36 protein-coding genes and 5 tRNA genes (2 of these 41 cut by a window edge) are annotated in these 57,671 nt (G+C 34.9%); 34 read left to right on the top strand and 7 right to left on the bottom strand.

The window, feature by feature from the left end; all coding sequences use genetic code 11:
- The 3 genes from AAFN75_RS02470 to AAFN75_RS02460 form a co-directional block, all read left to right on the top strand.
- Window positions 1–752: the 3' portion of an O-antigen translocase gene (locus tag AAFN75_RS02470; protein ID WP_411808077.1), read on the top strand. The gene continues 556 nt to the left of window position 1, outside the view; only the last 752 of its 1,308 coding nucleotides appear in the window; the start codon falls outside the window, past its left edge; it ends in the stop codon at window positions 750–752.
- Window positions 753–831: 79 nt separating this feature from the next.
- Window positions 832–2,385, top strand: a complete 1,554-nt coding sequence (locus AAFN75_RS02465) for a phosphoethanolamine transferase (RefSeq protein WP_411808076.1) — start codon at window positions 832–834, stop codon at window positions 2,383–2,385.
- Window positions 2,375–3,481, top strand: coding sequence for a glycosyltransferase (locus AAFN75_RS02460; protein WP_411808075.1), 1,107 nt, complete (start codon window positions 2,375–2,377; stop codon window positions 3,479–3,481). Before AAFN75_RS02465 ends, AAFN75_RS02460 begins: the two co-directional genes overlap by 11 nt.
- Before the next feature lie 35 nt (window positions 3,482–3,516).
- Here the strand turns inward: AAFN75_RS02460 and AAFN75_RS02455 are convergent, their stop codons facing one another.
- Entirely contained in the window at window positions 3,517–4,419 is a 903-nt protein-coding gene (locus tag AAFN75_RS02455; RefSeq protein WP_411808074.1) for a glycosyltransferase family 2 protein, read from the bottom strand.
- An 86-nt stretch (window positions 4,420–4,505) separates the two neighbouring features.
- Here AAFN75_RS02455 and AAFN75_RS02450 point away from each other — a divergent pair, with 86 nt between their 5' ends.
- On the top strand, window positions 4,506–5,612 hold the full coding sequence (locus AAFN75_RS02450; RefSeq protein WP_411808073.1) for a hypothetical protein: 1,107 nt from the start codon (window positions 4,506–4,508) through the stop codon (window positions 5,610–5,612).
- On the opposite strand, the gene AAFN75_RS02445 is transcribed toward AAFN75_RS02450, so the two are convergent.
- Complete coding sequence (locus AAFN75_RS02445) at window positions 5,609–6,292, bottom strand: cell division ATP-binding protein FtsE (RefSeq protein WP_411808072.1); 684 nt, start codon at window positions 6,290–6,292, stop codon at window positions 5,609–5,611. The two genes, AAFN75_RS02450 and AAFN75_RS02445, sit on opposite strands and share 4 nt — an antisense overlap.
- A 279-nt stretch (window positions 6,293–6,571) precedes the next feature.
- On the opposite strand from AAFN75_RS02445, the gene AAFN75_RS02440 reads away from it, so the two are divergent.
- From AAFN75_RS02440 to AAFN75_RS02430, 3 genes are all read left to right on the top strand, one after another.
- A complete protein-coding gene (locus AAFN75_RS02440; protein WP_411808071.1) occupies window positions 6,572–9,592 on the top strand; it encodes a tetratricopeptide repeat protein in 3,021 nt (1,006 codons plus the stop codon).
- Between the two features lie 43 nt (window positions 9,593–9,635).
- Entirely contained in the window at window positions 9,636–11,399 is a 1,764-nt protein-coding gene (locus AAFN75_RS02435; RefSeq protein WP_411808070.1) for a TonB-dependent receptor, read from the top strand.
- A gap of 317 nt (window positions 11,400–11,716) precedes the next feature.
- Window positions 11,717–12,100 carry a hypothetical protein gene (locus AAFN75_RS02430; protein WP_411808069.1) on the top strand — a complete coding sequence of 128 codons (384 nt, stop codon included), beginning with the start codon at window positions 11,717–11,719 and terminating at the stop codon, window positions 12,098–12,100.
- Here the strand turns inward: AAFN75_RS02430 and AAFN75_RS02425 are convergent.
- Entirely contained in the window at window positions 12,097–12,795 is a 699-nt protein-coding gene (locus tag AAFN75_RS02425; protein WP_411808068.1) for a class I SAM-dependent methyltransferase, read from the bottom strand. The two genes, AAFN75_RS02430 and AAFN75_RS02425, sit on opposite strands and share 4 nt — an antisense overlap.
- 122 nt (window positions 12,796–12,917) lie before the next feature.
- Here AAFN75_RS02425 and AAFN75_RS02420 point away from each other — a divergent pair, with 122 nt between their 5' ends.
- Together AAFN75_RS02420 and AAFN75_RS02415 are read left to right on the top strand one after the other, a co-directional pair.
- Window positions 12,918–13,409, top strand: a complete 492-nt coding sequence (locus tag AAFN75_RS02420; protein ID WP_411808067.1) for a YkgJ family cysteine cluster protein — start codon at window positions 12,918–12,920, stop codon at window positions 13,407–13,409.
- Between the two features lie 25 nt (window positions 13,410–13,434).
- The gene (locus tag AAFN75_RS02415) at window positions 13,435–14,268 is read left to right on the top strand and encodes a sterol desaturase family protein (protein WP_411808066.1); all 834 of its coding nucleotides are present in this window, start codon (window positions 13,435–13,437) and stop codon (window positions 14,266–14,268) included.
- A gap of 7 nt (window positions 14,269–14,275) precedes the next feature.
- Here the strand turns inward: AAFN75_RS02415 and AAFN75_RS02410 are convergent, their stop codons facing one another.
- A complete protein-coding gene (locus AAFN75_RS02410; protein WP_092851640.1) occupies window positions 14,276–14,671 on the bottom strand; it encodes a DUF2721 domain-containing protein in 396 nt (131 codons plus the stop codon).
- 82 nt (window positions 14,672–14,753) lie between these two features.
- On the opposite strand from AAFN75_RS02410, the gene AAFN75_RS02405 reads away from it, so the two are divergent.
- The 6 genes from AAFN75_RS02405 to AAFN75_RS02380 all read left to right on the top strand — a co-directional run bounded on the left by AAFN75_RS02405 (window position 14,754) and on the right by AAFN75_RS02380 (window position 21,317).
- Window positions 14,754–16,025, top strand: a complete 1,272-nt coding sequence (locus AAFN75_RS02405) for a DUF2851 family protein (protein ID WP_411808065.1) — start codon at window positions 14,754–14,756, stop codon at window positions 16,023–16,025.
- Window positions 16,026–16,185: 160 nt separating this feature from the next.
- Complete coding sequence (locus AAFN75_RS02400; RefSeq protein WP_348452284.1) at window positions 16,186–16,413, top strand: PspC domain-containing protein; 228 nt, start codon at window positions 16,186–16,188, stop codon at window positions 16,411–16,413.
- The gene (locus AAFN75_RS02395) at window positions 16,410–17,429 is read left to right on the top strand and encodes a potassium channel family protein (RefSeq protein ID WP_411808064.1); all 1,020 of its coding nucleotides are present in this window, start codon (window positions 16,410–16,412) and stop codon (window positions 17,427–17,429) included. The genes AAFN75_RS02400 and AAFN75_RS02395 overlap by 4 nt, the downstream gene beginning before the upstream one ends.
- Window positions 17,430–17,536: 107 nt before the next feature.
- Complete coding sequence (locus AAFN75_RS02390) at window positions 17,537–19,237, top strand: alanine/glycine:cation symporter family protein (protein WP_411808063.1); 1,701 nt, start codon at window positions 17,537–17,539, stop codon at window positions 19,235–19,237.
- 22 nt (window positions 19,238–19,259) lie between these two features.
- Window positions 19,260–20,150: a ComEA family DNA-binding protein gene (locus AAFN75_RS02385; protein WP_411808062.1), complete on the top strand. Its 891-nt coding sequence runs from the start codon at window positions 19,260–19,262 to the stop codon at window positions 20,148–20,150.
- Complete coding sequence (locus tag AAFN75_RS02380; RefSeq protein ID WP_411808061.1) at window positions 20,151–21,317, top strand: acyl-CoA dehydrogenase family protein; 1,167 nt, start codon at window positions 20,151–20,153, stop codon at window positions 21,315–21,317.
- A 295-nt stretch (window positions 21,318–21,612) separates the two neighbouring features.
- Here the strand turns inward: AAFN75_RS02380 and AAFN75_RS02375 are convergent, their stop codons facing one another.
- Window positions 21,613–22,401: a DUF6090 family protein gene (locus AAFN75_RS02375; protein ID WP_411808060.1), complete on the bottom strand. Its 789-nt coding sequence runs from the start codon at window positions 22,399–22,401 to the stop codon at window positions 21,613–21,615.
- A gap of 224 nt (window positions 22,402–22,625) precedes the next feature.
- On the opposite strand from AAFN75_RS02375, the gene rpsU reads away from it, so the two are divergent.
- From rpsU to AAFN75_RS02285, 18 genes are all read left to right on the top strand, one after another.
- Entirely contained in the window at window positions 22,626–22,820 is a 195-nt protein-coding gene (gene rpsU, locus AAFN75_RS02370; RefSeq protein ID WP_411808059.1) for a 30S ribosomal protein S21, read from the top strand.
- A gap of 152 nt (window positions 22,821–22,972) precedes the next feature.
- Entirely contained in the window at window positions 22,973–23,863 is an 891-nt protein-coding gene (locus AAFN75_RS02365) for a tyrosine-type recombinase/integrase (RefSeq protein WP_411808058.1), read from the top strand.
- Window positions 23,864–23,898: 35 nt separating this feature from the next.
- Window positions 23,899–24,201: a ribosome hibernation-promoting factor, HPF/YfiA family gene (hpf, locus tag AAFN75_RS02360; protein ID WP_144116618.1), complete on the top strand. Its 303-nt coding sequence runs from the start codon at window positions 23,899–23,901 to the stop codon at window positions 24,199–24,201.
- Window positions 24,202–24,312: 111 nt separating this feature from the next.
- Window positions 24,313–24,386: transfer RNA gene (locus AAFN75_RS02355), tRNA-Thr, on the top strand.
- A gap of 32 nt (window positions 24,387–24,418) precedes the next feature.
- Window positions 24,419–24,500: transfer RNA gene (locus tag AAFN75_RS02350), tRNA-Tyr, on the top strand.
- Window positions 24,501–24,563: 63 nt separating this feature from the next.
- Window positions 24,564–24,636: transfer RNA gene (locus tag AAFN75_RS02345), tRNA-Gly, on the top strand.
- A 90-nt stretch (window positions 24,637–24,726) separates the two neighbouring features.
- Window positions 24,727–24,798, top strand: a tRNA-Thr gene (locus AAFN75_RS02340).
- 70 nt (window positions 24,799–24,868) lie between these two features.
- Window positions 24,869–26,056: an elongation factor Tu gene (tuf, locus tag AAFN75_RS02335; RefSeq protein ID WP_144116617.1), complete on the top strand. Its 1,188-nt coding sequence runs from the start codon at window positions 24,869–24,871 to the stop codon at window positions 26,054–26,056.
- A gap of 66 nt (window positions 26,057–26,122) precedes the next feature.
- A tRNA-Trp gene (locus AAFN75_RS02330) sits at window positions 26,123–26,195 on the top strand.
- A 51-nt stretch (window positions 26,196–26,246) separates the two neighbouring features.
- A complete protein-coding gene (gene secE, locus AAFN75_RS02325; protein ID WP_092851656.1) occupies window positions 26,247–26,441 on the top strand; it encodes a preprotein translocase subunit SecE in 195 nt (64 codons plus the stop codon).
- 11 nt (window positions 26,442–26,452) lie between these two features.
- Window positions 26,453–27,007 carry a transcription termination/antitermination protein NusG gene (gene nusG / locus AAFN75_RS02320; protein ID WP_144116616.1) on the top strand — a complete coding sequence of 185 codons (555 nt, stop codon included), beginning with the start codon at window positions 26,453–26,455 and terminating at the stop codon, window positions 27,005–27,007.
- 73 nt (window positions 27,008–27,080) lie between these two features.
- A complete protein-coding gene (gene rplK / locus AAFN75_RS02315) occupies window positions 27,081–27,518 on the top strand; it encodes a 50S ribosomal protein L11 (RefSeq protein ID WP_144116615.1) in 438 nt (145 codons plus the stop codon).
- A 19-nt stretch (window positions 27,519–27,537) separates the two neighbouring features.
- The gene (gene rplA / locus AAFN75_RS02310; protein ID WP_411808057.1) at window positions 27,538–28,227 is read left to right on the top strand and encodes a 50S ribosomal protein L1; all 690 of its coding nucleotides are present in this window, start codon (window positions 27,538–27,540) and stop codon (window positions 28,225–28,227) included.
- 21 nt (window positions 28,228–28,248) lie between these two features.
- Window positions 28,249–28,770 (top strand): 50S ribosomal protein L10, encoded by a 522-nt coding sequence (rplJ, locus tag AAFN75_RS02305; RefSeq protein WP_144116613.1) that lies wholly within the window; start codon window positions 28,249–28,251, stop codon window positions 28,768–28,770.
- Window positions 28,771–28,835: 65 nt separating this feature from the next.
- Window positions 28,836–29,210, top strand: coding sequence for a 50S ribosomal protein L7/L12 (gene rplL, locus AAFN75_RS02300; RefSeq protein WP_144116612.1), 375 nt, complete (start codon window positions 28,836–28,838; stop codon window positions 29,208–29,210).
- Window positions 29,211–29,403: 193 nt separating this feature from the next.
- Complete coding sequence (gene rpoB / locus AAFN75_RS02295) at window positions 29,404–33,216, top strand: DNA-directed RNA polymerase subunit beta (protein ID WP_411808056.1); 3,813 nt, start codon at window positions 29,404–29,406, stop codon at window positions 33,214–33,216.
- Between the two features lie 32 nt (window positions 33,217–33,248).
- Window positions 33,249–37,550: a DNA-directed RNA polymerase subunit beta' gene (gene rpoC, locus AAFN75_RS02290; RefSeq protein ID WP_144116610.1), complete on the top strand. Its 4,302-nt coding sequence runs from the start codon at window positions 33,249–33,251 to the stop codon at window positions 37,548–37,550.
- Between the two features lie 114 nt (window positions 37,551–37,664).
- The gene (locus AAFN75_RS02285) at window positions 37,665–37,982 is read left to right on the top strand and encodes a DUF3467 domain-containing protein (protein WP_144116609.1); all 318 of its coding nucleotides are present in this window, start codon (window positions 37,665–37,667) and stop codon (window positions 37,980–37,982) included.
- A 673-nt stretch (window positions 37,983–38,655) separates the two neighbouring features.
- Here the strand turns inward: AAFN75_RS02285 and AAFN75_RS02280 are convergent.
- Both AAFN75_RS02280 and AAFN75_RS02275 read right to left on the bottom strand, forming a co-directional pair.
- Complete coding sequence (locus AAFN75_RS02280) at window positions 38,656–38,886, bottom strand: (4Fe-4S)-binding protein (RefSeq protein ID WP_144116608.1); 231 nt, start codon at window positions 38,884–38,886, stop codon at window positions 38,656–38,658.
- Window positions 38,887–38,992: 106 nt separating this feature from the next.
- A complete protein-coding gene (locus tag AAFN75_RS02275) occupies window positions 38,993–40,582 on the bottom strand; it encodes a peptide chain release factor 3 (RefSeq protein WP_411808055.1) in 1,590 nt (529 codons plus the stop codon).
- A 434-nt stretch (window positions 40,583–41,016) separates the two neighbouring features.
- Between AAFN75_RS02275 and AAFN75_RS02270 the strand changes: the two genes are divergently transcribed.
- Window positions 41,017–57,671, top strand: the 5' portion of a protein-coding gene (locus AAFN75_RS02270; RefSeq protein ID WP_411808054.1) for an Ig-like domain-containing protein. 793 nt of this gene lie beyond the right edge of the window; only the first 16,655 of its 17,448 coding nucleotides appear in the window; the start codon lies at window positions 41,017–41,019; its stop codon lies off the right edge, out of view.

The raw sequence follows: 57,671 nt of genomic DNA, 5'->3' as shown, positions 1-57,671 counted from the left end.
GAACTATTATTGGGCCAGTTTTCGTGTTTTTAATTAATATAATGACATTAGGAAATGATAGGGGTCTACTATTTAACTTGTTTAAGGTTAGTTTTTTTTCTTTAAAGGTTGTTAAAAATATGAGTGCATATTTTTTTATGGCTATTTATTCCTCAGCTATAGTTTCTATAAATGTATTGTTAATTCGAAACCTTATAATTGAAAAGTTAAATGTTCAGGAAGCAGGTTATTGGGAAGCGATGAATAGGATATCGTCTTTTTACATTATGTTTTTTATTAGTTTAACATCGTTTTATTTGTTACCTCGGTTGTCAAAAACAAATAATTTTAAGTTATTTATAGAAGAGCTTAAGAACTTTTATGTCTTGTGTATTCCACTACTACTTATTGTGTTTTCTTCTATATATTTTTTAAGATTTTTTTTGTTAAAGTTGTTGTTGAATGAAGAGTTTTTACCGACCTCTAATTTGTTTTTTTGGAAACTTATTGGTGATTTTATTAGTGTTTTGGCTATTGCGTTAGTGAAGCAGTTTCATGCCAAAAGAATGGTAAAAGCTTATATTGTCAGTAATGGGGTTTTAAATCTTTTATATTTTGGTTTAAGTTATTTTTTAATCGATATTTATGGTTTAGAGGGAATTGTAAAATCATATGCGATTAGCTATCTTATTTATTTGATATTGGTTATTATATTTATTGTCTCTTTTTTTAAAAAAAAAATAAGGTTAGATACGTTTAATATTATGTTTTAAGATCTGTTTAGTATTTGTAAAGCCTCTAAGTTAAATTAATGAGATTAAAAAAAAAATGTTAGCAAATATTTAATTTGATATGAATAAATTATTAGAAACATTGATTTTGTATTCTATACCGTTATTGTCTAAATATATTTTTATTTTCTTTTTTGGAGATATTGAACTGATAATTTGGATAGATATATTAGAAGATATTTTATTCTATGTTTTTGTGTTAAATTTTTTGGTTTTCTTTAAATATAAATTGATATGTAATCTTCTTTTGTTTTTTTATATTCTTTATTTTATAATTGAAACTTCGTCTTTTATAGCAGTATCTTCAAATTTCACTTCATCCTTCATGTTTGTTTTAATTGAAACTAATGGTACAGAGTTTAAAGAGTTTTTGAGTGCTTATTTTGATGTTAAAATTGTTTTTTATGTCATTTTTATGTTTGGTTTATTTATAATTTTGAGAGTAGAAAACTTAAAATATAAAATTACAAATTGGTTTGCTTATTCTATAGTTTCTTCTTTATTAATTATTGGTACCTTAAAATTAACAGGGTTTATCGAGCATAATGCTTATCATAATATTGTTAGAGGGATTTATGGCTATAAAACTTTGCATAATAACTATCAATTATCCAAAAATAATATTAGTGATTCAGATTTAGTCATTACTAGTAATAATGATGTTTTTGTTGTAGTATTGGGAGAGTCTACAAATAGAAATCATATGCAGTTATATGATTATTATAAGAATACCACACCTCTTTTAGAAAGTATTAAGGATAGTTTATATGTTTATAATAATGTTATTTCAACAGACGTGCTCACATTAAAGGCGATGCCAAAGATTTTAACATCCATGGATAATAAAACGGGTTTTAATCCAGGTAATATATTAAATATTGTTAGTGTCTTTAATGCTGCTGGTTATAAAACCTTTTGGTTGTCTAATCAACGACCTATTAGTTACCATGATAATTTTATAAATAAAGTAGCTTCTTCATCCAATTATTTTAAGTTTTATAATTATAAAGTAGATAAACACGCATCGGGTTATGATGGTATAATGTTATCAGATTACAAAAAAATTTTAAATGAAGAAGGTAAAAAAGTTGTGTTTATAAGGCTTTTAGGAACCCATTTTGACTACAATAAACGTTACCCGAAATCGTTTTCTAGGTTTAAACCCAAAGATAGTTCTACAAAGGAGAAAATTATAAGTGATTATGATAATGCAATTTTGTATAATGATTATATAGTATATTCTATGCTAGATGAGTTAAGAAAAAAAAATAAAAAAAGCGCTTTTTTGTATTTTTCCGATCATGGAGAAAATGTTTATGATCAAGGAGAGTTTTTTGGGCGTAATGAGGCAAATTTGAAACAATCTATGTTTGAAATACCATTTATATTTTGGGGCTCTAAAACTTTTGAAAAACCTACTGATTTTGTTTTTCAAAGTCAAAGGAAGTTTATGAGTGATCATTTTTATGAAAGTATGGGGCATGTTTTTGGTATCATGCATAAAGACATGGATGTTAATAAAAGTATTTTTAGTAGCTCATTTAAGAAGCGAGAACGCGCTGTTGTCAATGGAGTAAATTTTGATGAATATTTTTTAGAAAGTAATGAAAATTAAAATTTGCTTGCTAATTGAACGATTAAATAGCGGAGGTGCCGAACGTTCCGCAGGTTTAATATCCCAAATTATTGAGCGGTTGGGGCATGACGTATTTATAATTACACTGTTCGATGATATTGCATATCCTTACTCAGGGAAACTTATTAATATAGGTGAATTTAATCATTGTTCTGGATCAATATTAAATAGGTTCAATAGATATTGGCAATTACGAAAACAGTTACATCAAAATAAATTTGATCTCGTATTTGATTTTAGGTTAAAGGAATCTATAATTAGAGAGTTTTTTTTAAACAAATTAGTTTTTAGCACTAGAATGGTAAATATGGTGAGAAGCTTTCATCTAAATTGGTACTTTTCTAATCCGAAAATTGTTTCGAAACATTTATATCGTAACTATTCTGGAATAAACACTGTGTCTTTAGAAATTGAAAAGGAAATAGAACGTCTGTTTAAATTTTCTAATGTTTCTACAATATACAGTCCTATAGATATTGAATATATTCAGAGAAAATCCCAGGAGGCGAATTATATAGAGGATGATTATATAATTGGAGTTGGAAGGTTGGAACCTATAAAGCAATTTGATAAGTTGTTATTAGCTTATAAAGAATCCGTTTTGCCTAAAGAAAATGTTAAACTTTATATTTTAGGCAAAGGATCTCAAAAGACCAATTTGCTTAAGCTTATTATCGACTTAAATCTTGGTAATATGGTTAAAATAATCCCCTTTAACGAAAATCCATTCATTTATATAAGGAATGCAAAATTTTTGATTTCATCAAGTAAAAATGAGGGTTTTCCGAGGGTCTTGTTAGAAAGTATGGCCTGTGAAACACCCGTAATTTCATTTGATTGCAGTTCTGGCCCAAGCGAGATTATTGTTGATGGTAATAATGGACTATTGGTAGAAAATCAAAATTTTGAAGCACTGAAAGATGCTATAGATATAATGTTTTTGGATAAAGAATTATATCGAGAATGCAAGGCTAATTCCTTAAAGAGTATATCCAAGTTTTCTATGGAATCTATTAGTGTAAAATGGAAGCAATATATTAATTCTTTAATATTGGGCAATAAATTCATATCATAACAAAGATTTTGAAATAGATTTGGATTGGATTAAGTTTATTTTTTAAACCAAATGTATATTGATTTGAGGTAATAGAATACAGGAATAGGTAAATAATACTTAACTTTTCTAGTGAATGATAAATTTGACACCTCTATTTTCTTCTTATAGTATTTTACACGTTCATAATTCCTCTCCATTTTAAATAAAACGACAAGCTTAAAATAAATAAAATCTAAGTATGGTTTTAAATCTTCATGATTTTCGACTGTCAAATACTTACCAAAATCTGGTATAATTTTTTTAAAATTAACGTTAGGACTCGTCATTTGGTTTTCGAATAGTATTCGGTAATATATTTTTGGAGATTCATAAGTCAAAAAGTTATATTGTTTTAAAAGTCTTATGTAAAAATCTTCATCCTCCCCATAATTAACGTTTTCCTCAAAATAACCAACATCCTTAAAAACATTTTTATTTAAAACCACAGAGCTAGGTGAGATTTTTGAATTTAACATACCTCTATAATTACTAATAGGTTTTACATAATTTAATGAAAGTTCAGAGCGACCTAAATTAATAATTGATTTTGGAGTTAAAATTTTATAATTAGTAACAAAAGCATTATAATCTTTAAACGATAAAATCAATTTATGTGCGGTTTCTAGGTAATCTTCCATCCATAAATCATCGGCATCAAGAAAAGCCACAAAATCAGATTTAGCTCGATGTATACCATAATTCCTGGTATAGGATAGCCCTCTGTTTTTATTTGAAAAAATTTTTATTCTTCTATCTTTAATTTGCTCAACAATATTTAAACTGTTATCTGTAGAACCATCATTTATAATGATGATTTCAAAATCTTGAAACGTTTGAGTAAGTACACTATTTAGGGTATCTGCGATATAATTTTCTTTATTGTACAAGGGGATTATAACAGAAAAAAAATGTGTCATGTTTAGAAATCAGTTTAAGCAAAAATAAGATATTTTATATACTCTATTTTTTAAAATAAATGATTTAAATCTTTAGATTTGCCTTTATGCATGGAAAAGCCATTCAAATTGTTTCTTTTGACAATCCTTATCCTCCCAATTATGGAGGTGTTATTGATGTATTTTATAAAATTAAAGCCCTAAGTGATTTAGGGGTAAAGGTTTATTTACATGCATTTTATGATGATAGAACGGATGTTTCTGGTTTAAAGCCATATTGTGAAAATATCATACTTTATAAAAGAAATAAAGGAATGTTAAAGCATTTTTCGATTTTACCTTACATGGTTAATACACGATTTTCCAAGGAATTAATTATTAATTTGGAAAAAAGTGATGCACCTATTTTATTTGAATCAGTGCGAACAACAAGCGTATTACGAAGACATATATTCAAGCAGAAAACAGCAGTAAGATGTCATAATATAGAGCATAATTATATTTTCGGTTTATGTAAAAGTGAACGAAATTTGTTCAAGAAATTAGCCTTTTATATTGAGGGGTATAAGCTCAATCATTTTGAACGCATTTATAATAAAGTTGATTATTTATTTCCTTTGGCTTTCTATGAGCAATCATATTTTAATAATATATTTAAAGCGAAATCTACATTTATACCCGTATTCCAAGGGGGTACCAAGGTTGAAAGTTTAGAGGAGTTTGGAGAGTATGCCTTATTTCATGGCGATTTGTCAATTTCTGATAATATAAAATCCGCACTATTTTTAGTCGATGTTTTTAAAGGTATAAACGAGCCATTAATAATTGCTAGTTCAAAACAAGTGCCATTGCTAATTAAGAAGATTAAGAATCATAAGCATATTTCTTTCCAATTAGTTTCAGATGATAATCATTTGAATGAACTCATTAAGAATGCTCAGATAAATGTTTTGTATTCGTTCCAACAATCTGGTACAAAACTAAAGGTGTTTAATGCCTTATTTAAAGGTCGCCATTGTATTTTGAATAAAAATATGATAGACGACCAAGCAGTCCTAGACGTGTGTCATCTAGCTGAAAATAAAATTGAGTATGAAAATTTGGTTAAGAATTTATTTAAAATGGAATTTAAAGTAACCAAAGAAAGGCGGGAGGCGTTAAGTAAATATGATGCTAAACATAATGCAAAAGAATTAATTGAACTTATGTGCTAGTTTTTACGTTGCACTACCTCATAAACCTGATTCTCATCACACTTTAAAGTCTTACTAGGGTATTTTAATAGCAATGCGTAATCATGTGTAGCCATTAAAATGGTATTGCCATTTTTATTAATGTCTTGAAGTACCTCCATAACCTCAACACTAGTTTGTGGGTCTAAATTTCCGGTAGGCTCGTCGGCAAGTATAAGTTCTGGATCGTTTAATAAAGCCCTAGCAATAGCAACACGTTGTTGCTCGCCTCCAGAAAGTTCATGAGGAAATTTAAAACCTTTAGTTTTCATATCAACCTTGGTTAAAACCTCTTCAACCCGGGTTTTCATTTTGTCCTTATCTTTCCAGCCCGTCGCTTTTAATACAAAAAGTAAATTATCGTTAATTGTTCTATCCGTTAGTAATTTAAAATCTTGAAAAACAACACCTAATTTGCGTCTTAAAAATGGAATGTCTTTTTCTTTTAAATTTTTTAAATCGAAATCAACAATATGGCCCTCACCTTCTGTTAAAGGTAAATCGCCGTAAAGTGTTTTCATAAAACTACTTTTTCCTGTACCAGTTTTTCCAATTAAATAAACAAAATCCCCTTTGTTAATTTCCACATTTACGTTGGATAGTACTAAGCTATCTCCTTGAAAAATAGAAGCATCTTTTAATTGTAAAATGGAATTTGACATAAGGTAATTAAAGATTTTGTTACTGATGTAAATGTATTATTTAAAATTTGAAAGTAAAAGTTTAACGTAAAAAGAATAAAAAAAGTCTAATGACAATGGGTAATTGGTTTAATTATCGATTATCCCATCTACTGTCTACTGTCTACTGTCTACTGTATTCCATATTCTATCATTTCTTTGCATTCATTTTTTTCAACATTTGTTAACTTGATTATAATTATGGCACGATTATTACGTTATTAATTTATCTTTGATTTTAAATTAAAAAACGAATCGTAAATGACTAAGAAAAGTATCGTTTCATTACTAGTAGCTATAAGTTTTGGTTTTCAAGTAAAAGCTCAGCAATCAGCAACATATACAAGTAATTTAGTCGATTATCAAAAAGCATTATCGCTTTACAATAATCAACAATATAATGCCGCTCAATCCTTGTTTAGTACGGTTAAAAAAACAACAACTGAAGATGTTTTAAAATCCGATTGCGCCTATTATATTGCTAATTGTGCTGTACGTTTAAACCAACAAAACGCTGATCAATTAATCGAGAATTTTGTAGAAGACTATCCTACAAGCACAAAAAAGAATACCGCCTACGTAGATGTAGCCGATTATTACTTCGAAAACTCCAAATATTCATATGCCAGAAAATGGTATAATAAGGTTGATGAACAAGCTTTAAGCGGAAAAGAACGCGAAAAATTCTACTTTAATAATGGGTATACAGCCTTTACAACTAAGCAATATAAAGATGCTAGAAAGTATTTAAGTAAAGTTGAAAACTCCCAAGAATTTGGCTCTCAAGCTAAATATTATATTGGTTTTATGGCTTATGAAGGTGACGATTATGATAGAGCCAACGAGTATTTCGAGCAAGTAAGCGACCAAGAACAATACAAGGAAAAGCTATCTTACTATCAAGCCGATTTAAACTTTAAATTAGGAAAATTTGACGAAGCTATTAAATTAGCTAAAGACCGGTTAGAAACTAGTGATGCTAACGAAGTTTCAGAGTTATCTAAAATTATAGGAGAAAGCTATTTCAATATAGAAAAATACGCCGAGGCTATTCCGTATTTAACAGAATACAAAGGTAAAAAAGGGAAGTGGAGTAACACCGATTTTTATCAATTAGGTTATGCGTATTATAAGCAAAAGGATTACGAAAATGCTATTTCAGAGTTCAATAAAATCGTAGGAGGGAACAATGCAATTGCTCAAAATGCCTATTATCATTTAGCTGAAAGTTATGTGAACCTAAACAAAAAGCAAGAAGCTTTAAATGCCTTTAGAAATGCATCGCAAATGAATTTCGATTTAAAAATTCAAGAGGATGCTTGGTTAAATTACGCTAAAATTAGTTACGAAATTGGTAATCCTTATCAATCGGCACCTCAAGTATTAGCAGGCTATTTAGAAAAATATCCAGATAGTAGTTATAAGGATGAAATAGAAACGCTTTTAATCGACTCGTACATTACATCAAAAAACTACAAAGAAGCTTTAGCCTTATTAGAAAGTAAAAAAAGTTTCGAAAATAAAGTAGCATATCAAAAAGTAGCTTTTTATAGAGGTTTAGAGTTATATAACGAGGGTGATTATCAAGAAGCGGAAGCACTTTTTGATGCGTCTTTAAAGGAATCTCAAGATCAAAAATACACCGCAAGAGCAACATTTTGGAAAGCCGAAGCCGATTATAATTTAACAAACTACGACGATGCTTTAATTGGATTCAAACAATTTCAGCAGCAGGCCCAGGCATCAGAAACTCCCGAGTTTGAAAATCTAGATTATAATCTCGCTTACACTTATTTCAAATTAAAAGCTTACGATAAGTCCACAGAGTACTTCAATACTTTCATCTCTAATAAGAGAGAAGATAAATTAAGGTTGAATGATGCCTATTTACGTTTAGGGGATGGTTATTTTGTGTCTAGCCAATACCAAAGTGCTATTTCTGCCTACGAAAATGCTATTAAATTAAATAAAATTGATTCAGATTACCCGGCATTTCAAAAAGCCATTAGTATCGGGTATGCGGGGCAAACATCGGCTAAAATTAAAGCCTTACAACAATTTATTTCAGATTATCCTAAATCAAAATTAAGTGACGATGCGCTTTACGATTTAGGGAATTCTTATATAAAAGATAATAATACGGCTAAAGGAATGGCGGCTTATAATCAGTTAGCAAGCGAGTACAGAATGAGCTCTTTTGTGCCAAAAGCATTGCTTCGTCAAGGTTTAGTGTATTATAATGGCGCCGAAAATGAAAATGCTTTAACCAAATTTAAAAAAGTAGCTGGAGACTATCCAGGAACGCCAGAAGCAGTTCAAGCAGTATCCACAGCACGTTTAATTTATATCGATTTAGGTCGTGTAGATGATTATGCCAATTGGGTAAAGCAGTTAGATTATGTCGAGGTTACCGATGCCGATTTGGATAACGCGACCTACGAAGCTGCCGAAAAGCAATATTTAGATAACAATACCGATAAAGCTATAAAACAGTTTAATGGATATTTAAATCAATTTCCTAATGGTTTACACGCTTTGCAATCGCATTTTTATGTGGCGCAATTGTATTACAAAAAGGATTTATTAGAAAACGCTGCACCGCATTATAAATATGTTGCAGATACTAGTCGTAACGAATTTACAGAACAAGCTTTAACGCGTTTATCGCAATTTTATCTGGAAAGTAAAAGCTGGAATAAAGCCATTCCTATTTTAAGCCGTTTGGAAAATGAAGCTAACTACCCGCAAAATATTGTATTCGCGCAATCAAATTTAATGAAGGCCAATTATCAATTAGAAAATTACGACAATGCTGTGGCTTACGCCGAAAAAGTATTGGCAAGTTCCACTATAGATAATAAAATTAAGGGAGATGCCCATATTATTATAGCACGTTCGGCTATTAAAACGGGTAATGAAGCTAAAGCAAAAACAGCCTATGCAAATGTAGAGGGTGTTGCTACTGGCGAAACAGCTGCCGAAGCCTTGTATTACAATGCTTATTTTAAAACTAAGGAAGGGAAACACGAGGCTTCAAATACTACGGTACAAAAATTAGCTAAAGATTATTCGGGGTATAAATATTATAGCGCCAAAGGCTTAGTGCTTATGGCTAAAAATTACTATGCTTTAAACGATGCTTTTCAGGCCACTTATATTCTAGAAAGTGTTATTCAAAACTTCTCAGAATTCGACGATGTGGTTTCAGAGGCAAAAACCGAATTAAGCAAAATCAAGAAGGAAGAAGCAAAAACAAATTCATCAATTTTACCAGAAGATTAATTTTAATAAGAAGTTAACATGTTATGCTTAAAACTACCTAAGCATGTCATCAATCGTAAATCAAAAAAAATCTATACGTATGCGTAAGCAAATTAAATATATATTAACCGTTGTTCTTTTTTTAAGTATCACTTTTGGGTTTGCTCAAAGAACTGAAAACGATACCATAAATACAGGTGTAATAGATGTTGTTAAACCCTATGTGCCAACAATTTCAGATGCGTTTAAGGTAAAGGAAGTGCCGTCTCTAGACGATGAAACTACCCAAACAAAAAAGGATATTAAGTACAATATATTTTCGTTCCCTGTGGCCTCTACATTTACGCCGGCAAAAGGTAAAGCGGCCGTTGTAGAAAAACGTGCACCAACAAAATTATACGACAATTATGCTACTTTGGGCGTGGGGAGTTATACCACTATTTTGGGCGAGGTGTATTTAAATCAAGCACTAAGTCGCAACGAAAATATTGGCGGTTATGTAAGTCATCACTCTTCTGCAACAGGAATAGAGGATGTGGAATTCGATAATAATTTCTCCGATTCAAAAATTAACATCAATTACTCAAGTCAGTTAAGAGATTTATCATGGAAAGCCGAGGCTGGTTTCCAACATCAATTATACAATTGGTATGGTGTACCTCAATCACATATCGCTCAAGCTAAATCCGATAATATGGACGGAGGCCATTCATTTTTTAATGCGCATTTTGGAGGCGATGTCACCTTCGAAGATACATACATTAACTCTGGAAGTACCTTTTTTAGACGCTTTTCAGACAACCAAGGCTCTGGCGAAAACAGATTTACAGCCAAAGCAAAAGTAGATGTGCCCATACGAGATATCGAAATATCTACCGATTTTAAAATAGACTATCTAGGTGGTGCTTTCGATACAAATTATGATGGCACAAACGCCATCGACTATGGTAACTTTCAAGTGGGCTTAACACCAACTTACCAATTAAAGCAAGACGATTTAACCGTTAATATAGGGGTATCTTTAAACTATTTAAACGACAAAGCCTCTGGCGATAATAACCTTTATTTTTATCCAAATGTTTCGGCAACCTACCGCGTAGTTAACGATGTTGTAATTGCTTATGCAGGCGTAAAAGGAGATTTAATTATTAATTCGTATTACGGTTTTGCAAGCCAAAATCCATTTGTATCACCAACATTAGCAATCGCACCAACCGATCGGTTATACAATGCATACATTGGTTTAAAAGGGAAGCTTTCTAGCAATATGAGTTATAATGTAAGCGGTCGTTATGTGTCCGATAGGAATAGGGCCTTGTATAGAAACAACGACATTACAGCAACAAATCAAGAGTACACCTACGGAAACTCCTTTGGTATTGTATACGATAACATCGATACCTTTGGTGTAGCTGGTGAAATTAACGTCGATGTAAACCGTAATTTCAAATTAGGTTTAAAAGCAGAATATTTCTCTTATACCACCGATAACCAAGACGAAGCTTGGAATTTGCCAGACATAAAAAGCTCACTATTTATCGATTATCAGATAGACGAAAATTGGTTTGCAGGAGCAAATCTATATTACACAGGAGAGCGTAAGGACCAATATTTTGTAAACGATGGAATAACTAATAGCGAGCCTTTAACTGTAACTTTAGATAGTTTTTTCGATGCCAACGCACACGTGGGTTATCATATTAACGAGCAACTTTCGGTATTTGCAAAGGCCAATAATATGGCAAATAACGCCTACCAAAAATGGCAGAATTTCCCGGTACAAAGCATTCAGTTTTTAGCAGGAGCTACTTATAAGTTTGATTTTTAAATTCCTGCGAAGGGAGGAATCTCATGAATGAAAACTAAAATCATCATAAATTTAATAATAAATACTTGGGCGTTACCTGTTGCTCATACCTACAAGATTTTTAAAACCTTGTAGGATCGCAAAAGGTCAGGCTTTCCGTTGCAAGTCCTCGCACCTCCTATGTCGGGCTGTGGGCTTTCCACTGCAATCCTTAACGCGGGCTTGCACCAAGGTCATTAAGCTCAAGCAATCTTATAGTAAAAACAGTAGCTAAAATTTAACTAGTTTTGTAGTGTTATTAAAAACATCAGGTTATTAAAAATTTAGTCGTCATAGCGTTGTTTCTATCCATAAATGCATTCTCTCAAAATTTAGAATGCGGACAAAGTATAGATAGTGTTAAAAGCACATTAGCCGGCCAATGGAAATTAAAAGCCCTCAATACTAACAAAACCTACAGGTTTTGGTTTAACCAAGACGCGGGTTTTGTAGAGGTTCTAGAAGAATTAAACTTACCACCAAAAGCAGAACACACAGAAATAGGACGACTAGTTAAAAACGATCAAGCTGCGGTAAACATAAAACTAATAGAAGGTGTATTTTTTATAGAAATGGTATATCCTTTCGGTACTGTGTCAGAGCAAATAGTTAAGCTAAATAAAAACACCTTTGTTTATGGCCAAGGCACAACAGCGCATTACTTTGTAAAAGATGTTAACTAAGCCGTAATTCTAGCCAAATAATCAAAATGCTCACCTTCTAATACCAATTCGCATTTAAGATCTAGAGTTTCGCAAGCCAGTTTTAAGGTTTCAAAATCTAAATATAACCATTTCATAGGTGCTTCTTCTTCGCCCTTATAACTCAAAAAATAGTCCAATTCACCGTAGTAACCGGAATTCATATCCATCCAATAGCCACCATCTTCGTCTTCGTACATGTATTTAATATCCGAAGAGTCAATTAAAATTTGTCCGTTAGTATTTAATAGACTTTTTAAATGCGCTAAGTATTTAGATACCTGAGTTAATTCTTGAAAAATACCGGTACCATTCATTAAAAGTAAAATGGTATCAAACCCGTTCTGTTCGTTTAAAAGCGGTAAGACTTCCGCATTTAAAACACCACGTTGTTTAGCAACTTCAATGGCACCTTTCGATACATCGATAGCTTTAACCTTAAAGCCTTTTTTCTGTAAGTATAAGCTATGAATTCCAGAGCCACAACCTACATCTAAAACCAATCCTTTGCTAAGTTTTAAAGCTTTTTGCTCTAATGCAGGCATGTCTTTAAAGTCTCTAAATAAATACGGAAGTGGCAAAACATCTTCTTCAGAAATATTAGTTGAAGTCATAATGTCTTCAGTATAATTCCCGTTTTGGTAATCTAATAATGCACTCCCGAAAAGGTCTTTCATCAATATCGCTATTTTATCATTCCCTCGAAGGAGGGAATCTTTTATTAATTTCTTTAAATAAGGCTAATCTCATTTCATTTCCGCGAAAGCGAAATAATGATAAAAAACACTATTTTTGCGCCATGCAAGACATTATTAACAATCTTCCAAAGCTGGCCAAAGATAAACATAACGAGAATAAAAAATTCTTTACCAAGCTAAAAAAGAAGGCGCCTAAAAATTTAGACTATATCATGCAAGATTTGCATGATGAGGAATTTACACGTACCGATTGTTTAGCCTGTGCAAACTGTTGTAAAACTACTGGTCCACTTTTTACAGATAAAGATGTAGATAGAATTGCTAGGTATTTTAAAATGAAAACGCAGCAATTTATTAGCCAGTTTTTACGTGTCGATGAGGATAATGATTATGTTTTGCAAACGGTGCCTTGTACCTTTTTAGGCGCCGATAATTACTGTTCTATTTACGATGTACGCCCTAAAGCATGTAGAGAATTTCCACACACCGATAGAAAAAAGTTTCAGCAAATATCTAATCTCACTTTAAAGAATGTGGCCGTTTGTCCTGCAGCTTTTAATATAGTAGAAGAAATGAAGAAAAGAATAAAGTAGTATATTTAGAAAAAAAAATAAATATTTGGAAGCTATTTTAAACTATTTCGAAACCATTCCAACCCACCACAGAGCATTAATTATTATTGGAGGTTTAACTCTTTTTTGGATTTTAGAAGGTGTTATTCCTTTAATAGGATTTAAATATAAAAAATGGAAACATGCTGTTCCTAATATATTTTTCACCTTAACCACTATTCTTGTTAATTTACCTTTAGCCTTTTTATTTTTAAAATCGTCAGATTGGGTTATGGCTAATAATTTTGGTATTCTAAATTGGTTACCAGAAATACCTGTTTGGTTATATGGTATTCTTGGGGTGTTTTTAATAGATTGCATTGGTGCTTATTTACCGCATTTAATAGAGCATAAAGTAAAACCACTATGGATGGTACATTTGGTGCATCATTCCGATCATAATGTAGATACTACAACAGCCAATAGACACCATCCTCTGGAAAGTGTTATTCGGTATGTGTTTACACTAGCCGGAATTTTTATAGTGGGTACACCAATTGGTTTGGTGTTATTATATCAGTCATTGTCAGTAGTGGCAACGCAGTTTAATCATGCTAATATTCAACTGCCAAAAAAGGTAGATAAATTACTTAGCTACGTTATTGTTTCCCCAGATATGCATAAAGTGCATCATCATTATAAAATGCCGTACACAGATTCTAACTACGGAAATATTTTTTCGGTTTGGGATAGACTTTTTGGAACCTATAAAGAGTTAGATACCGATAAGATTATTTATGGGATTGATGTTTTTCCAAACGAAAAGCAAAACGGAACCATTACCCATTTATTAAAACAACCTTTTTTAAAATATCAAAAATCGGAAGACGTTAAGCAGTAGGTTTTTATTAGTCATTTTCAATATCGCTAATATGTTCTTCCCAAGCTTTTGCAGAAATTTGAATTTCTACAATTAAAAGGGAAAGTGAAGCAATAAGTAGTAATAACGCTAAGCCAAAAATCCAAACAGCGATGGTGTTTTGTTGTATGTAAATTAAAAACATAGTTAATACACAAAACAATAAACTGGTAATGCCTAAAATTTGCATGTATCTAGTAAGGTATAATCTGTGTTTAATATTCCTAATTTGTTTGTAAAAACGCTTATCATGATTTTTTTGATACTTATCATACAAATCTCTTATAGCTGCTGTGTAGGCAATAAACCTGTTGGTATAGGCTAACATGATTAAGGAAATTGCCGAAAATAAAAGAGCAGGTGTAGTGAGCGTTAATTGTTCCATGGCGTATCATCTTTTAATTATGCTAAATTATAAATAACCAATTTGAATTTGGTATATTTAAATCGGTATTTTATCTTTCAGTATGCGAGAAGACTTTCTACACTACATTTGGAAACATAAAAAAATTCAAATTAATAATTTAAAAACTACGGCTGGCGAGCCTGTTGTAGTGACTTCTGTAGGCCGACATAATTTTAATTCGGGATCAGATTTTTTTAATGCTAAACTTAAAATAGGAGAGCAGCTCTGGGCTGGTAATGTTGAGATTCACATAAAAGCATCAGATTGGTTTTTGCATAACCATGAGCAAGATCCGGCTTACGATAATGTTATTCTGCACGTGGTTTGGGAAGATGATACCGAAGTATTTAGAAACAATAATACCCCCATACCCACACTTGTTTTAAAAGATGTTATAGATGAAGCTTTATTAAATAATTATAAAAGACTGTTTGCTAAAGATAATAAATGGATTAACTGCGAAAATGATTTTGGTTCTACTGATGATTTTGTATTAAATAATTGGCTAGAACGTTTGTATTTTGAACGCTTAGAACGAAAATCTGAAACCATCGAATCTCTACTACAAGCATCAAATAACGATTGGGAGGCCGTACTATTTAAAATGCTAACTAAAAACTTTGGGTTAAAAGTTAACGGCGACTCCTTTTTTAGTTTAGCCCAATCTATAGATTTCTCTATTGTTAGAAAAACGCAATCCAACCATCAAGCTTTAGAGGCTTTGTTATTTGGGCAAGCAGGATTATTAAACCAAGATGTTGAAAACGCATACTATTCGTTACTAGAAAAAGAGTATGAGTTTTTAAAAGTAAAATTCAAGCTGATTAATTCTAATGTGTTGCCCATTCAGTTTTTTAGATTACGCCCACCAAACTTTCCAACTATAAGGCTGTCGCAATTGGCAAGTTTGTACGCTACACATCAAAATTTGTTTTCTAAACTTATCGAAGGAAATGCATTAGAGGATTTTTATAAACTTTTTAAAGTGTCTACCTCAGAGTTTTGGAAAACCCATTATACCTTTCAAAAGGAATCTAAAGCGTCAACGAAAACGCTGTCAAAGTCCTTTATAGATTTATTACTTATAAATACTATTCTACCTATTAAATTTAGTTACGCTAAACAAAAAGGTCAAGAAGTAGATTCCGAAATTTTAGAAATAGCATCACTATTAGCTTCAGAAAAAAATAGTATTGTAAATGCGTTTAATGCTTTAAAAAAAGTGTCCAAATCATCTATTGATTCTCAAGCCTTAATTCAACTAAAAACTGAGTATTGCAATAAGCATAAATGTTTACAATGTGCCATAGGAAATGCACTTATTAATGACTAAATTGTAATATTGTTTTAGGAATATATAAAAACTACCCTTTCATTTTTAGGCGAATTACTAAAATGGCGCGATATAATTTAAGATTTCGATTTTAATACCAAAACTAGAACAATTTCCGGTATAAACTTTTAAACTAAAAAAGTTAGTATTAAATTGCAGCATGAACAATATCTATAAACCATTATTGTTTTTTCAGAAACATGGCTACTACGTTTGCCAACGTATTGCCGATCGTTTTGGTATTCGAGCCAAAGTGGTTAGAACATCATTTATGTATATAACTTTCGTAACCGTAGGTTTTGGTTTTGCCTTATATATGTTTTTAGCCTTTTGGATGCGTATTAAGGATTTAGTATATACTAAACGTTCATCGGTTTTTGATTTATGAATCCACTAATTAAGTTTTTTAGAACAAAAATTTACACAGCCGTTTTTCTACTGGTTGTTATTATGCTTATTGGTGTTTTTGGTTATGTAATGATTTCTGGCTATTCGCTAGTCGATGCATTTTACATGACCGTTATAACCATGACAACCGTAGGTTTTGGCGAGGTGGTTCCTTTAGATGATCAATCAAAGATTTTTACAATATTCTTAATTTTGGCTAGTGTAGTTATAGTGGGTTACGCTTTATCTGTAATTACCGAATACATTTTAAGTAAAAATGATGTAGTAGAATTAAAACAGAAGAAGATGCAAAAAAAGATGGATGGTTTTAAAAATCACATTGTTATTTGTGGTTACGGTAGAAACGGTAGGCAGGCAGCCGTAAAACTTAAGGCTCACGATAAAGAGTTTATTGTTATTGAAAAAGATAAAGAGTTGGAGGAGCGTTTACAGCTCGACGATGTACCTTATGTAATTGGAAATGCTAATGAAGATGAAGTACTTGTTATGGCAGGAGTAGATAGAGCATCTTGTTTTATATCTGCGCTTCCAAACGATGCCGATAACTTATTTGTGGTGCTTTCTACACGACAGTTAAATAGTAATATAAACATTATTAGTCGTGCTTCAAACGAGTCGTCTTACAATAAACTAAAATTTGCTGGTGCTAATAATGTGATATTACCAGACAAAATTGGTGGCGACCATATGGCATCTTTAGTAGTGGTTCCTGGTTTAATGGAATTTATCGATAACCTATCTATTGTAGGAAAGTCGGGGATTAACATAGAGGAAATTGCTGTAGAGAAGTTTTATGATTCTAATAAGCCAAGAACAATAAAAGATTTAGATCTTAGAAGAAAAACAGGCTGTACCGTTATTGGTTATAAAGATGAGAATGGTGAATATGTAGTTAATCCTGAGGCAGATATGGCATTAGCGCGTAACTCTAAAGTAATTGTTCTAGGGCGCCCAGAACAGATTGAAGCGCTTAATAATGAATACGATATCGATTAGTGTATTTGCTTTTTTAACAACCATTGTTTTAAAAAATCAATTTTTTTTAGCATCTTGCTTATCTTTAATAAGAATCTTTCAATAAAAAATTAACTAACAACTACCTTATGAAGAAATATCTTCTTTCAATATTAACATTAATAATTCCAATTTTAACTTTTGCCCAAGAAGAAGAATTAGGTCTTGATGAAAAAATAGACCAAGCTTTTGCTCCAGTAGCACAATTTTTTACAGATGTCATTTTCTTTCCTATATATCAAGACGATGTATATACCATTCCTTTTGTTTTAGTCCTTTTAGTAGGAAGTGCTTTATTCTTCACAATTTATTTTGGATTTCCTAACATTAGATATTTCTGGACTGCTATTAGTACAGTAAGAGGAAAATATGAAGATATAGAAAAGCATGGTGCTAAAGAACTTTACGGGGAAGGCGGTATTGCTCAAGGTCAAGATTTATCGAATGTCGATATAGAAGAGCATTTAATAAGTGTTGAAGATGATTTAGCGGTAGACGGAGATATAGTAGATACTATTCGTGATGAAAGTTCAGAAGGTGAAGTATCGCATTTTCAGGCCTTAGCAACAGCTGTTTCTGGTACTGTTGGTAATGGTAATATTGCAGGTGTCGCCTTAGCTATTGCCCTTGGTGGTCCTGGAGCTACATTTTGGATGATAGTTTGTGGATTACTAGGAATGTCAACAAAATTTGTAGAGTGTACCTTAGGTGTGCAATATAGAGATGTTGGCGAAGACGGAACCGTTTACGGTGGTCCAATGTATTACATAAGCAAAGGACTTAAAGCAAAAGGCTTTAAAACTATAGGGAAAATTGCAGCAGGTATTTTTGCAATATTCTGTATTGGTGGTTCTTTTGGTGGTGGTAATGCAGCACAATCTAATCAAGCAACAATTGTAATTAAAGAATTATTCAACTGGCAAAGTACCGCTGCAGGAGCTATTGTAGGGCTTGTATTGGCTGTTTTAGTCGGTGTAATAATTATAGGTGGTATTAAACGTATCGCTCAGGTAACAGAAAAAGTAGTGCCTTTTATGGCTATTATGTATATTGTAGCATGTATATATATCATTCTAAGTAATTTTACTTTAATTGATGATGCTGTTAGCCTAATTATTAAAGAAGCTTTCAACCCTACAGCATTTGGAGTTGGTTCTTTAATAGGTGTTTTATTAGTAGGATTTCAACGTGCTGCCTTTTCTAACGAGGCTGGTGCAGGTTCGGCATCTATTGCGCATTCCGCAGTAAGAACTAAGTATTCTGCTTCCGAAGGTTTAGTGGCTTTATTAGAGCCTTTTATCGATACGGTGGTAATTTGTACTATGACGGCTTTAGTTATCGTTATTTTTAATCTAGGCGGTTTCTTCGAGTACGGAGGTGATGGTTCTGGAGCTATTTACATTGATGGTTTACCTTATGAAGGAGCCGGAATAACATCTCAAGCTTTTGCGCAATATATACCGTATTCTAATGTATTCTTAACTATTGCTGTAGTGTTGTTTGCAGTATCAACTATGATCTCGTGGTCGTATTACGGATTACAATCTTGGAAATTCTTATTCGGCAGAGGTAAAGTAGCAGATTTAGTTTATAAAATATTATTCTTAACATTTGTAGTAATTGGGGCAGCAGCAAGTATGAACTCTATTTGGTCATTCTCTGATGCAATGATATTTGCTATGATTTTCCCAAATATGGTTGGATTGTTCTTATTATTCCCAGTGGTTAAAAAACAATTAAAACGTTACTTAGATGCTATCAACCTTAAAAAGGAAGCGATAGATTCGTAGTTAAATATTAAAATTAAAATATATGAAATCCCATTTTACGTTTTCTAAAAAACAACGAAATGGGATTTTTTTATTGCTTATTCTTATAGTAATATGCCAATGCGCTTATTTTTTTATTAGTTTTCAATCAGACGATATTGAAGTTAATAAATTAGAATTAGCAAATTTCATCAAAGAAATAGATTCGCTAAAACAAGTTGAGTTAGAAGCTAAGAAACCCAAAATATACCCATTCAATCCTAATTATATAACAGATTTTAAAGGCGCTTCATTAGGTATGAGTAGCCAGGAAATAGATAGGCTATTGGCGTTCAGAAAACAAAACAAATGGATTAACTCTACCAAGCAGTTTCAAGAGGTTACAAAAGTTTCAGATTCATTATTAACTACTTTAGCGCCTTTTTTTAAATTCCCAGAATGGATTACCAATCCTAAGCCAAAATATAACGCCAGCACTAACACTTCAAATAGTTATAGTAATAAACCAAAAACCTATTCACAAAAACAAGATTTAAATTCGGCAACAGCCCAACAACTTCAAAAAGTAAATGGAGTAGGTAAGGTGTTTTCAGATCGTATTATTAAATATCGAAATAAATCTGTTGGCGGTTTTATTGCCGATATTCAACTTCATGATGTTTATGGATTAACGCCAGAAGTTATTCAAAACATAACTAACCAGTTTACAGTAAAAACACCAAAAGCAATTAAAAAACTCAAAATAAATATTGCCACGGTAGATGAGTTGGTAACCATTCCGCATATAGATTATGATGTAGCCCACAATATTATTGAGCAGCGTATATTAATGGAAGGGTTTAATTCTATAAATCAATTAAAAAAAGTAAAAGACTTCCCTATAAATAAAATCAAGATAATTGAATTATATTTGCACTTCGAAAAAGAAAAATAAATGAATAGCATGTACTTCAGCGAAGAACACAATCTTTTTAGAAAAAGCCTTCAAGATTTTTTACAAAAAGAAGTGGTTCCGCATATCGAAAAATGGGAGCAAACAGGTATAATCGACAGATTTATCTGGAAGAAATTTGGCGATATGGGTTTTTTTGGTATTAATTATCCAGAAGCCTACGGAGGCATGAATTTAGATTTATTCTACACTGTTATTCTACTCGAAGAACTTCAAAAAATAAACTCGGGCGGTTTTGCCGCAGCAATTTGGGCACATGTTTATTTAGCCATGACGCATTTAAATGCCGAAGGTGATGAGGCCGTCAAACAAAAGTATTTAGCGCCAAGTATTGCAGGAGATAAAATAGGCTGTCTGTGTATAACCGAACCCTTTGGTGGAAGCGATGTAGCAGGAATGCGCACAACAGCAGTAAAGCAAGGCGATCATTACGTAATTAATGGCTCAAAAACATTTATTACCAACGGTGTTTTAAGCGATTATTTAATAGTAGCAGCCAAAACAACACCAGAACTAGGTAATAAAGGAATAAGTATATTTGTACTAGATCGCGATATGGCAGGAGTATCTGCTACAAAACTAGATAAACTAGGTTGGCGCGCATCAGATACCGGCGAAATAGCTTTCGATAATGTAAAAGTACCTATCCAAAACCTTATGGGCGAAGCGGATAAAGGCTTTTCATACATCATGCAGCACTTCTCTTTAGAACGTTTAATAATGGGAATAAATGCCCATGCACGTGCAGAATTTGCGCTAGAGTACGCACTAAAATACATGAGCGAACGCCAAGCATTTGGTAGAACTATCGATAAATTTCAAGCCTTACGCCACAGCATCGCAGATTTATATTCAGATCTAGAGGTAAACAAAATCTTTAACTACACCATAGCCGCAAGGTTAAACAATGGCGAGTACGTTGTAAAAGAGGCTACAATGTCTAAATTAAAATCAACCAAAATGGCCGACGAGGTTATTTACCAATGCCTGCAATTTTTAGGCGGTTACGGTTACATGGAAGAATATCCAATGGCAAGACTCCTGCGCGATAGTAGGCTAGGGCCAATAGGTGGCGGAACTTCCGAGATACTGCGCGAAATTTTAGCTAAAATTATAATTGATAAAAAAGAGTATAAGCCAGCAACATAATTGTAGTCACTTCTAGTAACTTAAATGGTTTATCCAAATGGTATCGAGAAGTTGGGCGTTACCCGAAAAGGGTCGGGCTTTCCGTTGCAATCTTTTTAAAGCTTAAAGCTTGGAGTTAGCAAAGTGACTATCTATTAATTATTTACTTTAAAGCCAATTTAGTTATAGTCAATTTTAAAAAGGATTTTCCCTGCAATCCCTAACGCACTTTTTTTACTAGCTTCTGTTATTAAATCGAAAAGATGTTTAATTTTTGGAGATGTTCGTTAATTGGTTTACTTAAGGATAGTTCAATTTATAAGCTAGTTATTTCTTTTTCTAATAGTTGTATTAATTCTTTATTCATTGTTTTTAATTTAATAGTACTTAATACAACCCAACCAGATTCTCTTATCATCCGCTTCATTAAGCCAATTCTTTTAGTATTATTTTTTAATATGCTAATTGGGTCTGTCAATTTATAAATGTCAGTCGTAATAAACCCATCTTCAGCTATAGATGCTTGCCAATCCAGCGCTAATTTTTCCACATTACCATTAAAATCATTCTCCCAAATAAAGCCATATCGTCCAATTTCGTTTTTTAATTTGGGGTTAATATTAGAGTACATTCCGGTACTTTTTAGTTCATCTAAAGTATATTTATTCGGGGGGTATATCCCATCTTTATGTGAACATTTATAAGTTAGTTGAATGAATTCTTTATTATGAATTTTTGGTATTTCTGCATTCCAGATATGGTTAGGTTGGAATTGTGGAATGTCATTTTTATCATCAGCAACAGGGTCATAGCTGTTTGTGCCTTCCATATCTATAAGATATTGCATAGAATAGTGTTTAAAGCTATGCCACTTATACATTGAATTTAATTTTATTTGGTCTGTTTGTAAATCTTGTATTAAATTATTTAAATAGGTTTTAACTGCTTTGTTTGTTAATCTATTTTCATTCCAGTTATTAATTTGCAATGCAATCAAAATTCCAATAACTACTAGAATAATTTCCCCAATGGCATATTTAAAATACTTTCCAGTTTTACTTTTAATAAGTAAGTTTTGACGAATTTTTCTAAAGATTTTTATCATTGGTTATAAGTTGATTATAGTAAAGCACAATGTTTAACTGTTAAAAAATCGTTTTCTATGTTTTTTATCAAGCCTTTAACGAAGTTATCGTTTTTCTCTGACAAAGTCAAAGGAGTGTTCTATAAAACTACCCAAAAAAATACCAATACAAAACAATTGCAAATTCTAAATTACTTTTTATATTTGCATCCTGAAAATTCTAAAAGAGAGGAGGTTAAGACACTATGTTAAAAATTCAAGTAAAAGAAGGAGAAAATATAGAGAGAGCGCTAAAACGTTACAAGCGTAAGTTTGTTAGAACAACGGTTAATAATCAGTTGCAAGAACGTAAGCAGTTCACTAAACCCTCTGTTGAACGTAGAGCGCTTATAAAAAAAGCACAATACATTCAAAGTTTAAGAGATGCAGAAAATATCTAAGTTACCTTAAAAGTAATAATTTAAAATCCTATTAGTTAAAACTAGTAGGATTTTTTTTGTTTTAAAATCAATTTAAATAAAACTTTAGTACATTTAACCAACAACCAACAACCAACAACCAACAACCAACAACCAACAACCAACAACCAACAATGCCCTTCAATCAATTTACAGATTATCTACTATTAGAAAAAAACTATTCCAAGTTAACAGTAAACGCCTACCAAAACGATTTAAATGAGTTTTTAGAATTTATAAAAAACGAATACGATTCAAGTTCTATAAAACAGGTCAATTACCCACAAATAAGAAATTGGATTGTAACCTTAGTAGAAAAAGGAATATCTAACCGCACTATAAACCGAAAAGTATCCGCATTAAACACCTTTTATAAATTTCTGTTAAAAACTGGCGATATAGAATTAAACCCGCTATCAAAACATAAAGCATTAAAAACAAGTAAAAAAATACAAGTGCCATTTTCTGAGGCCGAAATAGAATATGTTTTAGACTATTTAAACTCGGCAAACGATTTTGAGAGCGTAAGGAATAAATTTATTATCGAATTGTTTTATTCTACAGGTATAAGAAGGATAGAGTTGGTAGAGCTAAAGCTAAGCAGTTTAGATTTACATAATAATACGTTAAAAGTATTAGGTAAAAGAAATAAAGAACGTCTTGTGCCGTTATTAAAGTCTGTAGTGCAAACCGCAGAAATTTATTTAAGTTTTAGAAAAAGTCTAGATAGCATTATAGATGGCCAGCAGCTATTTTTAACAAAAAAAGGCGTTAAAATATACGAAACACTTGTTTACAGAATAATAAATGAGTATTTTAGTTTGGCATCTTCAAAAGTAAAGAAGAGTCCACATATACTTAGGCACTCCTTCGCTACTCATTTGTTAAATCAAGGTGCCGATTTAAATGCTGTTAAAGAACTTCTAGGACATTCCAGTTTAGCTTCCACACAAGTGTATACTCATAATAGTATAGCCGAATTGAAAAAAGTGCATATTAATGCACACCCAAGAAGTAAAAAATAGAATTTAAAGTTATTGTCTAACCAAAAAAAACGAGTATGAAAGTAAACACCCAATCAGTAAATTTCAATGCAGATCAAAAATTGATAGACTTTATTCAACAACGAATGGATAAATTAGATTTGTTCTATGATAAAGTTATCAAATCGGAAGTTTTTTTAAAATTAGAAAACACAAGTGATAAAGAAAATAAAATATTTGAAGCAAAAGTAAGTGTACCCGGTGATAGCTTCGTTGTAAAGAAGCAATGTAAAACGTTCGAAGAGGGCGCAGATATGGCAGTTGCGTCTCTAGAAAGGCAGTTAAAAAAGCGAAAAGAAAAATTAAGAGCACATTTATAATAAAATTTATTAAAAAATGTTTTGAATAATGTAAAAAATCTATACATTTGCAGTCCGTTAGAAATAGCGGGCTTTTTTTATGTGGTTTTTTAGTAAAAAAATTCTTGAAAAGCCGATGTAGCTCAGCTGGCTAGAGCAGCTGATTTGTAATCAGCAGGTCGTGGGTTCGAGTCCCTCCATCGGCTCAAGTTCTTAAAATATTGAAATAAAGTTAATTGGGGAGATACTCAAGCGGCCAACGAGGGCAGACTGTAAATCTGCTGACTACGTCTTCGCAGGTTCGAATCCTGCTCTCCCCACAACTTTTTTTGTTATTTTTCTTGAAATATTGAAGTTTGATAAGCGTAAGTTTATCTAAAATTGCGAGAGTAGCTCAGTTGGTAGAGCGTCAGCCTTCCAAGCTGAATGTCGCCGGTTCGAACCCGGTCTCTCGCTCTAAAATTCCTGCGAAGGCAGGAATCTCTTCTTTCATAGATCGCAATATATAAATGATTGTTTTGGAAGAATAGGAAATAAAAACTTTACGCCGGTGTAGCTCAGGGGTAGAGCGTTTCCTTGGTAAGGAAGAGGTCACGAGTTCAATTCTCGTCATTGGCTCTATTAAGAGTAAAAAAAAGTAGATTACACTAATATTATTATATAACTAAGATTAAAATTATTTAAAAACATGGCAAAGGCAACTTTCGATCGTTCAAAACCACACTTAAATATTGGTACAATTGGACACGTAGATCACGGTAAAACAACTTTAACTGCTGCTATTACTAAAGTATTAGCTGATGCAGGTTATTCGGAAGCGAGATCATTTGATCAAATTGATAACGCACCAGAAGAAAAAGAAAGAGGTATTACAATTAATACTTCACACGTAGAATATCAAACAGCAAATCGTCATTACGCACACGTTGACTGTCCAGGTCACGCCGATTACGTAAAGAACATGGTAACAGGTGCTGCACAGATGGATGGAGCTATTTTAGTAGTTGCTGCAACTGATGGTCCTATGCCACAAACTCGTGAGCACATCTTATTAGGTCGTCAAGTAGGTATTCCTCGTATCGTTGTTTTCTTAAACAAAGTTGATATGGTGGATGATGAAGAGCTATTAGAATTAGTAGACATGGAAGTTAGAGATTTATTATCTTTCTATGAGTACGATGGTGATAATGGTCCTGTAGTTTCAGGTTCTGCTTTAGGAGCACTTAACGGTGAGCAAAAATGGGTTGATACTGTATTAGAATTAATGCAAGCTTGTGATGATTGGATTGAAGAGCCTGTACGTGATATGGATAAGCCTTTCTTAATGCCTATCGAGGATGTATTCTCTATTACTGGTCGTGGTACTGTTGCAACTGGTCGTATTGAAACTGGTGTTGCTAACACCGGAGATCCTGTAGAAATTATTGGTATGGGAGCTGAGAAATTAACTTCTACTATTACTGGAATTGAAATGTTCCGTCAAATATTAGATAGAGGTGAAGCTGGTGATAACGCTGGTATCTTATTAAGAGGTATTGAGAAATCTCAAATCTCTAGAGGTATGGTAATTACTAAACCAGGTTCTGTAACTCCACACGCTAAATTTAAAGCTGAGGTTTATATTCTTAAAAAAGAAGAAGGTGGACGTCACACTCCATTCCATAACAACTACCGTCCACAGTTCTACGTACGTACAACTGACGTAACTGGAAACATTGCGCTTCCTGATGGTGTTGAAATGGTTATGCCTGGAGATAACTTAACTATTACTGTTGAGTTAATTCAACCAATTGCAATGAACATAGGTCTACGTTTCGCTATACGTGAAGGTGGTAGAACTGTTGGTGCTGGTCAGGTAACTGAAATATTAGACTAATACAAGTTTAAATAAATATTATAAGTTAAGGTATTCCGTTTATTTGGAATACCTTGACTTGTATTTACGGGCGTAGCTCAGTTGGTAGAGCACTGGTCTCCAAAACCAGGTGTCGGGAGTTCGAGTCTCTCCGCCCGTGCAACAAAAAATTGAGTAACATTTCAATTTAGATTAAAAATAAAATAACGTCATGGCTGGATTAGTAAACTATATTAAAGAATCATTCGGAGAGTTAAAAAATAATGTGTCATGGCCTACTTGGGCTGAAGCGCAGAGTTTAACAATCTTGGTAGCTGTATTCTCTATTATATTTTCACTTGCTATTTGGGGTGTGGATACAGTTTTTAGTAAAGTTATAACAGCTTACTTTCAATCGATTAGTTAAAAAGAGAATTTATGTCTGAAGTAAGTGAAAAAAAATGGTACGTTGTTCGTGCAGTAAGTGGTCAGGAAAACAAGATCAAAACTTATATCGAGAATGAAATTGCTCGTTTAGGTTTAGAAGATTATGTTGATCAAGTACTTGTGCCTACAGAAAAAGTGATTCAAATCCGTAACGGAAAAAAAATTCAGAAAGAAAAAACATTCTTTCCTGGATATATTATGGTTCAAGCTAACTTAACTGGAGAGGTTCCTCATATTATTAGATCGGTTACTAATGTAATTGGTTTTTTAGGGGAGACTAAAGGTGGAGATCCTGTGCCATTAAGACAATCTGAAGTTAACAGAATGTTAGGTAAGGTTGATGAGCTTTCAGTTGAAGAAAGTGCAAATGTTGCAATTCCTTTTACTAAAGGAGAAACAGTAAAAGTTATTGATGGTCCTTTCAACGGGTTTGATGGAACTATTGAGAAAATTAATGAAGAAAAGCGTAAACTTGAAGTTATGGTTAAGATTTTCGGGAGAAAAACACCATTAGAATTAAGTTATATGCAAGTTGAAAAAGTATAATAGTGTTACATTACGATAGATGAGTCTTTCGCTTCCAAAAGAAAGATAACATCAAAAAATTAAATTATTAAAAATGGCAAAAGAATTAGGTAAAGTAGTTAAGTTACAAGTTCGGGGAGGTGCTGCGAATCCATCGCCACCGGTTGGACCCGCTTTAGGAGCTGCAGGTGTTAACATCATGGAGTTCTGTAAGCAATTCAATGCCAGAACCCAAGATAAAGCAGGTAAAGTATTACCAGTTGTTATATCTGTTTACAAAGACAAATCATTTGACTTTGTAATTAAAACTCCACCAGCAGCAGTTCAATTATTAGAAGCTGCAAAGGTGAAGAAGGGGTCTGGAGAGCCAAACCGAAAAAAAGTAGCTAAAGTATCTTGGGATCAGGTTAAAACCATCGCAGAAGACAAAATGGTAGATTTAAACGCATTTACTATCGAGTCTGCTATGAAAATGGTAGCTGGTACAGCAAGATCGATGGGTATAACCGTAACAGGGCAATTCCCTTCTTAATCTATTAAAGCATTAAAAAATGGCAAGATTAACAAAAAAGCAAAAAGAGGCTTTAGCAAAAATTGAAAAAGGTAAAGTATATTCTTTAAACGAAGCTTCAACTTTAATTAAAGAAATTACCAATACTAAGTTCGACGCATCAGTTGATTTAGCAGTACGTTTAGGAGTAGATCCTCGTAAAGCTAATCAAATGGTTAGGGGGGTGGTTTCATTACCGCACGGAACTGGTAAAGACATGAAAGTATTAGCATTAGTAACACCAGACAAAGAAGCGGAAGCTAAAGAAGCAGGAGCGGATTACGTTGGTTTAGATGAGTACCTTGATAAAATTAAAGGTGGTTGGACAGATGTAGACGTTATCGTTACGATGCCAAGTGTTATGGGTAAATTAGGTCCTTTAGGACGTGTATTAGGTCCTCGTGGTTTAATGCCTAACCCTAAAACAGGAACAGTAACTATGGATGTTGCTAAAGCAGTTAGCGAAGTAAAAGCTGGTAAAATTGACTTTAAGGTTGATAAAACAGGTATTGTACACGCTGCTATTGGTAAAGCATCATTCAGTGCTGATAAAATTGCGGGTAACGCAAATGAATTATTAACAACATTAATGAAACTGAAACCGACAACCGCTAAAGGTGTTTATGTAAAAAGCATATTTATGTCTTCTACAATGAGCCCTAGTATAGCTATTGATCCTAAAATTGGTTAATTAAGTTAAAACTTTCAAATTATGACTAGAGAAGAAAAATCACAAGTAATTGAGGAATTAACTGCAGAATTAGCTAATAACTCAAATATCTATTTAGCAGATATTTCAGGATTAAATGCTGGAACTACTTCTAACTTGCGTCGTGCTGCTTACAAAGCAAACGTGCAAATGGCAGTTGTTAAGAACACATTACTTGAAAAAGCAATGGAAGCTTCAGATAGAGATTTTGGAGACCTTGCTTCAGTATTAAAAGGAAATACATCTGTGATGTATTCTGAAACAGGTAATGCACCGGCTAAGTTAATTAAAACCTTCCGTAAAAAATCAGAGAAGCCTTTATTAAAAGGAGCTTTTATTGAGGAAGCAGTTTATATTGGCGATGATCAGTTAGACATGTTAGTTGATATTAAGTCTAAAGAAGAGTTAATAGGAGAGATTGTTGGATTATTACAATCGCCTGCTAAAAACGTTATTTCTGCACTTAAATCAGGCGGAGGAACTATAGCTGGACTTATCAAAACACTTTCTGAGAGATCAGAATAGTATTAAACAGTACGCACTTTATTACAATTATATTATTATTACAAAATTATTAAAACGATAGAAAAATGGCAGATTTAAAAGATTTCGCAGAACAATTAGTTAACCTTACTGTAAAAGAAGTAAATGAGTTAGCAACTATATTAAAAGATGAGTATGGTATCGAGCCTGCTGCTGCAGCTGTTGCTGTTGCTGCTGCTGGTGCTGGTGGTGGAGAAGCTGCTGAAGAGCAAACTGAATTTGATGTAATCTTAAAAGCGGCAGGTGGTTCTAAACTAGCTGTAGTAAAATTAGTTAAAGAATTAACTGGTTTAGGATTAAAAGAAGCTAAAGGTTTAGTGGATGATGCACCAAGTGCAATCAAAGAAGGTGTTACTAAAGATGAAGCTGAAGCATTAAAAGCATCTTTAGAAGAGGCTGGAGCTGAGGTTGAGCTTAAGTAAGCTTTACTACTCAATAATACAAAGGTTTAGGTATATCCCGCTTCTAGCGGGATAACACCTAGACCATTTTGCGTATATAATGATATAGCAAAAATTAATTGCAAAATCGCGTTAAACTATGGATACATAATTTAATGTTTAACTAGTGTTTAAAAGCACTATCACTATTTTTTAATCAAAATTCCGTCCATTGATGTTATCAACACAAGCTGAAAGATTAAATTTCTCGTCTATTGTAAATAAGACAGATTATCCAGACTTCTTGGATATTCAGATAAAATCCTTTCAGGATTTTTTCCAATTAGAGACAAAATCTGAAGAAAGAGGTGATGAAGGTCTTTATAATACCTTCATGGAAAACTTTCCAATTACTGATTCTCGTAATCAATTCGTTTTAGAATTTTTAGATTACTTCGTAGATCCACCAAGATATGCCATTGAAGAGTGTATTGAAAGAGGACTTACCTATAGCGTTCCGCTTAAGGCAAGGTTAAAGTTATATTGTACCGATCCTGAACATGAAGATTTCGAAACCATTGTTCAAGATGTGTACTTAGGAACTATACCTTACATGACACCATCTGGTACGTTTTGTATTAATGGTGCAGAGCGTGTAGTAGTATCTCAATTACACCGTTCACCAGGAGTGTTTTTCGGTCAGTCTTTCCATGCCAATGGAACAAAATTATATTCAGCAAGGGTTATTCCATTTAAAGGGTCTTGGATTGAGTTTGCTACAGACATCAACCAGGTGATGTATGCATACATTGATAGAAAGAAAAAATTACCTGTTACTACGCTTTTCCGTGCAATTGGATTTGAGCGTGATAAAGATATATTAGAGATTTTCGATTTAGCAGAGGAAGCTAAAGTTTCAAAATCTGGATTAAAAAAATACTTAGGAAGAAAATTAGCTGCTCGTGTATTAAATACATGGCATGAGGATTTTGTTGATGAAGATACTGGAGAAGTTGTATCTATCGAGCGTAACGAAATTGTGCTTGATCGTGATACGGTTCTTGATAAAGAAAATATTGAAGAAATTCTTGAAGCAGAAGTTAAAACGATTCTTTTGCATAAAGAATCTAATGAGCAAGGAGATTATGCTATTATTCATAATACGCTTCAAAAAGATCCAACGAACTCTGAAAAAGAGGCTGTTGAACATATCTATAGACAATTACGTAATGCTGAGCCGCCAGATGAGGAAACAGCACGCGGAATTATAGATAAATTATTTTTCTCAGACCAACGTTACTCTTTAGGAGAGGTAGGTCGTTACAGAATGAACAAAAAATTAGGTTTAGATATCGGAATGGATAAGCAAGTGCTTACTAAAGAGGATATCATTACTATTATAAAATATTTAATCGAGCTTATCAATTCTAAAGCAGAGATTGATGATATTGATCACTTATCTAACCGTCGTGTACGTACTGTTGGAGAGCAATTATCTTCTCAATTTGGTGTTGGTTTAGCGCGTATGGCTCGTACTATTCGTGAGCGTATGAACGTTCGTGATAACGAGGTATTTACACCTATCGATTTAATTAATGCTAAGACATTATCGTCTGTAATTAATTCTTTCTTTGGAACAAACCAGTTATCTCAATTTATGGATCAAACCAATCCATTAGCTGAAATTACGCATAAGCGTCGTTTATCAGCTCTTGGACCAGGAGGTTTATCTAGAGAAAGAGCAGGGTTTGAGGTTCGTGATGTTCACTATACACACTACGGAAGACTTTGTCCAATTGAAACACCAGAGGGACCAAATATTGGTTTAATATCTTCACTTTCAGTATTTGCTAAAGTGAATTCTATGGGATTCATCGAAACACCTTATAGAAAGGTAACAGATGGTGTTGTAGATATTAAAAACGAACCAATTTATTTAAGTGCAGAAGAGGAGGAAGATAAATTAATCGCTCAAGCAACTATAAATGTTGATGATAACGGTAAAATTTTACATGATAAGGTAATTGCAAGAATGGAAGGTGACTTCCCTGTAATTGATCCTAATGAGCTGCATTATACAGATGTTGCACCAAACCAAATTTCATCTATATCGGCTTCGTTAATTCCGTTCTTAGAACATGATGATGCGAATAGAGCCTTGATGGGATCTAATATGATGCGTCAAGCTGTTCCTTTATTAAGAGTAGATGCTCCTATAGTTGGTACAGGTTTAGAGCGTCAAGTAGCATCAGATTCTAGAGTATTAATTAATGCTGAAGGAAATGGTGAAGTGCTTTATGTTGATGCAAAAGAAATTCAAATTAGATATGATCGTACTGAAGATGAAGCTAAAGTAAGTTTCGATTCTGATGTTAAAACATATCAATTAGTAAAATTTCGTAAAACGAATCAAGGAACTTCTATTAACCTTAAACCAATCGTTGTTAAAGGTGATAAAGTAACTAAAGGACAAGTTTTATGTGAAGGTTATGCAACACAAAAAGGAGAACTTGCTTTAGGTAGAAATATGAAAGTAGCCTTTATGCCTTGGAAAGGGTATAACTTTGAGGATGCGATTGTAATTTCTGAAAAAGTAGTTCGTGAAGATATCTTTACATCGATTCATATTGATGAGTATTCTCTTGATGTAAGAGATACTAAATTAGGTAACGAAGAATTAACAAATGATATTCCTAACGTTTCTGAAGAGGCTACAAAAGACCTTGATGAGTATGGAATGATTAGAGTTGGTGCCGAAGTTAAGCCTGGCGATATCTTAATTGGTAAGATTACACCAAAAGGTGAATCTGATCCAACTCCTGAAGAGAAATTATTACGTGCTATTTTTGGAGATAAAGCAGGAGATGTTAAAGATGCATCTTTAAAAGCTTCGCCTTCATTACATGGGGTTGTAATTGAAAAGAAATTATTCGCAAGAGCGGTAAAAGATAAGCGTAAAAGAGCACAAGATAAAGATGATATCTTAGCTTTAGAAGCGCAATACGATAGAAAGTTTGACGAGTTAAAAGATGTGTTAGTTGAAAAACTATTTGCTATTGTAAATGGTAAAACAGCTCAAGGTATTTTTAACGATTTAGGTGAAGAGGTATTACCAAAAGGTAAAAAGTTTACACTTAAAATGTTAAATGCTGTTGATGATTATGCGCATTTAGTGTCAGGTAAATGGACAACGGATGAGCATACTAATAAGTTAGTCGCAGATTTAGTTCATAACTACAAAATTAAAGAGAACGATTTACAAGGGGCTTTACGTCGCGAGAAATTTACAATCTCTGTAGGTGATGAGTTACCAGCTGGAATTATCAAATTAGCTAAAGTATACATTGCTAAGAAACGTAAGTTGAAAGTAGGTGATAAAATGGCAGGACGCCACGGTAACAAAGGTATTGTTGCACGTATTGTTCGTCAGGAAGATATGCCTTTCTTAGAAGATGGAACGCCTGTTGATATTGTACTTAACCCGCTTGGTGTACCGTCTCGTATGAACATTGGTCAAATTTATGAAACTGTTCTTGGTTGGGCAGGTCAAAAATTAGATCGTAAGTATGCAACTCCAATTTTTGATGGTGCTAATATCGATCAGATTAATGCTTTAACTGATGAAGCAGGAATACCAAGATACGGTCATACATATTTATATGATGGTGGTACAGGTGCACGTTTTGATCAGCCGGCTACAGTTGGTGTGATTTACATGTTGAAATTAGGACACATGGTAGACGATAAAATGCACGCACGTTCTATTGGACCTTACTCATTAATTACACAACAACCATTAGGTGGTAAAGCACAGTTTGGTGGTCAACGTTTTGGTGAGATGGAAGTTTGGGCACTTGAGGCTTATGGAGCATCAAGTACTTTACGCGAGATCTTAACTGTAAAATCTGATGATGTAATTGGTAGAGCTAAAACTTACGAAGCAATCGTAAAAGGCGAGCCAATGCCAGATCCAGGTTTACCAGAATCATTCAACGTACTTATGCACGAATTGAAAGGTTTAGGTTTAGACATCAGATTAGAGGAGTAGTTAATTAATTAAATTCATTTCAACCATTTATTATGGCAAGAAAACAAGATAAAAATACAGTTAAGAGATTCAATAAAATCTCAATTGGTTTAGCATCACCAGAGTCTATTTTAGCAGAGTCTAGAGGTGAGGTTTTAAAACCAGAAACTATCAATTATCGAACTCACAAACCTGAACGTGATGGTTTGTTCTGTGAGCGTATTTTTGGTCCTGTAAAGGATTATGAGTGTGCTTGTGGTAAATATAAAAGAATTCGTTACAAGGGTATTGTATGTGACCGTTGTGGTGTAGAAGTAACAGAAAAGAAAGTACGTCGTGATAGAGTAGGACACATTAATTTAGTGGTTCCTGTAGCTCATATTTGGTACTTCCGTTCTTTACCAAATAAAATAGGTTATTTATTAGGATTACCATCTAAGAAATTAGATATGATTATTTACTACGAACGTTATGTAGTAATTCAACCAGGTAATGCTAAAAATGAAGAAGGCGAACCATTACAAAAAATGGATTTCCTTACTGAAGAAGAATACCTAAATGTATTAGAATCACTTCCTCAAGATAATCAGTATTTAGATGATGAAGACCCAAATAAGTTTTTAGCTAAAATGGGTGCTGAGTGTTTAATAGACTTATTAGCGAGAATTGATTTAGAATCTTTATCATACGAGTTACGTCATAAAGCAAATACTGAAACGTCTAAACAACGTAAAACAGAAGCTTTAAAACGTTTACAAGTTGTTGAATCGTTGAGTAAATCAAATCTTAATAGAGAAAACAGACCAGAGTGGATGATTATGAAGGTGGTGCCAATTATTCCGCCAGAATTACGTCCGTTAGTACCTTTAGATGGTGGTCGTTTTGCAACTTCAGATTTAAATGATTTATACCGTCGTGTAATTATCCGTAACAACCGTCTTAAAAGATTAGTTGAGATAAAAGCTCCAGAAGTAATTTTACGTAATGAAAAACGTATGTTACAAGAATCGGTTGATTCATTATTTGATAACACTCGTAAATCTTCAGCTGTAAAAACAGATTCTAACAGACCGTTAAAATCACTTTCAGATTCACTTAAAGGTAAGCAAGGGCGTTTCCGTCAAAACTTACTTGGTAAGCGTGTTGATTACTCTGCACGTTCTGTAATTGTTGTTGGTCCAGAATTAAGATTATTTGAATGTGGATTGCCTAAAAATATGGCAGCTGAGTTATACAAGCCTTTCGTAATTAGAAAACTAATTGAAAGAGGTATTGTAAAAACTGTAAAATCTGCAAAGAAAATTATAGATAAAAGAGAACCAGTGGTTTGGGATATCTTGGAAAATGTTCTTAAAGGACATCCAGTATTACTAAACCGTGCGCCTACTTTACACCGTTTGGGTATACAAGCTTTTCAACCAAAATTAATTGAAGGAAAAGCAATTCAATTACACCCATTAGCATGTGCGGCATTTAATGCCGATTTTGATGGTGACCAGATGGCGGTTCACTTACCACTTGGACCAGAAGCAATATTAGAGTGTCAAATGTTAATGTTGGCCTCTCATAATATTTTAAATCCAGCAAATGGTGCGCCAGTAACTGTACCTTCTCAGGATATGGTACTTGGTTTATACTACATGACTAAGTTACGTACTTCTACTGCAGAGGTAAAAGTAAAAGGTGAAGGTTTAACATTCTATTCTCCAGAAGAAGTAGAGATTGCTTTTAATGAAGGAAAGGTTGAATTAAATGCTGGTATCAAAGTAAGAACTATCGATATTAATGAAGATGGTAAGTTAGACAGAATGATTGTTGAAACTACTGTTGGTCGTGTTTTATTTAACCAACACGTGCCACAAGCAGCAGGATTCATCAACCAAGTATTAACCAAAAAATCTTTAAGAGATATTATTGGTGATATTCTTAAGGCAACATCTGTTCCTGAATGTGCCGATTTCTTAGATAGTATTAGAACATTAGGATTTAAATTCGCATTCCAAGGTGGATTATCATTTAGTTTAGGTGATATTATTATCCCACCAGAAAAGCAAAGTATGATTGATAAAGCTAATGGTTTAGTTGACGGTATTACTGGAAACTATAACATGGGGCTTATTACAAATAACGAACGTTATAACCAAGTTATTGATATTTGGACATCTACAAATGCAGAATTGACTGAATTGTCAATGAAACGTATTAGAGAAGACCAACAAGGGTTTAACTCGGTGTTTATGATGCTTGACTCTGGAGCTCGTGGATCTAAAGAACAGATTCGTCAGTTAACAGGTATGCGTGGATTAATGGCTAAGCCTAAAAAATCTACAGCAGGAGGTGGATCTATTATTGAGAATCCAATTCTTTCTAACTTTAAAGAAGGACTTTCAATTTTAGAATACTTTATCTCTACTCACGGTGCACGTAAAGGTCTTGCGGATACGGCTCTTAAAACTGCCGATGCGGGGTACTTAACACGTCGTTTAGTAGATGTATCTCAAGATGTTATTGTCAATACTGAAGATTGTGGCACTTTAAGAGGTGTTGAAGTTGAAGCATTGAAAAAGAATGATGAAGTAGTTGAGAAATTACAAGAAAGAATAGTTGGTCGTGTGTCATTAAATGATGTTGTAGACCCGCTTACTGATGAGTTGTTAGTTTCAGCAGGTCAATTAATTGAAGATGATGTTGCTAAAGCAATTGAGGCTTCTCCTATTGATAGTTTAGAAGTACGTTCAGCATTAACTTGTGAAGCTTTAAAAGGTATTTGTGCTAAATGTTACGGACGTAACTTAGCTACCGGTAAAATGGTGCAACGTGGTGAAGCTGTTGGTGTAGTTGCTGCACAATCAATTGGTGAACCTGGTACACAGTTAACACTTCGTACATTCCACGTAGGTGGTATTGCAGGTAACATTTCAGAGGATAACAATTTAGCTGTTAAGTTTGATGGTATTGCTGAAATAGAAGATTTAAAAACAGTTAAAGGTCAAGATAGCGAAGGAAATGATGCAGATATCGTTATTTCTAGAACGTCTGAACTTAAACTTATTGATAAGAAAACAGGTATTGTTTTAAGTACTAATAATATTCCTTACGGTTCTACTATTCAAATAAAGAATGGTGATAAACTAAGTAAAGGTGATGTTGTGTGTACTTGGGATCCATATAATGGTGTAATCGTTTCAGAATTTGCTGGTAAAGTAAGATATGAAAACGTTGAGCAAGGTGTTACTTACCAAGTTGAAATTGATGAACAAACAGGTTTCCAAGAAAAAGTAATTTCTGAATCTAGAAATAAAAAGCTTATTCCAACGCTTCATATTGAAGATTCTAAAGGAGAAACAATGCGTTCTTACAACTTACCAGTTGGTGCCCACTTAATGATTGATGATGGTGATAAGATTAGTGTTGGTAAAATATTAGTTAAAATACCTCGTAAATCTTCTAAAGCGGGTGATATTACAGGTGGTCTTCCTCGTGTAACTGAGTTATTTGAAGCGCGTAACCCATCTAACCCAGCAGTTGTAAGTGCAATTGATGGTGTAGTTTCTTTTGGGAAAATTAAACGTGGTAACCGTGAGATTATAGTAGAATCTAAATTAGGAGATGTTAAGAAATACTTAGTTAAGTTATCAAGTCAGATTCTTGTACAAGAAAATGATTTCGTAAAAGCTGGTATGCCATTATCTGATGGTTCTATAACACCTAACGATATCTTGAATATTAAAGGCCCTTCAGCTGTTCAACAATACTTAGTAAATGAAGTACAAGAAGTATATCGTTTACAAGGTGTGAAGATTAACGATAAGCACTTTGAAGTTGTTGTAAGACAAATGATGCGTAAAGTTAGAATTATTGATTCTGGCGATACTATTTTCTTAGAAGATCAATTAGCTCATAAAGCAGATTTCATCAAAGAAAATGATGATATTTTTGGAATGAAAGTTATTGAAGATGCTGGAGATTCATCTAACCTTAAAGCGGGACAAATTATTTCGCCTCGTGAGTTAAGAGATGAGAATTCAATTTTACGTAGAGAAGATAAGGCATTGGTAACGGCAAGAGATGCACAACCTGCAACTGCTACACCAATACTTCAAGGTATTACAAGAGCGTCACTTCAAACGAAGTCATTTATCTCTGCTGCTTCTTTCCAAGAAACAACTAAAGTACTTAACGAAGCCGCTGTTGCTGGTAAAGTTGATTCTTTAGAAGGATTGAAAGAAAATGTAATTGTAGGACATAGAATTCCTGCAGGTACAGGTATGAGAAGTTACTCTGATATTATTGTTGGCTCTAAGGAAGAGTTTGACGAAATGATGCAAGTAAAACAAGAATTGAATTACAATTAAATTTTATTTCCGCGCCTGCCTGCCGGCAGGCAAGAAGGCGGGAATTTATAAAACTAAAAGCCTTCATGTATATTATACTTGAAGGCTTTTTTAATACTTAAAAAATACGTTATTATGGCAGAAGAAAAGGATAAGCCAAAACAAGGACAGATTAATATTGAGCTAGATGAAAAAGTTGCCGAAGGTACTTATTCTAACCTTGCTATTATAAACCATTCAGTATCAGAATTTGTAGTGGATTTTGTAAATATTATGCCGGGTGTTCCTAAAAACAAGGTTAAATCTAGAATTATATTAACACCGCAACATGCTAAACGTTTATTGAAGGCATTAGGTGAAAATGTTACAAGATTTGAAAATGCCCATGGTGAAATCAAAGATTATGAGCAACCACCAATGCCACTGAATTTCGGACCAACGGGTCAGGCATAATTAAGGATAGTAGAAGATAATAGCTTTTCTTAAAAGTGGTGCTCAAAATGTTTTGTTTGAGCAACCACCAATGCCGCTGAATTTCGGACCAACAGGTCAAGCATAATCAAGGATAGTAGAGGATAATAGTTTTTCTTAAAAAGTGGTGCTCTAAATGTTTTTTTTGAGCAACCACCAATGCCGCTGAATTTCGGACCAACAGGTCAAGCATAATCGAGGATAGTAAAAGACAACTGTCTTTCTAAAAAGTGGTTCTCAAATTGTTTTGTTTGAGCAACCACCAATGCCGTTAAATTTCGGACCAACAGGTCAGGCATATTTTTTAATTATTAGAGAACACAATTTTATTTCTTGTGTTTAAAAGGAAATTAATATCTATTGCTAAAAAAAGCAGGACGTATAAATTTATACGTCCTGCTTTTTTTATTTAATTTTAATATGATTTATAAACGAATTTGAAATTTTGTTTATTTATATAAATTATTTATATAAAATAATTTATCAATAAGTTTGTCTTATAGTTGTTTAAAAACCGACCTTTATAAATATGCTTTTAATCGAGTTAAATTAAATTTTCATGTACTTGTTTAGGGTGGTTTAGGAAACGGCCTTAAATCGTTTTAATTTAAGTATTTTTCTGTTTCACTCCCATTTTTGTGCCAAAGATATATACTTAATAGGTTGCTTTTTCTCTTAACCGAAATTTTAAAGCACCTGAAGGACATTTTTTTATTTGTTTAATTATTTTTTCGGTTTCTGTGTTTTCTAAATTTACCCAAGGGATTATGCTATCGCTAAATACATCCGAAAGTTCTTTGGAGCAAGTTCCAGATAGTTCACATTTTCTTGGGTCGTAAGTTACCGTTACTTCCTTGTTTTTAAATGTTTTATATTCAATATTCATACTGTATCAATTTGGGATTGACTGTTATACGCCGGCTTATAATTGTTATATAGCCCTTTAATTATAAGGTTTCAATTTTTAATTTAGCCTAAAATTTTGGCTATTATTACTCAAATTCTGAAGTGAAATGCAGTTTTATATTTGGATATTTTTGCTGCGTCATTTGTAATGAAAATGCAGAATCTGCTAAGAATACTAATTGGTTTTGCTTGTCTTTTGCTAAAAAACGTTGTTTTACTCGTACAAATTCCTTGTATTCTGCACTTTTTGAATTTTTAGGATCTACCCAACATGCTTTATGTACATTTAAGTTTTCGTAGGTACATTTAGCACCATATTCGTGTTCTAGTCTATATTGAATTACCTCATATTGTAAAGCTCCAACGGTTCCAATTACTTTTCTACCGTTTAGCTCTAATGTAAATAATTGAGCTACACCTTCATCCATTAATTGGTCTATACCTTTAAATAATTGTTTAGATTTTAAAGGATCGGCATTATTAATATATCTAAAATGCTCTGGAGAAAAGCTAGGTACACCTTTGTAATTTAATACTTCGCCTTCTGTTAATGTATCACCTATTTTAAATGTCCCCGTATCTTGTAGACCTACAATATCGCCGGGATACGAGATGTCTACTATTTCCTTTTTCTCAGCAAAAAAAGCATTTGGACTTGAAAATTTTACTTTTTTGTTATGACGGACATGCAAGTATGGTGTGTTTCTTTTAAACTCGCCAGATACAATTTTTATAAATGCTAACCTGTTTCGGTGGTTAGGATCCATATTGGCATGAATCTTAAATACAAACCCACTAAATTTATTTTCGTCTGGTTTTACTAAGCGTTCTTCACTTTGTTTTGGCCTTGGTTTTGGTGCAATTTCAACAAAACAATCCAATAGTTCTCTAACTCCAAAATTGTTTAAAGCAGAGCCGAAAAATACGGGTTGTTGTTGCCCGTTTAAGTAATCTTCTTTATTAAATGAAGGATAAATACCTTCTACTAATTCAATTTCTTCCCTTAAAGTATCAGCGGCTTCTTGTCCTACTAATTTATCTAATTCTGGCGAAGATAAATCTGAAATCTCAACTGTTTCTTCAATATCTTTTCTGCTATCACCACTAAAAAGATTAACGTTTTTCTCCCATAGATTATAGATACCTTTAAAGTCGTAGCCCATACCAATAGGGAAACTAAGCGGTGTTACCTTTAATCCTAGTTTTTGCTCAACCTCGTCTAATAAATCAAAAGCATCTTTTCCCTCTCTATCCATTTTATTTATGAAAACAATCATGGGGATGTTACGCATACGGCAAACTTCAACCAGTTTTTCAGTTTGTTCCTCAACACCTTTTGCAACGTCAATAACTACAATAACGCTGTCTACGGCGGTTAGTGTTCTAAAAGTATCCTCAGCAAAATCCTTATGCCCTGGTGTATCAAGAATATTAATTTTAATGCCATTGTATTCAAAAGCTAATACAGAAGTGGCTACCGATATTCCACGCTGGCGTTCTATTTCCATAAAATCACTCGTGGCACCTTTTTTTATTTTATTACTCTTTACTGCTCCAGCTTCTTGAATTGCGCCGCCAAACAGCAATAGTTTTTCCGTTAAGGTAGTTTTACCGGCATCGGGATGGGAAATAATTCCAAAGGTTCGTCTGCGTTGTATTTCTTTTAAAAAAGACATAAAATTAAATTTTGGCAAATATACTTTTTATAAAGGATTTTTGTGACTTTCGTTTATGATTTTGTGTCTTCACTATGTATTGGTTATTGGATTTAAATTAAATCAAAGTTTGAGTAGTAATTGCGTGCTTTAATTTCACTGATAATTGATAAATAATCATTCAAAATGACGCACTTTTGTGCTAAATGTGTTTTAATATTCGTCAAATAAGTATTTTCAAAAAAATATATTAACTTTGTCTCAAGAAATAAATTGTTTTCAAAATTATTGAATAGCCCCTCATATTTATGAAAAAAACTACTTTCAAACTACTTTGCTTAAATAAAAAGGAACTTAATTTTTCGAAAAACTATAATGTTTTTTTGGATTTTTATCATATTGGTTCCTCATATCTATTTGCTGGATTTAAAATATTTAATTTTCCCTTTTTTCCTATGAAAAACTTTACTCAATTGACTTCCAATCTATCCTTCCTTAAAATAACTTTTTTAGTTTTAGGGTTTAGTTTATTTAGTGTTAATGGTCTTAACGCACAAATCAAACCAACTTTCGACTTGTCTCAAGGGCCAACGCTATTGGCTAATGGAGCAGGAGCAGAACAGGTTGGGGCTAAATATATTTATCAAAATATAGAGGTTTCTGCAGATGGAGTATTTATTGACGCTATTGTAACTATTGTGAATAAGGTTAATACGCAGGAAGCAACAGCTAATTCATTTACTGTAGATTCTGCTTTAGGTGAAGATGATAGATTTGAGCCAACGGTAAATACGGCTGCTGGTGATGGTTACGTGGAGTGGCAAATTGAATTTGTATTAGATGGTTCTGTAACTGACGCTAATGACCAAGGAATAAGGGCACGACTTGATACTTTTTCTCTTGAAGCTATTGATGTTGACGGTTTTGAGTATTTAGAGGTTATTGTAACAGATTCATATACTATAGAAGGTGGTGCTTCTCCAGCTACAGAATTAGTGGTGTCGCAAAATGGTGCTTGGACAAGGTTTCAAAGTGATGTTGATTTTGCTGCTGGAATAGATGCTGCAAATACAGAATATGTTGTTAGGGTGGATTATACTAATATTAGTGTAGTAAAATTTAGAAATGGTAGCTCTAATGATAGTAATGATAGGCAGAATTCTATTAGCTTTTTAGGAGAGGTGACTTTTAATACAGAAAACACCGTAGATGTTAATGATCCTCCGGTGGTTATAAACAATTTAGGGAATGTAATAGGTTCAAATTCAACATTTTCTAAAAATGTTCTTCCAGGGTCAAGCGATCCAGATGGTAATTTGGATGTTTCAACGGTGAGATTATGGGATCCTAGTAACCCTGCCAATCAAGGCTCTGTAGGGGCTCCTTTAGTAATTTCTGGTGTTGGTACTTATACGGTAGACAATACAGGAAATGTTATTTTCTTGCCAGAGCAAGATTATATAGGTGATGCTTCTATTTTATTTTCTGTTGAAGATGATTTAGGAGTTAGTTCGGATCAAGGAAGTCTTCAAATTACAGTAGTTGATGAGTGTGATGCTAATGCTTCAGGAAATCCTGATACTGATAATGATGGAATATCTGATACTTGTGATTTAGATAATGATAATGACGGTATTCTTGATGCAAATGAGTGTACTAGCACAGCTAATGTTACTTTTAATTATAATGAAGCATTGTCTTCTGCGGGTACTTTGGTTTTTACTGCAACTGTTGGCGGGGATGTTGAAACAATAACTGTAACTACGGCTACAAATCCATTATATTTTTATGGTTCAACAGGTACTACAGAAGCAAGTGGTATAACTATTACTGCGGGTGCATCCCCTGTAATAGAAGCTTTAGATGGTGACGGGGGAACAAATCCTGGTGAGTTTGGAGTATTAGAAAGTGCCATAACTTTTACCTCTACAATTGCGATAGATAGAATACAATTGCCAACACTTGATGATTATGATAGAGATAATAATGGTACAAGTCCAACAGATGCCATAGCATTTACAATACCAGGAACTTGGCAGGTGGATTCTGGTGATATGGCGTCATATGATTTAACAACAGGCGCCTTAATAACTAATAATCAAGCTGGAAATGCTGCTAATAATATCTCTGTAGGAGGTAGTTCTAATCAAGAGTTTGTTGCTCGTGGTGGTGTTGGTTCATCTTTAGTAAGGGGGACTGCAGGTGGAGAAACTAATTCGGCAAGTGCTACTTTTATTGCAGATTCTCCTTTCGTTGAGGCAACCCTATTGTTTGAAGATTTGGCTGAAAATGGAGCAAGAGAAAATATTATTAATACATTAACATCTTTAATTATAGAGACCTCTGTATTAATTTGTCCAGATACTGACGGTGATGGACTTACTGATAATTTAGATGTTGATAGTGACAACGATGGTTGTCCTGATGCTATTGAAGGGGGTGGAACTTTTACTGCAGCGAATTTGGTAAATCCAGGATCAGATGATAGTTTAAATAGTGCTGTTGGATCTAATGGAGTACCTACAATTTCAGGTAGTCCACAAGGCAGTACGGTTGCTGTAAAAACCGCTACTCGTGTAATTATTGATGCTACGGCATTAATGGATCAGTCAGTTAATGCTGGATCAGGTACGTTTTTTACTATTACTCCAGCGAGTGCAGATAATACAACTACTTTTACTGGTCCGGTATCTAATAGGGTTCCAGATTATGGTTCAGGTACAAATTCTACAAGTGGTATAAATTACGAATGGCATATAGGAACGCCAAATCCTGATGGTTCTACTGCAATTGCTGCATCGAATACTAATTATTCAGGAGAAAATACAAACACATTAAGTATTGTTGATGTTACTGGTTTAGATGGTACTCAGTATTGTTTACTAATTACACATGACGATAATGAATGTATTAGTGAGGTTAATTGTGCTACTCTAACTTTAAATCAGCCACCAGTAGCCGATGATGAAACAATTGCGAATGCAACAATAAATACCGCAGTTCCAGTAGATGCTTTAGATGGTGATAATGATCCGGATGGTGATAACACAAGTTTAGTAATCACAGAAGTTGCAGGATCTCCAATCAGTGTTGGTAACCCAGTAACCTTATCAGATGGCAGTGTTGTGACGTTATTACCAGATGGTACATTAAGTGTAACACCACCGGCAGATAGTACCGAACCAATTACTTTCGTATATACGGTAGCCGATGAAGATAGCTTAACCGATGAAGGACAAGTCGATATTACTTTCGATCAATTACCACCAGTAGCCGATGATGAAACAATTGCTAATGCAACAATAAATACCGCAGTTCCAGTAGATGCCTTAGATGGTGATAATGACCCAGATGGCGACAATGCAAATTTAACAATCACGGAAGTAGATGGTACACTAATCAGTGAAGGTAACCCAGTAACCTTATCAGATGGTAGTGTTGTTACTTTATTACCAGATGGTACATTAAGTGTAACACCAGTAACCGATAGTACCGAACCAATTAGTTTTGTATATACAGTAGAAGATGAAGACGGACTAGAGGATGAAGGACAAGTCGATATTACTTTCGATCAATTACCACCAGTAGCCGATGATGAAACAATTGCTAATGCAACAATAAATACCGCAGTTCCAGTAGATGCCTTAGATGGTGATAATGACCCAGATGGCGACAATGCAAATTTAACAATCACGGAAGTAGATGGTACACTAATCAGTGAAGGTAACCCAGTAACCTTATCAGATGGTAGTGTTGTTACTTTATTACCAGATGGTACATTAAGTGTAACACCAGTAACCGATAGTACCGAACCAATTAGTTTTGTATATACAGTAGAAGATGAAGACGGACTAGAGGATGAAGGACAAGTCGATATTACTTTCGATCAATTACCACCAGTAGCCGATGATGAAACAATTGCTAATGCAACAATAAATACCGCAGTTCCAGTAGATGCCTTAGATGGTGATAATGACCCAGATGGCGACAATGCAAATTTAACAATCACGGAAGTAGATGGTACACTAATCAGTGAAGGTAACCCAGTAACCTTATCAGATGGTAGTGTTGTTACTTTATTACCAGATGGTACATTAAGTGTAACACCAGTAACCGATAGTACCGAACCAATTAGTTTTGTATATACAGTAGAAGATGAAGACGGACTAGAGGATGAAGGACAAGTCGATATTACTTTCGATCAATTACCACCAGTAGCCGATGATGAAACAATTGCTAATGCAACAATAAATACCGCAGTTCCAGTAGATGCCTTAGATGGTGATAATGACCCAGATGGTGATAACACAAATTTAGTAATCACCGAAGTTGCAGGATCTCCAATCAGTGTTGGTAACCCAGTAACATTAGCAGATGGCAGTGTTGTGACGTTATTACCAGATGGTACTTTAAGTGTAACACCACCGGCAGATAGTACCGAACCCATTACTTTCGTATATACGGTAGCCGATGAAGATGGCTTAACTGATGAAGGGCAAGTAGATATTACTTTCGATCAATTAGCACCAGTAGCTGATGATGAAACAATTGCGAATGCAACAATAAATACCGCAGTTCCAGTAGATGCCTTAGATGGTGATAATGATCCGGATGGTGATAACACAAATTTAGTAATCACTGAAGTTGCAGGATCTCCAATCAGTGTTGGTAACCCAGTAACATTAGCAGATGGCAGTGTTGTGACGTTATTACCAGATGGTACTTTAAGTGTAACACCACCGGCAGATAGTACCGAACCCATTACTTTCGTATATACGGTAGCCGATGAAGATGGCTTAACCGATGAAGGGCAAGTAGATATTACTTTCGATCAATTAGCACCAGTGGCCGATGATGAAACAATTGCGAATGCAACAATAAATACCGCAGTTCCAGTAGATGCCTTAGATGGTGATAATGACCCAGATGGTGATAACACAAATTTAGTAATCACCGAAGTTGCAGGATCTCCAATCAGTGTTGGTAACCCAGTAACATTAGCAGATGGCAGTGTTGTGACGTTATTACCAGATGGTACTTTAAGTGTAACACCACCGGCAGATAGTACCGAACCCATTACTTTCGTATATACGGTAGCCGATGAAGATGGCTTAACTGATGAAGGGCAAGTAGATATTACTTTCGATCAATTAGCACCAGTAGCTGATGATGAAACAATTGCGAATGCAACAATAAATACCGCAGTTCCAGTAGATGCCTTAGATGGTGATAATGATCCGGATGGTGATAACACAAATTTAGTAATCACTGAAGTTGCAGGATCTCCAATCAGTGTTGGTAACCCAGTAACATTAGCAGATGGCAGTGTTGTGACGTTATTACCAGATGGTACTTTAAGTGTAACACCACCGGCAGATAGTACCGAACCCATTACTTTCGTATATACGGTAGCCGATGAAGATGGCTTAACCGATGAAGGGCAAGTAGATATTACTTTCGATCAATTAGCACCAGTGGCCGATGATGAAACAATTGCGAATGCAACAATAAATACCGCAGTTCCAGTAGATGCTTTAGATGGTGATAATGATCCGGATGGTGATAACACAAATTTAGTAATCACCGAAGTTGCAGGATCTCCAATCAGTGTTGGTAACCCAGTAACATTAGCAGATGGCAGTGTTGTGACGTTATTACCAGATGGTACTTTAAGTGTAACACCACCGGCAGATAGTACCGAACCCATTACTTTCGTATATACGGTAGCCGATGAAGATGGCTTAACCGATGAAGGGCAAGTAGATATTACTTTCGATCAATTAGCACCAGTGGCCGATGATGAAACAATTGCGAATGCAACCATCAATACCGCAGTTCCAGTAGATGCCTTAGATGGTGATAATGATCCGGATGGTGATAACACAAATTTAGTAATCACCGAAGTTGCAGGATCTCCAATCAGTGTTGGTAACCCAGTAACATTAGCAGATGGCAGTGTTGTGACGTTATTACCAGATGGTACTTTAAGTGTAACACCACCGGCAGATAGTACCGAACCCATTACTTTCGTATATACGGTAGCCGATGAAGATGGCTTAACCGATGAAGGGCAAGTAGATATTACTTTCGATCAATTAGCACCAGTGGCCGATGATGAAACAATTGCGAATGCAACAATAAATACCGCAGTTCCAGTAGATGCTTTAGATGGTGATAATGATCCGGATGGTGATAACACAAATTTAGTAATCACCGAAGTTGCAGGATCTCCAATCAGTGTTGGTAACCCAGTAACATTAGCAGATGGCAGTGTTGTGACGTTATTACCAGATGGTACTTTAAGTGTAACACCACCGGCAGATAGTACCGAACCCATTACTTTCGTATATACGGTAGCCGATGAAGATGGCTTAACTGATGAAGGGCAAGTAGATATTACTTTCGAACAATTACCACCAGTAGCTGATGATGAAACAATTGCGAATGCAACCATCAATACCGCAGTTCCAGTAGATGCCTTAGATGGTGATAATGATCCGGATGGTGATAACACAAATTTAGTAATCACTGAAGTTGCAGGATCTCCAATCAGTGTTGGTAACCCAGTAACATTAGCAGATGGCAGTGTTGTGACGTTATTACCAGATGGTACTTTAAGTGTAACACCACCGGCAGATAGTACCGAACCCATTACTTTCGTATATACGGTAGCCGATGAAGATGGCTTAACCGATGAAGGGCAAGTAGATATTACTTTCGATCAATTAGCACCAGTGGCCGATGATGAAACAATTGCGAATGCAACCATCAATACCGCAGTTCCAGTAGATGCCTTAGATGGTGATAATGATCCGGATGGTGATAACACAAATTTAGTAATCACCGAAGTTGCAGGATCTCCAATCAGTGTTGGTAACCCAGTAACATTAGCAGATGGCAGTGTTGTGACGTTATTACCAGATGGTACTTTAAGTGTAACACCACCGGCAGATAGTACCGAACCCATTACTTTCGTATATACGGTAGCCGATGAAGATGGCTTAACCGATGAAGGGCAAGTAGATATTACTTTCGAACAATTACCACCAGTAGCTGATGATGAAACAATTGCGAATGCAACCATCAATACCGCAGTTCCAGTAGACGCTTTAGATGGTGATAATGATCCGGATGGTGATAACACAAATTTAGTAATCACCGAAGTTGCAGGATCTCCAATCAGTGTTGGTAACCCAGTAACATTAGCAGATGGCAGTGTTGTGACGTTATTACCAGATGGTACATTAAGTGTAACACCAGTAACCGATAGTACCGAACCAATTAGTTTTGTATATACAATAGAAGATGAAGATGGACTAGAGGATGAAGGACAAGTCGATATTACTTTTGGTCAATTACCACCAGTAGCTGATGATGAAACAGTTGCTAATGCAACCATCAACACAGCAGTTCCAGTAGACGCTTTAGATGGTGATAATGATCCGGATGGTGATAACACAAATTTAGTAATCACGGAAGTTGATGGTACACCAATCAGTGATGGTAACCCAGTAACCTTATCAGATGGCAGTGTTGTGACGTTATTACCAGATGGTACATTAAGTGTAACACCAGTAACCGATAGTACCGAACCAATTAGTTTTGTATATACAATAGAAGATGAAGATGGACTAGAGGATGAAGGACAAGTCGATATTACTTTTGGTCAATTACCACCAGTAGCTGATGATGAAACAGTTGCTAATGCAACCATCAACACAGCAGTTCCAGTAGACGCTTTAGATGGTGATAATGATCCGGATGGTGATAACACAAATTTAGTAATCACCGAAGTTGCAGGATCTCCAATCAGTGTTGGTAACCCAGTAACATTAGCAGATGGCAGTGTTGTGACGTTATTACCAGATGGTACTTTAAGTGTAACACCACCGGCAGATAGTACCGAACCCATTACTTTCGTATATACGGTAGCCGATGAAGATGGCTTAACCGATGAAGGGCAAGTAGATATTACTTTCGAACAATTACCACCAGTAGCTGATGATGAAACAATTGCGAATGCAACAATAAATACCGCAGTTCCAGTAGATGCTTTAGATGGTGATAATGATCCAGATGGTGATAACACAAATTTAGTAATCACGGAAGTTGATGGTACACCAATCAGTGATGGTAACCCAGTAACCTTATCAGATGGTAGTGTTGTGACGTTATTACCAGATGGTACATTAAGTGTAACACCAGTAACCGATAGTACCGAACCAATTAGTTTTGTATATACAATAGAAGATGAAGATGGACTAGAGGATGAAGGACAAGTCGATATTACTTTTGGTCAATTACCACCAGTAGCTGATGATGAAACAGTTGCTAATGCAACCATCAACACAGCAGTTCCAGTAGACGCTTTAGATGGTGATAATGATCCAGATGGTGATAACACAAATTTAGTAATCACGGAAGTTGATGGTACACCAATCAGTGATGGTAACCCAGTAACCTTATCAGATGGCAGTGTTGTGACGTTATTACCAGATGGTACATTAAGTGTAACACCAGTAACCGATAGTACCGAACCAATTAGTTTTGTATATACAATAGAAGATGAAGATGGACTAGAGGATGAAGGACAAGTCGATATTACTTTTGGTCAATTACCACCAGTAGCTGATGATGAAACAGTTGCTAATGCAACCATCAACACAGCAGTTCCAGTAGACGCTTTAGATGGTGATAATGATCCAGATGGTGATAACACAAATTTAGTAATCACGGAAGTTGATGGTACACCAATCAGTGATGGTAACCCAGTAACCTTATCAGATGGCAGTGTTGTGACGTTATTACCAGATGGTACATTAAGTGTAACACCAGTAACCGATAGTACCGAACCAATTAGTTTTGTATATACAATAGAAGATGAAGATGGACTAGAGGATGAAGGACAAGTCGATATTACTTTTGGTCAATTACCACCAGTAGCTGATGATGAAACAGTTGCTAATGCAACCATCAACACAGCAGTTCCAGTAGACGCTTTAGATGGTGATAATGATCCAGATGGTGATAACACAAATTTAGTAATCACGGAAGTTGATGGTACACCAATCAGTGATGGTAACCCAGTAACCTTATCAGATGGCAGTGTCGTTACTTTATTACCAGATGGTACATTAAGTGTAACACCAGTAACCGATAGTACCGAACCAATTAGTTTTGTATATACAATAGAAGATGAAGATGGACTAGAGGATGAAGGACAAGTCGATATTACTTTTGGTCAATTACCACCAGTAGCTGATGATGAAACAGTTGCTAATGCAACCATCAACACAGCAGTTCCAGTAGACGCTTTAGATGGTGATAATGATCCAGATGGTGATAACACAAATTTAGTAATCACGGAAGTTGATGGTACACCAATCAGTGATGGTAACCCAGTAACCTTATCAGATGGTAGTGTCGTTACTTTATTACCAGATGGTACATTAAGTGTAACACCAGTAACCGATAGTACCGAACCAATTAGTTTTGTATATACAATAGAAGATGAAGATGGACTAGAGGATGAAGGACAAGTCGATATTACTTTTGGTCAATTACCACCAGTAGCTGATGATGAAACAGTTGCTAATGCAACCATCAACACAGCAGTTCCAGTAGACGCTTTAGATGGTGATAATGATCCAGATGGTGATAACACAAATTTAGTAATCACGGAAGTTGATGGTACACCAATCAGTGATGGTAACCCAGTAACCTTATCAGATGGTAGTGTCGTTACTTTATTACCAGATGGTACATTAAGTGTAACACCAGTAACCGATAGTACCGAACCAATTAGTTTTGTATATACAATAGAAGATGAAGATGGACTAGAGGATGAAGGACAAGTCGATATTACTTTTGGTCAATTACCTCCAGTAGCTGATGATGAAACTGTCGTGGAAGCAGTAGTAAATACTTCTATTCCTGTAGATGTCTTAAATGGTGATAATGATCCAGATGGTGATAACACAAATTTAATAATCACAGAAGTGGATGGTGCACCAATCAGTGATGGTAATCCAGTAACCTTAGCAGATGGTAGCGTAGTGAGTTTATTACCAGATGGCACATTAAATGTGACTCCGCCATCAGATAGCATTCAACCAATTAGTTTTGTATATACTGTAGAAGATGAAGATGGACTAGAGGATGAAGGTCAAGTTGATATTACTTTTTCTCCATGCCCTTTTCCAATGGATACAGATAATGATGGCTTAACGGATTGTGAAGAAACAACAGGAATTGATGATCCAAGTACACCACTTGATCCGGCAGGAACAACAAGTAATCCAAATGATGCATGTGATCCAATCGCAAGTAGCTCATTAACAGATACAGATGGCGATGGTCTTACAGATTGTGAAGAAACAACAGGATTAGATAATCCAAACACACCATTAGATCCAGCGGGAGTAACAAGTGATCCAAACGATGCATGTGATCCAATTTCAAGTAATTGTTTTCCAGTTGCTAATAGTGATGGAGGAACCACAGATCCAGGTGAAGATATTATTATAGATTTAACAAATAATGATACAGATCCAAATGGAACGATAGATATTACATCTATAGATTTAGACCCTAGTACTCCAGGACAACAGTCTACTTTTACTGTGGTAGGAGAAGGAGTGTTTACAGATAATGGTGATGGTACAGTTACTTTTAGTCCAGAGACAGGCTATGTAGATGGAATAACTGTAATTGATTATGTAATAAATGATGATGAAGGTAATCCATCAAATATTGCAACAATCACAGTTGTAGTACCAAAATGTACATCAACTGTTGATAGCGATGGAGATGGCTTAACGGACTGTGAAGAGAATACGGGAGTTGATGATCCAAGTACACCATTAGATCCTTTAGGAACAACAAGTAATCCAAATGATGCATGTGATCCAATCGCAAGTAGTTCATTAACAGATACAGATGGCGACGGTCTTACAGATTGTGAAGAAACAACAGGATTAGATAATCCAAACACACCTGAAGATCCAGCAGGTGTAACAAGTGATCCAAACGATGCTTGTAGTCCAATCGGAATCAATACAGTTGATACAGATAATGATGGCTTAACAGACTGTGAGGAAACAACAGGAGTTGATGATCCAAGTACACCGTTAGATCCAGCAGGAACAACAAGTAATCCAAATGATGCATGTGATCCAATCGCAAGTAGTTCATTAACGGATACAGATGGTGATGGACTTACAGATTGTGAAGAAACAACAGGATTAGATAATCCAAACACACCATTAGATCCAGCAGGAGTAACAAGTGATCCAAACGATGCTTGTAGCCCAATCGGAATCAATACAGTTGATACAGATAATGATGGCTTAACGGATTGTGAAGAAACAACAGGAATTGATGATCCAAGCACACCATTAGATCCAGCGGGAGTAACAAGTGATCCAAACGATGCTTGTAGCCCAATCGGAATCAATACAGTTGATACAGATAATGACGGCTTAACAGATTGTGAAGAAGCAACAGGAATTGATGATCCAAGCACACCATTAGATCCAGCGGGAGTAACAAGTGATCCAAACGATGCTTGTAGCCCAATCGGAATCAACACAGTTGATACAGATAATGATGGCTTAACAGATTGTGAGGAAACAACAGGAATTGATGATCCAAGCACACCGTTAAATCCAGCGGGAACAACAAGTAATCCAAATGATGCATGTGATCCAATCGCAAGTAGCTCATTAACGGATACAGATGGTGATGGACTTACAGATTGTGAAGAAACAACAGGATTAGATAATCCAAACACACCATTAGATCCAGCGGGAGTAACAAGTAATCCAAATGATGCATGTGATCCAATCGCAAGTAGTTCATTAACAGATACAGATGGCGACGGTCTTACAGATTGTGAAGAAACAACAGGATTAGATAATCCAAACACACCTGAAGATCCAGCAGGTGTAACAAGTGATCCAAACGATGCTTGTAGTCCAATCGGAATCAATACAGTTGATACAGATAATGACGGCTTAACGGACTGTGAAGAAACAACAGGAATTGATGATCCAATTACACCACTTGATCCAGCAGGTGTAACAAGTGATCCAAACGATGCTTGTAGTCCAATCGGAATCAATACAGTTGATACAGATAATGACGGCTTAACGGACTGTGAAGAAACAACAGGAATTGATGATCCAATTACACCACTTGATCCAGCAGGTGTAACAAGTGATCCAAACGATGCTTGTAGTCCAATCGGAATCAATACAGTTGATACAGATAATGACGGCTTAACGGACTGTGAAGAAACAACAGGAATTGATGATCCAAGTACACCACTTGATCCGGCAGGGGTAACAAGTGATCCAAACGATGCTTGTAGTCCAATCGGAATCAATACAGTTGATACAGATAATGATGGCTTAACGGACTGTGAAGAAACAACAGGAATTGATGATCCAAGTACACCACTTGATCCGGCAGGGGTAACAAGTGATCCAAACGATGCTTGTAGTCCAATCGGAATCAATACAGTTGATACAGATAATGACGGCTTAACGGACTGTGAAGAAACAACAGGAATTGATGATCCAAGTACACCACTTGATCCGGCAGGGGTAACAAGTGATCCAAACGATGCTTGTAGTCCAATCGGAATCAATACAGTTGATACAGATAATGATGGCTTAACAGATTGTGAAGAAACAACAGGAATTGATGATCCAAGCACACCACTTGATCCAGCAGGAACAACAAGTGATCCAAACGATTCTTGTAGTCCAATCGGAATCAACACAGTTGATACAGATAATGATGGCTTAACAGACTGTGAAGAAACAACAGGAATTGATGATCCAAGCACACCACTTGATCCTTTAGGAACAACAAGTGATCCAAATGATGCATGTGATCCAATCGCAAGTAGTTCATTAACGGATACAGATGGTGATGGACTTACAGATTGTGAAGAAACAACAGGATTAGATAATCCAAACACACCAGAAGATCCAGCGGGAGTAACAAGTGATCCAAACGATGCTTGTAGTCCAATCGGAATCAACACAGTTGATACAGATAATGATGGCTTAACAGATTGTGAAGAAACAACAGGAATTGATGATCCAAGTACACCGTTAGATCCAGCAGGAACAACAAGTAATCCAAACGATGCATGTGATCCAATTTCAAGTAATTGTTTTCCAGTTGCTAATAATGATGGAGGAACCACAGATCCAGGTGAAGATATTATTATAGATTTAACAAATAATGATACAGATCCAAATGGAACGATAGATATTACATCTATAGATTTAGACCCTAGTACTCCAGGACAACAGTCTACTTTTACTGTGGTAGGAGAAGGAGTGTTTACAGATAATGGTGATGGTACAGTTACTTTTAGTCCAGAGACAGGCTATGTAGATGGAATAACTGTAATTGATTATGTAATAAATGATGATGAAGGTAATCCATCAAATATTGCAACAATCACAGTTGTAGTACCAAAATGTACATCAACTGTTGATAGTGATGGAGATGGTTTAACGGACTGTGAAGAGAATACGGGAGTTGATGATCCAAGTACACCGTTAGATCCAGCAGGAACAACAAGTAATCCAAATGATGCATGTGATCCAATCGCAAGTAGTTCATTAACGGATACAGATGGTGATGGACTTACAGATTGTGAAGAAACAACAGGATTAGATAATCCAAACACACCAGAAGATCCAGCGGGAGTAACAAGTGATCCAAACGATGCTTGTAGTCCAATCGGAATCAACACAGTTGATACAGATAATGATGGCTTAACAGATTGTGAAGAAACAACAGGAATTGATGATCCAAGTACACCGTTAGGACCAGCAGGAACAACAAGTAATCCAAATGATGCATGTGATCCAATCGCAAGTAGCCCATTAACGGATACAGATGGTGATGGACTTACAGATTGTGAAGAAACAACAGGATTAGATAATCCAAACACACCAGAAGATCCAGCAGGTGTAACAAGTGATCCAAACGATGCTTGTAGTCCAATCGGAATCAATACAGTTGATACAGATAATGATGGCTTAACAGACTGTGAGGAAACAACAGGAGTTGATGATCCAAGTACACCGTTAGATCCAGCAGGAACAACAAGTAATCCAAATGATGCATGTGATCCAATCGCAAGTAGTTCATTAACGGATACAGATGGTGATGGACTTACAGATTGTGAAGAAATAACAGGATTAGATAATCCAAACACAACATTAGATCCAGCAGGTGTAACAAGTGATCCAAACGATGCTTGTAGTCCAATCGGAATTAATACAGTTGATACAGATAATGATGGCTTAACAGACTGTGAAGAAACAACAGGATTAGATAATCCAAACACACTATTAGATCCTGCGGGAGTAACAAGTGATCCAAACGATGCTTGTAGCCCAATCGGAATCAATACAGTTGATACAGATAATGATGGCTTAACAGACTGTGAAGAAACAACAGGAATTGATGATCCAAGTACACCACTTGATCCTTTAGGAACAACAACAGATCCAAATGATGCATGTGATCCAATCGCAAGTAGTTCATTAACGGATACAGATGGTGATGGACTTACAGATTGTGAAGAAACAACAGGATTAGATAATCCAAACACACCTGAAGATCCAGCGGGTGTGACAAGTGATCCAAACGATGCTTGCACGCCATTTATAGAAGCAGGAGGTTGTACGCCAATTGCAAATGATGATTCTGTTACAATTGAAGCAGATGTGGATACAATAATTAATGTAACAAACAATGATACAGATCCAAATGGTACAATCGATGTTACAACAATCGATTTAGATCCTTCAACTCCAGGTAAACAAACAACGTTTACAGTGCCAGGAGAGGGGACTTATACAGCAAATCCTGATGGAACGGTAACTTTCGATCCAGAACCAACATTTGCAGGTACAGGTACGCCAGTAGAGTATACAGTGGAGGATAACGATGGAAACATTTCAACTGTAGCTACTATTACAGTAACGGTAACAGCGTGTCCAAATTCAACGGATACAGATAATGATGGCTTAACCGATTGTGAGGAAACAACAGGAATCGATGATCCAAGTACACCACTTGATCCAGCGGGAACAACAAGTAATCCAAATGATGCATGTGATCCAATCGCAATTAGCCCATTAACGGATACAGATGGTGATGGACTTACAGATTGTGAAGAAACAACAGGATTAGATAATCCAAATACACCATTAGATCCAGCAGGAACAATTAGCGATCCAAACAACACATGTGATCCAATCGCAAGTAGTTCGTTAACGGATACAGATAGCGATGGTTTAACAGATTGTGAGGAAACAACAGGATTAGATAATCCTAACACACCTCTAGATCCAGCAGGAACGATAAGTGATCCAAATGATGCTTGTGCACCATTTACAAATGCAGGAGGTTGTACGCCAATTGCAAATGATGATACGGTATCAACAGAACCAGATACAGATGCGGTTATTAATGTAACAAATAATGATAGCGATCCAAATGGTACGATTGATGTAACGACAATAGATTTAGATCCAGCAACTCCAGGACAACAAACTACGTTTACCGTACCAGGAGAAGGAACTTATACAGCAAATCCAGATGGAACCGTAACCTTCGATCCAGAACCAACATTTACAGGTGTAGCAACACCGGTAGACTATACGGTAGAGGATAACGATGGTAACATCTCAACAGTAGCTGCAATAACAGTAACTGTTACAGAATGTCCAAATGGAACAGATAGTGATGGCGATGGTCTTACAGATTGTGAGGAAACAACAGGAATTGATGACCCAAGTACACCACTTGATCCAGCAGGAACAACAAGTGATCCAAATGATCCATGTGATCCGATCGCAACTAGTCCATTAACGGATACAGATGGCGATGGTTTAACAGATTGTGAGGAAACAACAGGATTAGATAATCCTAATACACCATTAGATCCAGGAGGAACAATAAGTAATCCAAACGATGCTTGTACGCCATTTACTGATGCAGGAGGTTGTACACCAATAGCAATAGATGATGAAGCGATTACAAGTACAGATACTGATGTTATAATTGATCTGACAGATAATGATTCAGATCCAAACGGAACTATCGATGACACAACAGTAGATTTAGATCCTGCAACACCAGGACAACAATCTACGATTACTGTGCCAGGAGAAGGAATTTATACAGATAATGGAGATGGTACAATAACCTTTGATCCAGAAGCAGGCTTTACAGGCTCATCAACAATCACTTACACAGTAAATGATGAAGATGGTAACCCAACAAATGAAGCTACAGTAACTGTAACAGTTCAGGATAATCCAATTGCTCAAGATGATGTTAAAGAAGACAATGCCTCAGGAACTGCAGTTACACTAAATGTAATAGCAGATAATGGAAAAGGAGAAGACAGTGACTCAGATGGACTAATAGATCCATCAACAGTTACGATAACCACACCAGGAGCTACAGATAGCGATAGTGATGGCGATAATGATACCTTAGTAGTATCAGGCGAAGGAACTTGGACCCTTGATGAGGCAGGAAACTTAACGTTTACACCAGAGTCAGGCTTTACAGGAAACCCTATGGCTATTACTTATACTGTAGAGGATAACGAAGGGAATGAGTCAAATGAAGCAACAGTAACTGTTACTTACATAATGGTTAGTGACATTGCACCAATAGCAGAGGATGATGAGGATTTAGCAAACACACCAAGGTCTACAGTTATTATCAATGTAACTGAAGATAACGGCAATGGAGCAGATTCAGATGAAGATGGTTCAGTAAGTGTAACTACGGTAACTATTACAACACCAGGAGCTACAGATACAACAAGCGATGGTGATAATGATACCTTAGTAGTAGCTAATGAAGGAACATGGACATTAGACGAAGGAGGAAACTTAACGTTTGTTCCAGAAGCTGGCTTTACAGGTAATCCTACACCAATAAGTTATACTATTGAGGATAACGATGGTAACGTTTCTAATGAAGCAACCGTAACAATTGGCTATTCATTATGTCCAAATGGAACGGATAGTGATGGCGATGGTTTAACAGACTGTGAGGA

The organism is Algibacter sp. AS12, from assembly GCF_046736315.1.
Classification (GTDB): domain Bacteria; phylum Bacteroidota; class Bacteroidia; order Flavobacteriales; family Flavobacteriaceae; genus Algibacter_B; species Algibacter_B amylolyticus.
Note: the sequence above shows the minus strand (reverse complement) of the source record. Positions and strands in the feature narration are given on the sequence as shown.

Excerpts from the sequence above, each read along its gene's own strand:
- hpf (WP_144116618.1), top strand. The coding sequence starts at position 23,899 with ATGAAAGTAAACACCCAATCAGTAAATTTCAATGCAGATCAAAAATTG.
- AAFN75_RS02435 (WP_411808070.1), top strand. The coding sequence starts at position 9,636 with ATGTCATCAATCGTAAATCAAAAAAAATCTATACGTATGCGTAAGCAA.
- rplJ (WP_144116613.1), top strand. The coding sequence starts at position 28,249 with ATGACTAGAGAAGAAAAATCACAAGTAATTGAGGAATTAACTGCAGAA.
- rplA (WP_411808057.1), top strand. The coding sequence starts at position 27,538 with ATGGCAAGATTAACAAAAAAGCAAAAAGAGGCTTTAGCAAAAATTGAA.
- rpoB (WP_411808056.1), top strand. The coding sequence starts at position 29,404 with ATGTTATCAACACAAGCTGAAAGATTAAATTTCTCGTCTATTGTAAAT.
- AAFN75_RS02280 (WP_144116608.1), bottom strand. The coding sequence starts at position 38,886 with ATGAATATTGAATATAAAACATTTAAAAACAAGGAAGTAACGGTAACT.
- AAFN75_RS02460 (WP_411808075.1), top strand. The coding sequence starts at position 2,375 with ATGAAAATTAAAATTTGCTTGCTAATTGAACGATTAAATAGCGGAGGT.
- rplL (WP_144116612.1), top strand. The coding sequence starts at position 28,836 with ATGGCAGATTTAAAAGATTTCGCAGAACAATTAGTTAACCTTACTGTA.
- nusG (WP_144116616.1), top strand. The coding sequence starts at position 26,453 with ATGTCTGAAGTAAGTGAAAAAAAATGGTACGTTGTTCGTGCAGTAAGT.
- AAFN75_RS02440 (WP_411808071.1), top strand. The coding sequence starts at position 6,572 with ATGACTAAGAAAAGTATCGTTTCATTACTAGTAGCTATAAGTTTTGGT.
- AAFN75_RS02410 (WP_092851640.1), bottom strand. The coding sequence starts at position 14,671 with ATGGAACAATTAACGCTCACTACACCTGCTCTTTTATTTTCGGCAATT.
- AAFN75_RS02400 (WP_348452284.1), top strand. The coding sequence starts at position 16,186 with ATGAACAATATCTATAAACCATTATTGTTTTTTCAGAAACATGGCTAC.
- tuf (WP_144116617.1), top strand. The coding sequence starts at position 24,869 with ATGGCAAAGGCAACTTTCGATCGTTCAAAACCACACTTAAATATTGGT.
- AAFN75_RS02425 (WP_411808068.1), bottom strand. The coding sequence starts at position 12,795 with ATGAAAGACCTTTTCGGGAGTGCATTATTAGATTACCAAAACGGGAAT.
- AAFN75_RS02275 (WP_411808055.1), bottom strand. The coding sequence starts at position 40,582 with ATGTCTTTTTTAAAAGAAATACAACGCAGACGAACCTTTGGAATTATT.
- AAFN75_RS02405 (WP_411808065.1), top strand. The coding sequence starts at position 14,754 with ATGCGAGAAGACTTTCTACACTACATTTGGAAACATAAAAAAATTCAA.
- AAFN75_RS02365 (WP_411808058.1), top strand. The coding sequence starts at position 22,973 with ATGCCCTTCAATCAATTTACAGATTATCTACTATTAGAAAAAAACTAT.
- rpsU (WP_411808059.1), top strand. The coding sequence starts at position 22,626 with ATGTTAAAAATTCAAGTAAAAGAAGGAGAAAATATAGAGAGAGCGCTA.
- rplK (WP_144116615.1), top strand. The coding sequence starts at position 27,081 with ATGGCAAAAGAATTAGGTAAAGTAGTTAAGTTACAAGTTCGGGGAGGT.
- AAFN75_RS02285 (WP_144116609.1), top strand. The coding sequence starts at position 37,665 with ATGGCAGAAGAAAAGGATAAGCCAAAACAAGGACAGATTAATATTGAG.
- AAFN75_RS02450 (WP_411808073.1), top strand. The coding sequence starts at position 4,506 with ATGCATGGAAAAGCCATTCAAATTGTTTCTTTTGACAATCCTTATCCT.
- AAFN75_RS02390 (WP_411808063.1), top strand. The coding sequence starts at position 17,537 with ATGAAGAAATATCTTCTTTCAATATTAACATTAATAATTCCAATTTTA.
- AAFN75_RS02420 (WP_411808067.1), top strand. The coding sequence starts at position 12,918 with ATGCAAGACATTATTAACAATCTTCCAAAGCTGGCCAAAGATAAACAT.
- AAFN75_RS02385 (WP_411808062.1), top strand. The coding sequence starts at position 19,260 with ATGAAATCCCATTTTACGTTTTCTAAAAAACAACGAAATGGGATTTTT.
- AAFN75_RS02465 (WP_411808076.1), top strand. The coding sequence starts at position 832 with ATGAATAAATTATTAGAAACATTGATTTTGTATTCTATACCGTTATTG.
- AAFN75_RS02455 (WP_411808074.1), bottom strand. The coding sequence starts at position 4,419 with ATGACACATTTTTTTTCTGTTATAATCCCCTTGTACAATAAAGAAAAT.
- secE (WP_092851656.1), top strand. The coding sequence starts at position 26,247 with ATGGCTGGATTAGTAAACTATATTAAAGAATCATTCGGAGAGTTAAAA.
- AAFN75_RS02445 (WP_411808072.1), bottom strand. The coding sequence starts at position 6,292 with ATGTCAAATTCCATTTTACAATTAAAAGATGCTTCTATTTTTCAAGGA.
- AAFN75_RS02380 (WP_411808061.1), top strand. The coding sequence starts at position 20,151 with ATGAATAGCATGTACTTCAGCGAAGAACACAATCTTTTTAGAAAAAGC.
- AAFN75_RS02395 (WP_411808064.1), top strand. The coding sequence starts at position 16,410 with ATGAATCCACTAATTAAGTTTTTTAGAACAAAAATTTACACAGCCGTT.
- AAFN75_RS02375 (WP_411808060.1), bottom strand. The coding sequence starts at position 22,401 with ATGATAAAAATCTTTAGAAAAATTCGTCAAAACTTACTTATTAAAAGT.
- rpoC (WP_144116610.1), top strand. The coding sequence starts at position 33,249 with ATGGCAAGAAAACAAGATAAAAATACAGTTAAGAGATTCAATAAAATC.